Genomic DNA, 56,617 nt, shown 5'->3' on the forward strand with positions numbered 1-56,617 from the left:
CGCCCACCTGCTCCGCAGCAGAGGACGCCCGCCGCAGAGCCAAGGGCTCTCGCGGCGGGCGCCCACTACGACGGACTTGCAGTCCGCTATCACGCCGTACTGATCAGCACCTAGTTACGTGTGCTCCACTGCTGGTTGGCGCCGCCGTGGCAGGCCCAGAGGTGAAGTTGCGTCCCATTGGCCGTACCGGAACTGACGGCGTCGAGGCAGAGCCCCGACTGGGCTCCGGTGATGGTGCCGTTGGAGTTCAGGTTCCACTGCTGGTTGGCTTGGCCGTTGCAGTCCCAGATGAGGACGGCGGTGCCGTTGCTGCTGCCCGCCCCGCTGGCGTCCAGGCACTTGTTGCCGTAGACGGTCAGGGTGCGGTTGGCGGTATGGGTCCAACGCTGGTTGGTGCCACCGTGACAGTCCCACAGTTGCGGACGGGCGCCGTTGGTCGTGCTGGAGTTGGGTACGTCGATGCAGCGACCGGACTGGCTGCCGGCGATCAGCACGTTCTGCTGGCCGGTCGGCGGAGTCGATGGCGGGGGAGTGGTGGGCGGCACGGTGGACCCGAACTGGGTGAAGAACCGCCACACCTCCTGCTTGACCCAGCTCCGCGCGCCACTCTCACAGCCGGCACACCCGTCCACTGGACCCTGCTGGTGGCCGCCGTCGAACGCGGCCCAGACCACCGGATATCCGGGCTGGCAGGAGTAGGCGGTGGTGATGTGGGTCAGGCTGCCCGCCCTCGGCTCGGGCGGGTTCTGTGCGGCGCAACCGTTGTTCCGGACGAACCTGTCGCGCAGCGACCGACCGCTGGGGATGTTGTCGTTGATGCCGTGGATCCCCAGGTACGCCACGGGCTGGGTGCCGCCGCTGCATCCGCTGATCGCCCCCGGGGCCGCGATTGCCGCGACCGCGCGGAACACCGTCGGCCGGGAACACGCCAACGAGTAGCTCATCGCGCCGCCGTAGCTGAACCCGACCGAGAAGCGTTGCGTCGTGTCGACACAGAGCGCGTTGTCGATCGCCCGGATCATGTCGTCGGTGAAGGTCACGTCCTCACCATTGGAGTTGCCCCAACCGTTGTTGAGGCCCTGCGGGGCAACGAAGATCGTGGTGTTGTTCGACTGGGAGAGCATGCCGTAGTAGGCCCACGCGGCGCCGTCGGTTCCCCCCGACGCGACCTGACTGGCGGTGCCGCCCAACCAGTGGAACCCGAAGGCCAGCCGGTGCGGATAGTTGTTGTTGTAGTTGTCGGGCAGCCGAAGGATGAAGCTGCGGCTCTTCCCGCTGCTCTGGATGGTGTGGGTGCCGCTGTTCAGTCCGGGCGCCTTGCCGCAGCCGGCAGTGGTGGCCGCGGCCGCCGGTGCGACAGTCGCGACGACGTACGCTCCCACGGCGGCCAGCACCATGACAGCCATGGCTACCCCTATCCAGGGGGTGAAGAGTTTGCGAAGTGGCACAGTCGAGCCTCCTTGTTCAGGAATGAAATTCGCCGGGCTCAGCTCCGGCTCCATCGTTGGTTGGCCGCGCCGGTGCAGTCCCAGATCTGGATGCGGGTGCCGTTGGCCGTACCGTTGCCGACCGTGTCCAGGCACCGGCCCGAACCAACCGCGGTGATCGAGCCGTCGGCATTGAGCCGCCACTTCTGGTTGGACTGGCCGTTGCAGTCCCAAATGATCACCGAGCTGCCGTTCGCGGTACCGGCGCCGTTCACGTCGAGGCACTTGCCGCCGAAGACGCGCAGCTCCTGGGCGGCGGTCGACGTCCAGCTCTGGTTGTTCTGGCCGTGGCAGTCCCAGATGATCGCCGCAGTTCCGTTGGCCTGGGAGGCGCCGTTGACGTCCAGGCACCGTCCGGAGGACGCGCTGCGCAGGGCCGACGTGCCGCTCGGCGGCGGGGTGGTCGGCGGCGCGGTGGTCGGACCCGACGTCGGGTCGGTGCTACCGAACTGGGTGAAGAATCGCCACACCTCGCCCTTGGTCCAGGTCCTGGCTCCGCTGTCCCCGCCGCCGTCCACCGGGCCGGGGGTGTGCCCGCCGTCGAAGGCGGCCCACACCACCGGATAGCCGGACCGGCAGCCGGAGTAGGTGGTGGTGATGTGGGTCAGGCTTCCCGCCCTCGGCTCGGGCGGGTTCTGTGCGGTGCACCCGTTGTTCCGCACGAACCTGTCCCGCAGGGAACGTCCGGCGGAGACGTTGAGCACCGGGTCCCCGATGCCGTGGATCCCCATGTACGCGATCGGCTGGGTACCTCCGCTGCACCCGCTGAGTTGCCCGCCGGAGTAGACCGCGACAGCGCGGAAGACACCTGCGCGCGAACAGGCCAGTGAGTAGCTCATGCCTCCGCCGTAGCTGAAGCCGAGCGCGAAGAGCTGCGTGGTGTCGACGCAGAGGTCGGCCTCGATCACCCTGATCATGTCGTCGACGAAGGTGACGTCCTGGCCGCCGGGGTTGGCCCAGCCGTTGCCGTTGCCCTGCGGGGCGACGAAAATGGTGCTGTTGTTCGCCTGCTGCCGCAGTCCGTAGTAGGACCAGGCCGCCCCGTCGGACCCACCGCCGTCGACGTCGTTGGCGGTGCCGCCGTTCCAGTGGAATCCGAAGATCAACCGGTAGGTGTGGTTCCTGTCGTAGTTGTCAGGAATCCTCAGGATGAAACTACGGTTCTGACCGCCGCTCTGGATGGACCGTTGGCCGCTGGTCAACGTGGGCGCCTTGCCGCACCCGGCGGTCGCCGCGGCCGCTGCGGGGTTCGCGGCCGACGCGGTGGTGCTCAAGCCACCGCCCAGCGCCGCCGCGCCCGCGGTCACGACGACAACCGCCGCCGTGGCAAGAGAAGCAAGGATGGGTCTACGTCTTGTCATGAGGGGGCTCCCGCCGCTCGGCACGAACTGATTCAGGTGGTGAGGTCCACGGCGACCCCCACGCCGCGGCGACGCGCCGCTCCCGGTTCCTCCGCCGACCACACGTGGCGTGGACGAAACCCCAGAAGGCGCGATGTGCTCACGGCGCCCGGCCGGCTCATCGCCACAGGTTCCCGCCACCGGCCTCGCCGCCCCTGCGGGGCCAGTGGCTCGTCGAATCGTTGGTGGCCCACATACGCCCGAACGCCACGCGACCGACCGTCGGGTGGTGCCGGAGCACCCGGCTCGACGTCGAATCGATTCGCTCCGACGCTAGATCATGCAGTGACGGAAGTCAATGACGTGTTCGGCAGGGCAGCCCCCCGACCCGCGTAGGGGTGCAGACGGCCTGGAGCCGGGTGGCCGGGTCAGGCGGTCTTGAGATCCGCCGCGCCGAAGGAGACCGCGAATCTCTTGCACCAGATGGAGACGCTCCGGAAGTCGCGTGGGTCAACCGAAGCCGGTAGCTCGTACACCTGGTTGCCCTTGTTGCCCTTGAGCCTCGCCAGCTCGACCCACTCGCCATCGTCGAACACCCGCCAGCCGGCCGTGCCTCGGGTGACCGGTTGGTCGGTCAGCCACACCCGCAGGTCCGGCCCGTTCGACGTATTCAGGTCCCGAAGGACGAGCTGGTGGCGCCCGTCGGCGAGCCGGTGGATCTCGGCACTGCCGGTCGTCCGGTGCTCATGGGTGACGAACTCGCCGACGGTCAGGATCTCGATCGCCGCTGGTGCGGCTGCCGAGGTCGCGGGGTCCGAGGTCGCCGACGCCGGGGTGGGGGTGGCCGATGCCGTCGCGACGCGGGGAACCGCCTCGTCGACGTACGTGTTGGTGAACAGCTTCCACGGCTGGAACCAGTAGAGGACCAGAATCACCACGACGGCAGCGGAGGCGAGACCAGCCCGTGCCACCGGCGACCGGAAGATCCATTTTCCCACCCCCGCAGCGTACGGCCGCGCAAGCCGTCGAACTGTTCGCGAACCCTTTCGGAACGCTTACGAGCGTCCTGAGGCCGATCCCATCCTCATCTTCGAACCGGCTCGCCGGAGCGGGTGAGGCTGGGTTCTGGCAGCCAGTCGCGGGCGGGGTCGTACTCCAGCCAGCGGTTCCGCCCGGCTTCGGCCACGAAGGCGCTCACCAGGGCGTCCAGCAGCGGATGCCCGTCGCCGCGCCACAGCAGCGACCAGGCGTACAGGGGCGTCGGGTTCACCAGCGGGACCAGCCTGATCCCTGGGGCGTCGGGAAGTGGCACGTCGGCTGGCAGTAGGGAGAAGCGGCTCGGGTCCACCGCCAGGTCGGCGAGGAAGTGGTCCATTCCCAGGTTGGCGCCCTCGGCATGGTCGCGGATCTCGAAGTGCTCGGCGAAGCGGTGCAGGAAGTCCAGCCGGTCGAGCGCTCCGGGGGTCCACAGCACGCTGTCACGCAGCTGCTCGGGCCGGAGAGCGGGTTCGGTCGCGAGCGGATGGTCCGCGCTGAGGATCGCGTCCACCGGTTCGAGGCGTACCAGCCGATGCGTCAGCCCGGCGGGCAAGGGCGGGTGGACGCGGCCGAAGGCGGCGTCGATGTCGCCGTGCAGCAGCGCGGCCGCCACCGATGGCAGGTCCCGGCCGTGCCCCAGCTCCAACCGCAGCTCGCTGGTCCGCGCCGCCACGTGAGCCAACGTGCGCATGGGGCCGTACAGGTGGCCCCACACATCGATCCGCAGCGGCCGGTAGGGTTCGAGCACCGCCGCCACAGCCAGGTTCGCGGCGGTCAGTGCCTGTCTGGCCGGGGCCAGAAAACGCACTCCGGCTTCGGTGAGCTGCACGCCCTGAACATTGCGGTCGAACAACTGCCTGCCGAGCCGCGATTCCAGGCGTGCGATTCGTTTGGACAGCGCCTGCTGCGAGATCGACAGTTCCTCGGCCGCCCGGCCGAAGTGCAGCTTTTCGGCCGCGAGCAGGAACGCGCGAACCTGCGCCATGTCAAGATCCACGGTCCCCACCTTAGGTTACAACCGATGGTTGTCGGCTGTTCTCGAACGTTGTTGGATGCCCCGCCGGTGCCGCTCGTACGTTGACCGGCATGAGGAGATTGGTTCCGACCGGCGACCCGCGGAGTCCGGTGGTGTTTGCCCAGGACACGCAGCCCGTCGCGGCACCGGATGAAGCATTGATCAAAGTCGAGGCATTCGCACCGAACCGTGGTGAGACCTTCCTCCTGGAAGAGCCACGTCTGGACCTGGTTCCCGGCAAGGACGTCGCCGGCTTGGTGGTGCAGGCGGCCGCGGACGGTTCCGGCCCGCCGATGGGCACCCGGGTGGTGGGCCATCCGGCCATGGGCGGCTGGGCCGAGTACGTGGCGGTCCCCACCCACTCGCTTGCCGTGCTGCCCGACGACATCAGCGCCGTGCAGGCCGCCGCCCTGCCGCTGGCCGGGATCACCGCGTTGCGGTTGCTGCGGGCGGCCGGCGCGCTGGCGGGCCGGCGTGTGCTGCTGACCGGCGCCTCCGGCGGCGTGGGGCACTACCTGACCGAGCTGGCTGCCGCCGCCGGGGCGGAGCTGACCGCGGTGACCGCCACGCCGGCGCGTGGTGAGCGACTGCTTGAGCTTGGTGCGGCAACGGTCGTGCAGGCTGTCACCGACGCCCACGGCCCGTTCGACCTGGTGCTCGAATCCACCGGCGGTGCGGACTTTCCGGTCGCCCTGTCGAAGCTGCTTCCTGGAGGCACGCTGCTGTGGTTCGGTCAGGCCAGCCGTACCCCGGTGACCTTGAACTTCTTCGACATCCTGGCGGGGCCGGAGCGGGCTGTAATCCGGCATTTCCACTACGCGGGCGCACCATATGGCCAGGATCTGGCGACGTTGGTGCGCCTGGTGGTCAATCGGCGGCTGCACCCCGAGATCGACCGCGTGCTCGATTGGAGCCGGACCGCCGAGGTCCTGGTCGACCTGCGGGAACGCCGCATTCGCGGCAAGGCCGTCCTCACGACGGGAGCAGTGCGATGAGCGTCGCAGGGTTCGCCGCCGCCAGTTTCACGCGTGCCGTCGGGGCAGGGCTGGATCCGCACGAGTATCAGCGTGTCACCACTGAGCTGGCCGCACTTGACGACTGGGACGAGGCATTCATCCGCGCTGGGCGACAACACCTCGCCCGCGCCGAGAAGGCGGCCTCGCCGGTGTCCGCCGGCGAGCACTACCAGGTGGCGGCACGCTGGTTCCACTTCGCCACCCTGGCGCCGCAAGCCGAGTACGTGCTGGCCGCCGCCGAAGCCGACGCCGCGATGGGCCGCGCCCTGGCGCTCCTGGAACCGCATGCCCGACGAATCGAGGGACCTGGGTTCACCGGCTGGCTGCGCGGCCGCACCGACGCGACGAGCACCGTCATCGTCGTGCCCGGCCTGGACTCCAGCAAGGAGGAGTTCCACGCCGTCACCGCGGCCCTGTTGCGCAGGGGTGTCGCGGTGTTCGCGATGGACGGTCCCGGACAGGGTGCGCTCGCGGCCACCTCCACCATCCGCCCGGACTACCACACGGTGATCGGACAGGTCATTGACGCGCTCGGCGTCGACCGTGTCGGTCTCATCGGGCTCAGCCTGGGCGGTTACTACGTCGCCGAGACCGCCGCCCACGAACCACGCGTCGCCGCCACCGCCACCGTCAGCGGTCCGTTCCGTCTGGACTGGGATGCCCTACCGCCCCCGGTGCAGGACGTGCTCGCCCGGCGTGCCGGCGGGACCGCTGCGGCCCGCGACTTCGCCCGCCAGGTCGACCTGTCCACGCTGGCGCCCCGCGTCACTGGCCCGCTCCTCGTGGTGGACGGCGGCCAGGACGTCATCCCCGGTGTGACAAACGGTGAGCCGCTGGCCCGCCTTGCCCCGTACGGGAAGTACCTACTCGTTCCGCACGGCGACCACCTGCTCGGCAACGCCCAGCCCGACTGGCTGCCCGCGACTGCCGACTGGTTGGCCGGAGAGATCAGGTGAACCGACTCTCGACACGAATCTTCTTTGACCGCCGTGATCCCCGGTCGGAATCATGGCTCCATGACTGCGCACGCTTGGCTGAGGCAAGATCATGAGCTGCCCCCCGGTGCCGAGATCTTCCGTAGCGACCGTCGGTTCGCAATGGAGGCATACTCGGCGAGCCACGGCCAACTGCTGCTGCGCAGCAACCCGATCGACGACGAGCACGAGACCACGATCGACCTGCTGTTCAAGCCGGTCGAGGCCGTCAAGATCCGCGATGGCTTCGCGGGGCTCGTCGTCAGATGCGCGACCGTTGGGGAGGCGACCCAGATCATGGCGTCCCTCCCCGGTGTACGTGCCGACCGCGGGGACCGGGTCTTCGTACTGGAGAGCCAAGGCCGATCCGACTACGTCGTCAGCATGGCCGTCGGTTGGCATGAAGGCATCCTGCCCCGCACTCAGGGCAGCTTTTTCAACAGCGCGAACGCCCACATGCGACGGTGGCCCACGGATCCGTTGGACGGCCTGAACGCGGGGTTCAACGCCGCCTCCATCCAGGACCTGGTTGGCGCGTTGCACGCAGACCACCAGCAGCAGACGCGCCGGGACCGGTTCCGCTACGTCTTCGTCCTCATGACCGACGTGGGCTCCGAGAACAGGCCGAAGATTTCTGGCGCCGGAGTGTTCCTGACCGAGGCGGACGCCGAGGAGGCCCAGGCCCTGCTGGCCCCGAAGGTCGCGTCCTGTTGGATCGAGACGCTCCCGGTCGCTATCTAGGACGAGTGCGCCGGTTGCCTCGGCACGCCAGGAACGGTCTCACTTTCCTGGTCGCCATCCACGCGCTGGATCTTGGAATGCCGTCACAGCGCTCCCGACATCGGCCAGTTGCTCCAGTGCGTGTTGCCCGGGAGGGTAGGCCGGTAGTGGGAGGGGTCGGCGGTGGCCAACACCTGAGCGATCTGCTGGTAGGTTCCGATGTCGCTTGGGCGCACCTCGAACGGTACCCGCTCCTGCGGCGGTGTGTGGCGGGTGAGAATCTCGTGTACCTGTCGTCGCCGTTCTCGCTCGGGGCTCGGTGGCTGCACTCGCAGGGCGGTGTGGTGCCAGTCGTCGAGGCGTAGCACCTGAGGTAGGTCTGCCGGGACGAGTTGACGCACCTCTGGGTCCTCGGCCAGCAGAAGGTCGCGATGCTGGGGAGTGAGAAGTCTGAAGAGGTTCTGCGGAGAGGTCGTCGCCGCGGCGGCCACGGGCACGGACTGCCCTCGGATGACCAACGACACCTGCCGGTACCAGGCGGCTCCCGGTTCGTCCTCGAATACCTCCGCGAAGTTGTCGATACGGTTGACGAACCGCTTGGTCCACGTTTCGTTCGTGCCGACAAGGCAGTTGCCGAGAGCGTGCAGAACGTCCACGACGTTGGCGGCGCGCGGGTTGTAACCGACGGTGTCCACGACCAATGCCCAGCGTTCAGCATCGCTGAAGGCGTGTAGTCGAGCCGCTACCAGATAGCTGTGGGGGTGTTCCGGCTCGGGAAACCGCAGCCGCTCGGCAGCTCGGTCGAACGCGTCGACGACATCCGCAACCTCCACCACGCTCCGGATGATAGGGGCCACTGCCAGCCCGACTGCTATGGGTCAGCCCGCCCAGGCCCGACCCGGCACTACCGATGCTTGGGTGCCACGGCCTCGAGGTCGTCGACGCTACCGGACATGATCGTGCGAAGGCGTTCGGTGATGTCCTGAGTTGGCCAGTCCCACCAGGCAAGTGCCAGAAGGCGGGCGACGTCTTCCTCGCTGTAGCGGAGGCGGATGAGCCTGGCTGGGTTGCCGCCGACGATGCCGTAAGCGGGGACGTCGTCGACGACGACGGACCCGGAAGCGATGACCGCTCCGCTGCCGATCTGGACACCGGGCATCACCATGGCTCGGTATCCGAACCACACGTCGTTGCCCACCACCGTGTCACCCCGTCCGGGCAGGTTGGTGATGAGATCGAAGTGTTCGGCCCAGGAACCACCCATGATCGGGAACGGAAAGGTCGACGGGCCGTCCATGCGGTGGTTGGCGCCGTTCATGATGAAACGCACGCCCTCGCCCAGCGCGCAGAACTTCCCGATGATCAGCTTTTCCGGCCCGTAGTGGTACAGCACGTTGCGGGCCTCGAAGGTGGTTGGATCATCCGGGTCGTCGTAATAGGTGAACTCCCCAACCTCGATCAGCGGCGAGGTGACCAGCGGCTTCAGTAGCACCACGCGCGGCTGTTCGGGTATCGGATGCAACACGCCCGGATCGGCCGGAACACCTGCCATCATGATCTCCTTAGTGGGCCGCTGAAGGGATCTGACCAAGATCGCAAAGGCTCGCCGCACGCTACCACCGCGCCCGTCTCCACGGAGCGCACTGCCTCGATGTCGCTATCCGGCCATGGAGAACTGCGCGAATCAGGCTCTCAACCAGGCGGCGTTGGAGTACCACATCAAAGTCCATCGTGGAGCGGGCGTGCGGTGTACCGTCGCCGCATGACGGTGCTGCAGGAGTTTGTCGCCGCTCTTTCCGGCGGACGGTGGTGGTCGATTCCGGCAACTTCATGGGCTACCCGTCGATGTGGCTCGACGTGCCGGACGTGGCCGGATTCTGTTTCACCCAGGCGTTCCAGTCGATCGGGCTCGGCCTGGCCAGTGCGCTCGGCGCGGCGGTCGCCCGGCCGGACCGGCTCACCGTCGCCGCAGTCGGCGACGGCGGCTTCGTCATGTCCGCGACCGAACTGGTCACCGCCGTCCGGCTGGCGCTACCCCTGCTCGTGGTGATCTACGACGACGCGGCGTACGGCGCCGAGGTGCACCACTTCGGCCCGGACGGGCACCCGTTGGACACGGTCACCTTCCCCGAGACCGACCTGGCCGCCATCGCCCGTGGTTACGGGTGCGACGGGTTGACCGTCCGGACCGTCGACGATCTCGGGCCGGTACGCCGCTGGCTCGCCGGAACCCGTACCCGGCCGCTGGTGATCGACGCCAAGGTCAGCGACTGCGCGTGGGTCATGGTGGCTGGAGGAAGCGTTCCGTGGCCACTGACGCGTTGGCGTCAACGGTGTGGTGGCTGTACTGGCCGGGTCAACGATCGGACCAGGCGCTGGCCGTCGGGCCACGCGCCGAACCCGGTCTTGGAGTCCAGGTGGCCGACCGCGCCCGCGTCGAACAGTTCCGATCCCCAATCTCGCGCGTACGCTTCGAACTGCTCGAACGTGGCGTTGGGGTCGTTGCGACTGGCGACGAGGATCGAGCGGAAGGGCAGTGGCTCGCGTGGCACGTGGCCGATGAAGACATCGACGGTCTCGTGCGGGTCGGGAGTCCAGTCCGGATCCACGTACGGTGGCGTGGCCAGCAGGGCGGCACGGACGGGACCGGCGTGCTGGCTGGCCCAGAGGGCGACGGTCAGACATCCCGCACTGTGCGCCACGAGGATCGCCGGCTCGCTGTCGGCGCAGATGGCAGCGTGCAGCGCGGCGACCCGTTCGGCGGCGACGTACGGTGGCCCGGGCGGTTCGGGCGCCCACCGGTACGTCGGGTAGTCCCTGACCCAGCAGCGCGACCAGTGGTCGGAGAATGGAACTCCTCGACCAGGCACGACAAGGTAACGCGTCATGCTGGGGAAGGGTAGTGCGACGACCCTGGAGACTGAACTGCGCTCAGCGGTTGACGTAGGCGGTCAGGCCACCGAGTTCCTCGTTGGCGATGAACACCGACCGCACGTTGAGGATGGCCTCCTCGACGTGGGCGGGGCAGCCCCATGCCGCGTCGCCCCACGAATCGGCGATCTTGATCTCGGCCGGCGCGGTGCAGCCGGCGGCGCCGCCGAGCTGGCAGTGCTCGGGGTGGGGCGTGGCGGCCTGCGCGGCTGCGGCGGCACGCATCTGGGCGGCGAGTTCGGCAGCGGCGGCGGCGCGCTGCTCAGCCTCGGCGCGCAGCTTCCGCTCCACGCGTACGACCCTGGCGAGCTCGTCATTGGCTGACGTCGCGCGTGCTTCGGCGGCGAGTTTCGCCTGCTCGATATGGTGGCGTTCGATGGCCAGTGCCGCGGTGTCGGCGAAGAGCCGGGTGAGGGCGAGGTCGGTGTCCTGCGGGACGCGCGGGGTGCGATGGTACATGGCAAAGGTGCCCAACAGGCCGCCGTCGCGGGCCAGGATCGGCGTGGACCAGCAGGCTGCCAGTCCGGCCTGGTCGGCCAGGTCCCGGAAGTCGTCCCAGAACGGATCGATGGCGATGTCGGTGACGATGACCGGTTCCCGCCGGTGGGCGGCCGTGCCGCACGAGCCGACACCTTCGCCGGTCGCGATGCCGTCGATCGCCTGGTTGTAGAAGTCGGGCAGGCTCGGCGCGGCACCGTGACGCAGGTGCCGGGCGTCGGGATCGGCGAGCAGGACGGAGACGAGCACCTCCTGCGGTGCGAGGTTCTCGATACAGCGGGCCATCCCGTCGAGCACCTCGGTCAGGGGTGCCTGGCGGGCGATCTGCTCCAGCAGGGCGCGATGTTCGGTCATCAGCCGTTGGGCATGTTTGACCTGTGTGGTCTCCACGCCGATCAGGCGGATGCCGACCATGTTGCCGTCGGCGTCTCGGCGTGGCTCGTAGGTGAAGTCGAAGAACGCCTCCCGCGCCTGCGGGCCGCTGCCCAGCACGACCCGGACGTCACGGCCGGTGTAGGGCTCACCCGTGGCGAAGACCTGGTCCAGGAGAGCGATGAATCCCTGATCGGCCAGTTCAGGCATCAACTCGGCGAGCGCGACCCCAACGCGGGCCCGTTCTTCGCCGACGGTGGCGAAGAACGCCGGGTTTGCCGTCTCCACCACGTGCGCTGGCCCGGCCAGCGACGCGAAGACGGCGATGGACTGCCCGAACAACGCCCGCAGGTCGTCCTCCGCGGCCCGCCCGGCAGTCGCCGGACCCGCAGCAGCAGCAGCAGTAGGCCTCTGGCCTGAAACCGCCGTCATGGTGTGGTGTCGCCTCTCGTCTGCGGATGCGGGGAACGACCGATGGTGCCACTGATCGGTGACGGTGGCCACGGTGTTGGCTGGCGCCTCCGGTGCAGCGTACCCACGTGCCCGCCATTCGAGTCCTACCGACCACACCCACGCACCGCAATCCGTCGCCCGACCACCCGCGTCGGCCCGCAGTCCCACAGACGGCAGAGCCCTATGAGTATCGGTGCTCCCGGCGGCGGATCTTGATGTTGTCGAGGTCGGTCGACACCGACCTGAGGTCGCGGTAGTCGGCGCCGATTCCCGATACGGCGGCTGCCGCGAGCGCTTCCGCCTTGCCGATCACGACCGCTTCGCCGTCCTCATCGGTGGCCGGGACCAGACAGCGGAAGGTGAAGGCGAGCAGGGACCGCTCGTAGGTCACGGTGCCTTCCTCGGTGAACTTCGCCCGAAACACGTCGTGATCGTCCGCCTTGGCGAGCAGCGCGGCCCGCTGCTCGTCATCGAGTGGCGCGAACCTGCCGCGCACGATGACCTGATACGTCTTGCGGGCCATTGCTGGGGGCCTCCGGTTCCGGTCGGGCAGCACGACAGCGGTCGGCGGGCAGATCGCCGTCGCCAGGCCGTTGGCGACCCTACCGAGAGGACCACCGGGACGCATGGGCATTTCACCGCGGTTGGCCGGTCTGACCCGTAAGCGGCCGATGTCGCAGTGCTCATCTGCGCGTTGTCTATGAGACCGGTGGCCACGAGCCAAGTTCAGCGACACCGGCGCGCACCTTCGTCCAATCGACATCGCGAGGTGAAACCAGACGCTGATCGAGCCAACTGCTGCGCTGCGTGTGCTCCACCCGCAGATGCTGGAGATCCAGGTCCACGCCGGGAGGCGGCCCGCTGCGTTCCAGTTCAGCGACTCGAACCCCCATCGCCGCAATGAACCGCCGATCGAAGTCATCGACCGCTGCGAGGAGTTCCGCGGCCGGCATGGTGGCATCCAGCCGTTCGGGACCCTCGAAAGCACCCCGCTTCCCAGGCGGAATCTGCTGGCTCAGCGTCACCAGGTCCAAGCCGTCAACGGTATGCCGCCAGCACCTCAGGGCTGGCGCGTTCGTCAGGTAACCCACGTCGAGGGCGTAGTCGCTCTGAAGATGGAACGCGGCGTCCACGTCGTCGCCGAAGTCGTCTCTCTCGGGGAACTCCCGCGGCAGGAACGACCCGTCGACAAACGGGATCAAGTCCTCCGGTACCGGCTCTTGCAGCGCCCAGCGCAGAACGATCAGGTCTTCCCACAGCCGGGCGACGTAATAGTCGGGGTATGGCCGCTCGAGATTCCAGCTGCGGACAGCCTCGTCCCGGTAGCGCAGGAACTCGCAGTCCTGGACCATGAAGCGGTACCAGCCGCTGGTCAACCCGAACCAGTGCAGGCTCGGGCGGTCGCCTCCCCAGGGCGGCACCTCGGCTGTAGGCCGAAGCTCAAACTCGATCCGGAACATCGATCACCCTAAGCTGCGTCATCGCGAGCACTCTCCATGATCACAAAGACAACCTTGGCACCCTGACCCGCTGCCGACAAGGCGCCACGATCGTGAGGTGCTCCCTTGGCGTGCCTGGTCGAGGCTGATCGCGGTGTGGCGGGAGGCGCCGGTCGCGGACGCGGCGGCAGCCGCCCCGCAATACCGGACCTTCTCGTCAGCCCAGGCGGGACTTCTGCACCTTCCCGAGCGCGTTGCGGGGCAGTTCGTCGACCAGGTGGACCCGACGCGGGCGTTTGTGCACGGCGAGCAGGCCGGCCACGAAACTGATCAACTCCGACTCCGCGACGCGGTCACCCACCACATAGGCCACGACCTGCTGCCCCAAGTCCGGGTGTGGGCTGCCAACCACCGCTGCCTCGCGCACCGCGGGGTGGGCCAGCAGCGCGTCCTCGACCTCGCCGGCGCCGATCCGGTACCCACCGCTCTTGATCAGGTCGGTCGACGCGCGGCCCACGATCCGATGCCTGCCGTCCGGCGCGATCGTCGCGATGTCACCAGTGCGGAACCAACCGTCGTCGGTCCACGTCGTGGCATCCGCATCCGGCCGGTTGAGGTAACCGCTGAACAAGGTCGGTCCCCGGACCAGCAGCTCACCCATGCCCGTGCCGTCCGAGGCCACCGCGGCGCCGTGCTCGTCGACCAGTCGGGTCCGTACACCTGGTAGCGGCAACCCCACGGTGCCCGCCTCCCGCAGCCCGTCGGCCCGGGCGCTCACCGTGATCAAAGTTTCCGTCATGCCGTAGCGCTCCACGACCCGGTGGCCGCTGAGCGCCCACATCCGCTCGAAAACCGCCGGCGGCAGCGGGGCGCTGCCCGAGACCAGCAACCGGGCCCCGCGCAGCGCCCGGGCGGCCGCCGGGTTGGAACCGATCCGGGACCACACGGTTGGCACGCCGAACAGGAGCGTGCCGTCGGCGGCGGCGTACCGCTCGGGCCGGGGAACGCCGACGTGATCGAGTCGGCTGCCGTGGCGCAACGGGCCGAGCAGTCCCAGGACGAGACCGTGCACGTGGAACAGCGGCAGCCCGTGCACCAGTCGGTCGTCCGGGGTCCAGGACCAGGCGTCGGCGAGGCCGTCCAGGCAGGCGGCGATCGCCCGACGGGACAGCAGCACACCCTTCGGCAGGCCGGTCGTCCCGCTGGTGTAGAGGATCAGCGCAGGTCTCTCGTCGTCCGGCTCCCGGTGGTGGCTCGTGGAGCGGTCGCGGAGCGACACCGGCACCACCGGTAGCGTGCCACCGTCGACACGCTCGTCCGCCGCGGCCAGCATCGCGCCCGCACCGGAGTCCCGCAGGATGTGGTCGCGCTCCATCGGCCCCGAGTCCGGCGGCACGGGAACCACGGTGACGCCCGCCAGCAGCGCGCCGACGATCGCTACGACGGTCTCCAACGACGCCACCGCACTGACCGCGACCCGATCCAGCCCGTGCACCCGGTCGGCCACGGCCGTGGCGCTCTCCAACAGGTGCGTACCGGGGATCGACCGGCCGGAGACTCGGACCGCGTCCGGGCAGTCGTCCGGGGACCGGGACAACGCCGTCAACAGGGTCACCTCGAACATCCCTTCACGAGCGGCGGCACGGCCCCGGGCCGCAGTGGTCGGCCGGCACCCGAGGCTGTCCTGCATCAAGGAGTACGGTACTGAATGTTCGGCGCGACGGTCAGTATGCATCGGGAGGCGGCGACCTGCGCGCGGATCGATGAGCGAGCATCGATCAAGAGCGTCCCCTGGATCTTCACCTGCGCCGGCACACGCCGATTCCTTTCGGGTACACCGGCGGTCGGTATTCACATGACTGCGATAAAAGAGATGTACGCCCGCTGGGCCGCAGGGGACATGGGTGAGGTCGACCAGTGGGGAGACGTCACAGCCGAGCCACGCGGCGTGGACTACGTGGAGGTGTCGGCGGGCGGCGTGCCGGCGATGTGGCTCATCCCGCACGCCGTCGGCCCTGACCAGGTCATCGTCGCGCTGCATGGTGGCGGCTTCGTGAGCGGGTCGCTGTACAGCCACCGCAAGATGTACGGGCACCTCGCGAAGGCGGCCGGTGTGCGGGTGCTGCTCGCCACCTATCGGCTGGCCCCCGAGTTCCGCTTCCCGGCCCAGATCGAGGACGCGGTCACGGCGTACCGGTGGGCGGCGGCGCGTACCCAGACGGTGGCGCTGGCGGGCGACTCCTCCGGCGGCGGCCTCGCCGTGCAGGTCGCCCTCCGCGAGCCCGGCGCGGCGGCGCTGTTGTTGCTGTCGCCGTGGATCGACATGGACCCGGCGCAGGCCGCGACCTCGTACGAGGAGAACGAAGCTACCGACCTTTTCTTCACCCGGCCGATGGTGCAGGGTCTCATTGCGCAGTACCTGCCCGAGGGAGAAAGTGGCCTTGCGCCGGAGGTCAACGCCTTCCACGCCGACCTGTCCGCGCTGCCTCCGGTCTACGTGCAGTGCGGCGGCGAGGAGAGCGGCCGGGGTGACAGCGAGCGCCTCGCGAAGCTGACCGGCGCCCGGCTGGACGTCTTCGACGGGCAGTTGCACACGTTCCAGATGGCGGCCGGGCGCGCACCGGTGGCCGACGAGGCGATTGGGAGGTTGGCCGCATGGGTGCGCCCGAAGCTGGGGCTCTGACCGAGGCGTTCGAGACCGAACGTCGGGGTTTGTTCGCCCACGCGTACCGGATGCTTGGTGCCTATCACGAGGCCGAGGACGTCGTGCAGGACACGTACGTGCGGGCCCTGCGCGGGTGGGGGACGCTTGAGCGGCGTTCGTCGGTACGGACCTGGCTCTACCGGATCGCTACGAACGTCTGCCTGAACGTGATCGAGGGCCGCGGGCGGCGCGCGCTCTCGTCCAATCTCGGTCCGGACGACCTGGGTCCTTGGCTTGAGCCGTTCCCGATGGATCCGGCCGATCTGGTGACCGCGCGGGAGAGTGTGCGGCTCGCCTTCGTGGTCGGGTTGCAACACCTCGCTCCCCGGCAGCGCGCCGTTCTGCTGTTGCGGGAGGTGCTGGCCTTCTCGGCGGCCGAGACCGGCGAGGCGCTGGACATGTCCGTGCCGGCTGTGAAGAGCGCCCTGCAGCGGGCCAGGGCCCGGCTCTCCGAGGCGGCTCCCGCCCGCGACGAGGTGCTGGACGCCTCCTCGCCCCGGGCCCGGGAGTTGCTCGCCAGGTACATGGCCGCGTGGGAGGCGTCCGACGCGGACGCTTTCCGCGAGGTACTGCGTGCCGACGCGTCCATCGATCCGGTCGGCTCGCCCGCCTCGTACGCCGGTCGTGAGGCGTGCCTGGCCTTCGCGACGCCTGCGATGCGCGACGCCGGGGATTGGCGGATGGCGGCGACCGAGGCAAACGGCCAGCCCGCCGCAGTGGCGTGGTTCCGCGGCGAGCCCTTCGGCGTGGCGGTGCTGACGGTCGCCGACGATGGGATCGTCGCGATCACGCTCTTCGAGAACCCGCAGTTGGCGGAATCCTTCGCGCCGGAGCCCGCTCCGCCTCCATGGCGATCATCGACATCTCTCGCTACGATCCGATATCGACAGATTACCGAGCGTTGATATGTGCTGTCCGTAAGCCCTGGACGCTGGCAATCCGGCGCCGCTACGAACGTGGTGCCGGCCTGAGGATCACGCCGTCTCGACGAAGGGAATCCGGATGACGGAGAGCGCGCAGACCACCGAGAGCCGATCCGTTCCGCCCGCGCGGCCGTACCCGTTCAGTGTGCCCGACCGCCTCGTCGTCGATCCGACCTATGGCGAGCTGCGCGAGAACGAGCCGATGAGCCGGGTGAAGCTTCCCTACGGCGAGGAGGCGTGGCTCGCCACCCGGTACGAGGACGTCCGTACGGTCCTCGGCGACGTGCGGTTCGGCCGCGCCCCAGCCGTGCAGCGCGACGAGCCCAGGCTCACAGCGCGCCAGCAGTACAGCGGCATGCTGACCATGGACCCGCCCGATCACACTCGGCTGCGCCGGCTGGTGGCGAAGGCGTTCACGGCACGTCGGGTCGAGGCGCTGCGACCCCGAACCCAGGAGATCGCCGACGTACTGGTCGACAACATGGTCCGGCTCGGTCCTCCGGCCGACCTGGTGGAGCACGTCGCCACACCGCTGCCGATCCAGGTGATCTGCGAGCTGCTCGGGGTCCCGTACGCCGACCGTGACCGCTTCCACATCTGGTCCGAGGCGATCGTCTCGACAACCTCCCTGCCTGTGGAGACGATCCAGGAGTACCTGAACAATCTCTTTGGCTACATCGGTGATCTGGTCGCCGAGCGCCGCCGCGAGCCGGGGATCGACGACCTGCTCGGCGCATTGGTGCGTGCCCGGGACGAGAATCAGGATCGGCTCAGCGAGACCGAGCTGGTGGAGCTGGCAAGCGGGCTGCTCGCGGCCGGCCACGAGACCACGGTGACCCAGATCCCCAACTTCATCTACGTGCTGCTGCACAATCCGGACCAGCTTGCTCGGCTCCGGGCCGACCCGTCGCTGGTGCCGGCTGCGGTCGAGGAACTGTTGCGGTACGTGCCGCTCGGCGTCGGCTCCTCCTTCGCCCGGTACGCCAAGGAGGACGTCGAGGTCGGCGGGGTGCTGGTCCGGGCAGGTGAGCCGGTTCTCGGCTCGCTGTCGTCGGCGAATCGGGACGGTACCGTCTTTGCCGACCCGGACCGGCTGGATCTCGACCGCGAGCAGAACCCGCACCTGGGCTTCGGGCACGGCGTACACCACTGCGTCGGCGCGCAGCTGGCCCGCATGGAGTTGCAGGTCACCGTCGCCACCCTCGTAACTCGCCTGCCCGGATTGCGGCTCGCCGTGCCAGAAGTCGAGCTGGAGTGGAAGCGGGGCATGTTGGTGCGGGGCCTGCTCGGCATGCCGGTGGCCTGGTGAGTGCCGCGTGGCGGATCGGGGTGGACTCGCGTCGCTGCATCGGCACGAGCATCTGCGCCGGTACCGCGCCCGAGCACTTCCGCCTGGTCGACGGCCTGTCCGCGCCGCTGGCCGACGTCGTCGCCCCGGCCGAGGTCATCCTCGACGCCGCCGACTCGTGCCCGGTGGAGGCGATCACGGTCCGCGACGCCACCGACGACCGGCTGATCGCGCCGGAGGAGTGACCGCTTAGGGCGAAACCGCTGCCGTAGCTCGTCGGCGGCGAGCGCTGAGTGAAGTCAACTGCCGTTGGCAGCGCGCGGTGACGTGGTCAGGTGAGGTCCGTGCCGGTTAGATCTCCAGCCGCAGTCCGGCCCATCGGTGGCGCCATCCCTTGACCTCCACGCGGCGCAGCACCGTCGCGCGGCCCGCTGCGTTGTTCATGGCCGGAGACGGGCGGACAACCATTCCCGCCAGGTCAGCCAGACCGTGGCAGGACACCAGGCGCACACAGTCGTCGCGCAGGGTCACCGCGACGCACGTCGCCGTTTCGGGCCAGCGCGATATCGCGTCCAGGGCGGACGTGTAGGGCTCATCGCCATTGCGCAGATGCATCCGCGCTTGGTTACGAATCTCCCACGGCACCTCAGGCAGGGCCACCATGGCCTGGGCCTCGGCGCGTGCGTCCTCGCGTGGGTCCAGCTTCTCCGGGTCGAAGTAGGCGACATCCACGTCGCGCTCCGGCGAGACCGGGAGGCCACTGATCACGTCCCAGACGCGGTTGCGTACGAAGCCGGCACCGATCCACCAGTCCGGTAACCCCAGGTCGGCCGTAGCCCGAAGGACTCTCATTGCTCCCGGGTCTGACTCGATCACGCCCACCACGTCCTGCGCGCTCATGACCATCTCAGGGACCCTAGACCAGGAGACGTTGCCTCATGCCGGTGCGTCGGCTCTTAACGTAGCCGCATGAGCACGCGTGATCGGCGGGGCGCGTTCGCTTCTGGCGGTCGACTAGAGGCTTGTGCCGGCGTCCGCGGCGCCTGGTACGGATGCCCACGGGAGGGGAAGAGATGGCAGCGACAGCCACGCCGGTCGTGTTCGTCCATGGCATGTTCCTGCACGCCGCGTCGTGGGCCAGTTGGGTCGAGCTGTTTCGGACGACGGGGTATGACCCGATGAATCCAGGCTGGCCGGGAGAACCGAGCACAGTCGCAGAAGCGCGGCAAGAGCCCGACCGGGTCGCAGGCATCGGCATCGACGACATCGTCACGCACTACGCACAGATCATCGGCACGCTCGGCAGACGGCCGGTCGTCATCGGCCATTCGACCGGCGCACTGGTCGCCCAGCGACTCCTCGATCAGGGCCTCGCAGCGGCGGCGGTGGCGCTGCAACCTCCACCGATCAAAGGTGTGGCCAACCTCGCGCCGTCGAGCATTCCCGTGGGCTGGCCCCTGCTGCGCAACCCGGCCAACCGGTGGCGGGCGCTGTCGCTGACCGCACGGCAGTTCCGCTACAGCCACGGCAATGCGCTCACCGCCATCGAATCCGACCAGTTGTACCGGCAGTGGGCCATCCCATCACCCGGCAGGCCGGTCTTCGAGCTGGTGTCCGCGAACCTCTCCCGACGCTCACCCGCCACGATCGACGCTGCCAACCCAGGCCGGGGACCACTGCTCATGATCGCCGGCGGAAAGGACCACAGCGCACATCGAGCCGTCGTCAAGGCCACGGTCAAGCGTTACTCCGCCGCACCGGCCGTCACCGACTACCAGGAGTTCCTCGACCGGGGGCACTCCATGCCGATCGACAGCGGCTGGCGCGAGATCGCCGACGCCACACTGGTCTGGGTGCGACAGCACCTCCGGTAACGCCATCTCCGGCAGGGGACCACTCTTCGGGCGTCGGCGATGCGCGTTGCCTAGCCGTCCTTCTCGTCAAACGGCTCGTCGCTCCACCGCCACCACGCCTCGTCGCCGTCGACGTGGAGAAGGAACTCAGGAACCTTCCGGCCGTCCGGGTACCGAAGCGTCACGGCATCCTGTACCGCGTCGTACGCGCGCTCCCAGGAGTCGATGTCTTCGTCGATGCGGTCGAGTAGCCGCAGTTCCGTGGCGAAGAGCGGCCGGACCTCCGCAAGCCCTTCCTTCGGATCGATACGGGCGTTCAGCCATGGGAAGTCGCCACCGGTCACCACGAGGTCAGCAAGTACCTCGCCATCGTCGCGCCGGTGCAGCGTCCATGCGCCGTCGTGGTGATTGCTCACGATGGCGACATTAGCGACTGCGAAGGATTTCCTGCTGGCCCGTACCAGCATTGGCTTTGCCGTCGGGTGATGCCTGGAGTCGCCGTGATCCGGCGGTGACGTCCGGGCTGGCGTCGAGGCCGGCGACGATCTGGGCCGGCAGCGGATAGACCTGCTCGACCGGCAGGTGAGCTGCTGCCGCCTGCTCGTCGCCGCGGCGCAGAAGGTCCCGCACGCGGTGCACGGTGGGGGTGATGTCCGTGATGGCCACCATCCACTCGTCGACGTATCGGTCGACAGCCTCGCCGGACAACCCGACCTGCAGCGACCGGTACGGCAGCGCCTTCAGCTGCAGTGAACGTTCCGGATCCCACTGCACTCGTACGGGGCTGGTCTTCAGCTGCCGGGTCCAGGTCGCCCTGTCGCCGTGCAGGTCGCGGTCGTAGTGGCTCAGGCAGGCTCGTGCCAGCGCCCACTCAAGACCCTCCCGCGTGATGTCGATGGACAGCACGCGCTCTTGCCCTGGCTTGGTGGCCCAGCCGCAGCGGTACATCATCCACAGGAACGACGGCTTGATCCACGTCATCCGGTCCCGCTTGAAGGGGGCCACGAAACGGCCGGCTGCCACCGCCGGCAGCGCGATCTGCGGGGGATACGCCTGGTACACAGTGATGGTGTCGGCCGAGTAGCGAGCACGGATCTGACGGGCAGGGACGGACACGACCTGATCCTCACAGATCGGGACCCGCCTGCTCCACCGAGATTCCGCACCCAGGCGAGCGCCAGGCCGAAGTGCCGAGTGAGTGGATGTCACTCGCCCGCTGTTCCGTCGGCGTCGATAGTTGAGTTCAGCGAGGAGAACCCCGGGCCGGCGGCCTGGCTGTCGTCGTACCGTCGCTGGTCGCCTCGATCGCACCCTGCGTAGGCTCCCGGACAACCCCACCGAAGGACCGCTGCTGTGACCACGATCCGCGTTGCCCGCCCCGACGATATCCCCGGCCTCGTCCGGTATCCCGACGACGCCGAGCGCAACACCGCGACCAGCACCTACCTCACCGACCTGCTCGCCAAGCGGTGCACCCGAACCGAATGGTGCCTGGTGGCCGAGGACAGCGACACGCTGATCGGCGCCGTGGCGCTCTGGACCATGCCCGGCAACGACGTACCCAGCGACGTCGTACTCGTGGAAGCTCCCTGGGACGACCCGGAGCTCACCGTCGGGCTCGCGCTGCTCACCGAGGCAGCCAACCTGGCCAGGAAACTGGGCGCCACCGAGCAGGGCCACGTGGTGGACTCCCCGGCCCAGGCGCCGCAGTTCCAACGCCACCCCGAACAGCGGGCAGAACTGCTACGTCGAGCCGGGTTCGCCGTGGCCCGCGACGGTCGACGTTTCCGCTGGCTGGCCGGTGGTGAATTGCCCGCGCACGACGGGCGGCTGCGGTTCCGTTCCCTCACCGAGCTGGGACCCGGGCCCTTCATCGACCTGCTGGAGGCCCTGCTCGCGGACACCGCCGACGCGCTACTCGCCGCCGACGTGCGGGAGCACGGACTCCGTAAGGCCGCCGAGCTGCTGTTCGAGGAGTCCACCGAGTTCGCGCACGAGCCGCAGTGGTGGGAGATCGGGTACGACGCCGACGGCACCCCGGCCGTGATCAGCCTGCCCGCCCACAGCCCGGCCTTCCCCGTGATCAGCTTCGTCGGTGTCGCCCCCGCCCACCGGGGCAAGGGCTACAGCACCTCAGTCGTCGCCCGGGGCACCCGGATCCTGGCCGAGAACGGCGCCACCGAGATCCGTGGCGACTGCGACGCGGCGAACATCGCCATGGTCAAGGGGTTCGAACGGGCGGGCTACCACAACTTCGCTGACCGGATGGAATTCTCTCGCCCACTCTGACCTGTGCCGAGGGGACGGTCAGGTCGGCCGATACCTTCGGTCGGGCACCGGCGCGGGCCGGGACGGAGCGGAATAGGCTTCAACCATGAGTGGCGTGCTGAGTGGTGCCCCGCTGAATCCCCTTCGCCAGCTCACGATCGACCAGCTCCGGCAACGGACGAGCCTCAAGTGGCGGGAGTACCCGGACGACGTGCTGCCGCTGTGGGTGGCGGAGATGGACGTGCCGTTGGCCGAGCCGGTCGCGCGAGCGATCACCGCCGCCGTCGCCCGCGGTGACACCGGCTACACCGCCGGCACGGCGTACCCGCAGGCGCTGGCGGAGTTCGCCCGACGGCGGTGGGGTTGGGACGGGCTGGCCGTGGAGCGCACCGCGCTGGTGCCCGACGTGATGCACGGCGTCGTCGAGGCGCTGCGGCTGTTCACCGAGCCGGGCGACGCGGTGGTCGTCAACTGCCCGGTCTACCCGCCGTTCTACGAGTTCGTGGCGCACGCCGGCCGCCGGATCGTGGAGGCGCCGCTCGGCGGAGACCGGCGGATAGATCTCGGCGCGCTGGAGGACGCGTTCCGGCAGGCGCGGGCCGGTGGGCGGCCGGCGGCGTACCTGCTGTGCAGCCCGCACAACCCGACCGGCGTCCTGCACACCGCCGACGAGTTGGCCGCCGTCGCTGGAATGGCCGACCGGCACGGGGTGCGGGTGGTCGCCGACGAGATCCACGCTCCGGTGGTGCTCGGGGGAGCGGGCTTCGTGCCGTACCTCTCGGTGCCTGGCGCCGAGAACGGCCTGTCGCTGATGTCCGCCTCCAAGGGGTGGAACCTGGCGGGCCTGCGCGGTGCGCTGCTGATCGCGGGCCCGGCCGCGGCCGAAGACATCGCCCGTGTGCCGTTCGAGGCCAGCGTCAGCACCAGTCACCTCGGCGTGATCGCCCACACCGCTGCCCTGCGCGACGGCGGTGCGTGGCTCGACGCCTTGTTGATCGGGCTGGACGACAACCGTCGGCTCCTCTCCGCGCTGCTCACCGAGCACCTGCCGGCCATCCGTTACCACCCCGGCCAGGCCACCTATCTCGCCTGGCTGGACTGCCGCGCCCTGGGCCTCGGCGACGACCCCGCCGCCGTGTTCCTCGACCGTGGCCGCGTGGCCCTCAACTCCGGCTTGGCCTTCGGCACCGGTGGTGCCGGTCATGTCCGGCTGAATCTGGCCACCGCACCGGAGTTGATCACCGAGGCGGTACGCCGAATGGCCACCGCCGTCGCCTGAGAAGCCGATCAGTTCGGTCGCTCGGTGGCGTCGACTTCCTCGCCGTATTCACCGCGGATGGGAAGGTAGTAGGCGGGTAGGAAGCCGGCGATGATGGCAACACCCGCGATCGGCGCGAACGCTCCGACGAGGATGCCGAGGCCGATCCAGATCAGCGCGAACGCGAATCGGCGGCCGATGGCGTGGAGGCCGAGAGGCCCGAGGCCGGGGTCCAGTAGTTTGGCGCGGCGGAGACGGGCCCAAATGATGTTGAACAGGAATGCCGCCGTCCAGAGCGTGGTGCCCCGAGCCCCCGCAGCAGATGCCCGAAGTTCTGTGGAGGTTGGATCTCCAGCACGAGAAGCGTCACGGCGATGGCGAAGACGCCGTCGCTGAAAGCCGTCAGCCGGTCCGGGCGACGCGTGAACCGCGAAATGTCGCTTTTGGAACGCACGCCACAATTATGCTATCCGTCAACCAGGCGACGCCCGCTCGCCGCGCGCCAGCGAAGTAGGCCTTCCGGGATTCGTCATCTGGTTGATGGCATCGCCCGTACTCACGGGCGGGAAGGCGTGGTCCGTGCCGCGTACGACCGGGTGGCCACGAACAGGCCGAGCCACCAGGGGATGAACTGGATGATGCCGTAGACGCCGGTCCACGGGCTGAAGATGACCTCGGGGCTGCCGAACTGCACGATGGTCAGCACGACGGCGTAGAGGGAGTACAGCAGCAGCAGGGTGGCGACCGCGTAACCCGAGATCACCAGCAGGTGCCGGGGAACCCGGCGACCGGCCAGCATCGGCACCCACCGGGGGAACACCAGGCCCCAGGGCCGGACCAGCGCGAGGGACAGCACCGCGGGCAGCACCGCCAGGCCGCACAGCGCGAACAGGTACGCGCCACCGCCGTCCGCGTACCAGTCGTGGAACTTGGCCTCGTTCGCGAACAGCGGCACCTCGAACGCCCACACCAGGTGCAGCGGGATGAAGCCGATCACCGCAGCCGCGGCGGAGGCGTACCCGGCGATCCGTGCGTTGCGGCTCGGCGGCGGAACCCGGGACACGTCGGTGGCGGGCCGGTGAGCGGTGGGGATCATCGAGCTCCTTCGGTGAGGACGTCATCGCACCGTCGAGACGCCTGTCCGTCTCAACCCACTCGACTCTAAGTGACGGGTGCGAATCGATTCGGGTCCCTGAGCGCGAGGTCGAATCGGCGGTGGGCGGTTGCCACCCGTACGCGGGCCGGAGACCGTCGACCGGACGGGTTCGGTGTTGCGATACCGTCAAGGCGCCCAGGCTGGCGTCGAGTGGTCCGCGTCCGTCGGCTGCCGATGGTCCGCAGGGCGCCCCACGAATCCAGGGAGACACCGATGCCCGAACCCGAGCCCGTTCAAGACGCCCAGGCGGCGGATGCCGACACCACGGCCGAGGCCGACGAGCCTGCCGCTCCCGCCAATCGGGCTGCCCGACGCGCGAAGGGCAAGGTCGCCTCGCCGCAACCGCATGGAAAGGGTCAGCACTTCGGCGGTCGCGGCTCGGTCCAGAGCCCGCGCCAGTGGGGTAACCGCCGAAGCGGCTGATCCGATCATGGCGCGCTTGTCGATGGCCTAGGGACAGCCCTGGTGGTGTCCGTGCCGACGATCGTCAGCGCAGCATCGCCCAGGTCATTCGACGGACGGCGACATACATCGCGATCGACCCGAAGGCGACGAGGTAGCAGGCCGGGATCAGCAGATCCCAGCTGAGGTGGCCCAGCGCCGGTTCGCGGACGAGCTCGATGCTGTGGTAGAGCGGTAGCGCTCGGATCAGCGGCTGCACTGCCTCCGGGTATTCGTGACGACTAGATCAGCCCCTGGTATGGCCGGTCTGCTCCCCGCAGCGCACGGGGCTGTTTGGCAGGCGACGCCAGAGCTGCCCTGAGATTTGCAAGGGTCCATGCCGCAGCGCGGCATCGGGCACTCCGAACCAAGCGACGTAGGTCGGGCAGTGGTCCGCCTGCCGGCGCGGGCGGTGGGTGGTTGATCGACACCAGTTCGGCGACATGGCGGCATCGCACCCGCCGGGTTACCCCCACATCGCCGATCTGGAGTGGATCAACGCGCCTGGACACTCGCGACCCGTCCCGGCTGCCGCCGGTCGCCAGGCGGCGGTGTCGTACGGCCGAACCCTGCGGGGCACCATGCACGACCCCGAGAACAAGGCCGATCCGGGATATCATGATGCGGGCAGCGCGCCTGCTCGTGCCCCAGTGCGGTCGCCCACGCCTGACCCCACGAAGAGGCCAAGAGTCTCCGACTCCGCGCACTTCTGTCGATCTTCGGCGTGCCGGTCATGCCGCCTGTTCGGTGGAGAGCGTGGGGCTGCACCGGTCGAGATCACCCCGATAGGTACGGTCCGCAATGACAGGACGGATGTTCAGCACTCCGACAACTGCGGTGCCGTCCGCAGCACGATCACGGTTGACGAGCGCTTCGGCGACGCGTGCCTCCAGGGTCAGCCCCTGATGTCGGAGTACTTCCAGCCGTAGGCGCGAAGCTCAGCGCTGTGTTGGGTAAGGGCTCTCGGCGGCAGCCGGTGAGGACGCGCTTCCGACATGAGAGACTGCCCGGATGCCCTGGGACGCCGCGATTCCATCTCGACCGCCGTCGAGTCCCGTCGCCCTGATGCCGGTCGACCGTTCGCACCGGGCGGTGCTCGGCAATCTGGGTCAGTTGTACCGTCATGATCTGTCGGAGGCCTACGGTCACCTCCCGAATGACGACGGCACGTTCAACGACCGACCGCTCGACCGGTTTCTCGCCGGTGTCGACGCGCAACGCCGGGCGTGGTTGATCACCGCGGCCGGCCGGACAGCGGGCTTCGTGATGACGACCCCGGCCGAGGACGGCGGTACGTCCATCGCTGGTTTCTTCGTCGTGCGCGCGTTGCGCCGCACGGGCGTTGGTCGTGCCGCGGCCGGTCAGCTCATCTCGTTGTTCCCGGGCCGGTGGAGCATCGCCTTTCAGCGTTACAACTCTGGCGTCGAAGCGTTCTGGTCGCAGGTGGCGACCCAGGTCGTCGGGGATGCGTGGGAAATCCACGACGGCCCCACTCCCGACAACCGGCCCCCCGATACCTTTCTCACCTTCACCACCTCCGGATGACTCGTCTCGGTTCTGTGGGGCAGCGTTGGAAGATCACATCCCGTAGCCTGCCACTGATCTTGATCTTTGGGAGGGCACGGGATGAACGGGACGACTGTCAGCAGGCGCGCTTTCGGCAAGCTGGTGGGCGCGGCGGGTGCGGGGACCCTCGTCGCCGCCACGCTGGGCGGGTCGCCGGGCCAGGCGGCACCGCTGCCCGCCTGGACGACGACCGGAACGACGGTGGCCGCGCTGTCGGCCTTCGACAACGCCATGAAGACCTTCATGCAGGCCCGGCACGTCACGGCTGGGCAACTCGCCGTGACCTACAAGGGTCGGCTGGTGCTGGCCCGCGGCTACAGCAACCAGTCCGTGCAGCTGATCCAGCCGACGTCGCTGTTCCGGGTGGCCAGTCTGTCGAAGTCCCTGACCGCGGCGGCGCTGCTCCGGCTCGCCCAGGACGGCAAGCTCAGCCTCGGCGACCCGGTCGGCAAGTATGTCGACCTGACCCCGCCGGCCGGCCAGGCGGTAGACCCGCGGATGGCCAAGGTCAGCCTGTGGCGAATCCTCCAGCACACCGGCGGCTGGGACCGGGACGCGACCAACTTCGACCCCCTGTCCAAGGACCTGATCATCGCCCGGTCGCTCGGGGTGCCGCTGGAGCTGACCCACGCCGACGTGGTCCGGTTCATGTCCGGCCAGCCACTCCTGCACGACCCCGGCTCGTACGTGTCCTACAGCAACTACGGCTACCTGTTGGCCGGCCGGGTGGTCGAGGCGGTGACCGGCCAGCCCTACGAGACGTACGTCCGGCAGAAGCTGCTGGCGCCGCTGGGCATCACCCGGATGGCGAACGGGTATTCGATCGCCCGGCACAGCGGTGAGGTCGGGTACGAGTCGCAGTACACCGGCACGACCGTGCTGGACAACTCCGGCACCATCGTGGACTCGCCGTACGGCACGTTCAGCATGCGACTGCACGACGCCAACGGCGGGTGGATCGCCTCGGCGGTGGACCTGGTGCGCTGGGCGTCGGCCTTCGACGCCGGCAGTCCGATCCTGAACAGCACGTCGCTGGGCCGGGCCTGGGCGGTGCCGAACCCGACCGGTGTGAACGCCGACGGCTGGTATTACGGCCTGGGTTGGCAGGTGCGTCCGGTGACGACCGGCGGCACCGGGCGTAACACCTGGCACACCGGCAGCCTGCCGGGCACGTACAGCATCGTGGTCCGCACCTATCACGGCCTGAGCTGGGCGGCGGTGTTCAACCGCCGCGACGACGAGTCCGGGCTGGCCTACGGCGACATCGACCCCGCGCTGTGGGCCGCCTCCCGCGCGGTGACCAGTTGGCCGACCCACAACCTCTGGTCGACGTACTTCGCGTGACGTCCGCCGTGCGGCCTTCCCGCTGGCGGTTCGCCAGCGGGGAGGCGCCGCGGGCCGTGCGGTTGCCCGGCTGCGGGTGTCAGCGCAGCGGGCGGCAGGAGGAACGGATGACCAGCTCGGTGGGGAGTCGGATGTGGGTGTCCCGTTCGACTCCGGCGATCAGGTCGACCAGCAGGCGCAACGCCTCGGCGCCCATCCGCTGCAGCGGTTGCATGATGGTCGTCAGCGGCGGGTTCACCAGCGCCGACTCCGGGACGTTGTCGAAGCCGATCACCGACAGGTCGTCGGGCACCGAGAGGCCCATGCCGCGTGCCACGTCCATCGTGGATATCGCGGAGAGGTCGTTACCCGCGAAGATCGCGCTCGGTCGGTCGGGGAGGGCGAGAAGCTCCGCGGCGGTGCCGGCGGCGCTCTCGATCCGGAACCCGCCGACGCGGACGAGCCGCTCGTCCACCGGGACGCCAGCGTCGGCCATCGCCTGGCGGAAGCCGGCCTCGCGCAGCCGCGCCGACTTCAGGTCGGTGCGTCCACTGATGTGCCCGATCCGTCGGTGGCCGAGGGACAGCAGGTAGTTGGTCGCCAGCACGCCGCCGGCGAAGTTGTCCGAATCGACGGTGGGTAGGTCGGACGGCCCGGTGTGCGGGTCGACGGCCACGACGTGGAAGCCGTGTTTGGTCTCGACCACCGTCGGTGTGACGATCACGGCCCCGTCGATGAGAGTGCCGGAGAGGCGGGCGAGCGAGCGCCGCTCCCACCCCACGGCGGTTCCTTCGCCGTCGCCGCTGGAGTAGGCCAGCAACTGGTATCCGCTGCCCGCGACCTCCTGGGACGCCCCCTTGAGCAACTCGGTCGAGAACGGCTCGAACTCGGCGACCAGGATGCCGAGCACGTTGGTGCGGTGGCTGCGCAGGCTCTGCGCCCCCAGGCTCGCCTCGTAGCCGAGCTCGTGGATGACCTGCTGGACGCGCAGCACGGTGGCTTGGGCCACGCCGTATCGGCCGTTGACGACCTTCGATACGGTCGCGACCGAGACGCCGGCTGTGCGTGCGACATCCGACATCTTGACGCGCTCCTGAAACACCACGTCGATGATGATAGGGCCCCGTCTCGGCCGCGTCACGAGCGACTCGAAAACGTTATCGATACCGATTGACATCAAGTTACATGACTGTAAAACTTCGCCGGAAAGCCGAGTACCGCGACTGAGTAGTCGAGGAGACATCGATGGCAACGAATCGACGTGCGGGTGCCGTCCTGGCACTGCTAATGACAAGTGTTCTCGTTGTCGCCGGGTGTAGCGGCGGCGGCGACGAGGAATCCCCTCAGAGCGAGCTGTACAAGAACCCGGTGACCCTGACCTGGTGGCACAACGCCTCACAGGACGGGCCAGGCAAGACCTACTGGGAGAAGGTCGCCAAGGACTTCTCCGCACTCCACTCCACCGTCAAGATCGAGATCGAGGCGATCGAGACGAACCAGCTCCAGCGCACCCGGATCCCCGCCGCGCTGCTGAGCAGCGACCCGCCGGACATCTTCATGACCTGGGGCGGCGGCGAGATGACCGAGCAGGTCGAGGCCGACTATCTCAAGGAGATCACCGACCAGACCAAGACCGAGGTCGCCAGCATCGGCAGCCCCGCGGAAATCTGGCAGGTGAACGGCAAGCAGTACGGTCTGCCGTTCCGGATGGGCATCGAGGGCATCTGGTACAACAAGGAGATGTTCGCCAGGGCGGGCATCGCGGCGCCCCCGACCACCTTCGAAGAGCTCAACGCGGCGGTCACCAAGCTCAAGGCGATCAACGTCATCCCGATCGCCGTGGGCGCCGGTGACAAGTGGCCGGCCGCGCACTGGTGGTACAACATGGCGCTGCGCGCCTGCTCTGTCGACACCCTGAAGAAGGCGGCGAAGGACAAGACCTTCGACGATCCGTGCTTCCTGAAGGCCGGCCAGGACCTGAAGGCCTTCATCGACACCAAGCCGTTCCAGCCCAACTTCATCGCCACGCCCGGCCAGAACGACCCGACCAGCGCCAACGGCATGCTCGCCAACGGCAAGGCCGCGATGGAACTCATGGGTGACTGGAACCGCGGCACGCTGGACACCGTCGCCACGGACCCGGCGAAGCTCGCGACGTTCCTCGGCTGGTTCCCGGTGCCGGCGATCTCCGGATCCCCGGGTGACCCCAAGGCGGCCCTCGGCGGTGGCGACGGGTTCTCCTGTTCCAAGAACGCCCCGGCCGAGTGCGTCGAGTTCCTCAAGTACATCGCGAGCCCCGAGGTGCAGAAGGGCTATGCCGAGACCGGCACGGGCCTGCCCGTCGTCAAGGGCGCCGAGGCCGGCGTGAAAGACCCCGCACTGAAGTCCATCTCGGACGCCACCGCCGCAGCGAGCTACGTCCAGCTCTGGCTGGACACGGCGTACGGCAGCACCGTCGGCACCGCGATGAACGACGGCGTCGTCGCTATCTTCGCCGGCAACGGGACGCCTGAGAAGGTCGTCTCAGGGATGAAGGCGGCCGCAAGCAAGTGACCTCCGCCAACCAGATCCGTATGCCCGCCGGCGGCGCCTCCGCGTCGCCGGCGGGCCCCGACGGGGCCGGGCGCGCGTCCGCCCGCCGAGCCGAGACCCGCCGCAAGTGGTACGAGATCATCGGGCTCACCACGCCGGCCGTCGTCATCTACGTGATGTTCGTGCTGGTGCCGATGGGCTTCGCGGTCTACTACAGCCTGTTCCGGTGGCGCGGGGTCGGCCCGCCCACCGAGTTCGTCGGCCTGCGGAACTACACCCTCGCCTTCCAGGACCCGATCTTCCTCGACGCGTTGCGCAACAACGCCATCATCGTGTTCGGGTCGCTGCTGATCCAGGGCCCGATCGCCCTGGGCATCGCCCTGCTGCTCAACCGTCGCTTCCGTGGGCGCGCCGTGTTCCGCCTGCTGGTGTTCGTGCCGTACGTGCTCGCCGAGGTCACCGTCGGCATCATGTGGAAGCTGCTCCTGACCGGCAACGGCACGGTCGACGCCCTGCTGCGATCACTGGGAATGGGCGGTCTGGTGCACGCCTGGCTCGCCGACCTGGACCTGGTCATCTGGACCCTGCTGGCCGTCCTCACCTGGAAGTACGTCGGCTTCGCCATCATCCTGCTCCTCGCCGGGCTGTCCAACGTGCCCGACGAGCTGACCGAGGCGGCGGCCATCGACGGCGCGAGCTGGTGGCAGATCCAACGGCACGTCACGATCCCGCTGCTCGGCCCGACGATCCGGATCTGGATGTTCCTGTCCATGATCGGCTCACTGCAGATCTTCGACATGATCTGGGTGACCTCGGTGCCCGCGGTGCGGTCGCTCGGCGCATCGGCCACCATGGCGACGTACATGGTCGACAACGGGTTCTTCGCCCGGCTGTGGGGCTACGGCAACGCCGTGGCGGTAATCCTGTTCGTCATCTCCTTCGTGGCGGCGCTGCTGTTCCAGCGGTTCCTGCTTCGCCGCGACATCCAGGGCGCCATCACCGGAAGGGCGAAGTGACGATGGCTGTGAACTCCGTTCCCTCCCCGTCCACCGGGCGCCGTCCGGTGTCCTGGGGCACACCGCTGACCTACGCGCTCGCGCTCGCGGTCGCGGCAGTGTCGATCGCCCCGGTCATCTACGTGGTCATCGGCGGTTTCCGCACCACTCGGCAGATCGTCGCGAACCCGGCCGGCCTGCCCGACCCGTTCGTCTTCGACAACTACGTGAGGGTGCTGACCCAGAGCAACTTCTGGCGGCAGGCGTTCAACAGCGCGGTCATCTCCCTCGGCACCACGCTCGCCGTCGTCGTGCTCGGGCTGGCCGCGGCGTTCGTGCTCGCCCGCTACTCCTTCCGTGGGCGGGAGGGGCTCTACACCTTCTTCACGCTCGGCCTGCTGTTCCCGGCCGGGGCGGCGATCCTGCCGCTCTACCTCATGCTGCGGGACCTGAGCCTGATCAACTCCTACTACGCGGTGATCCTCCCGCAGGTCGCCTTCTCACTGCCACTGACGATCGTGATCCTGCGTCCGTTCCTGTCGGCCATCCCGAGAGAGCTGGAGGACGCGGCCGCCATCGACGGTGCGAGTCGGCTCGGTTTCCTCTGGCGGATCGCGATGCCGCTGTCACGGCCCGCGCTCGTCACCGTTGGCGTCCTGGCGTTCGTGGCGAGTTGGAACTCGTTCCTGCTGCCGCTGCTCGTCCTCAGCGACGTCAACCTGCACACCCTGCCGCTGGGGGTGCAGAACTTCTCCAGCCAGTACTCCACCGACACCGCAGGCGTCCTCGCCTTCACCTCGCTGGCGATGCTGCCGGCGCTGCTCTTCTTCACGCTCGCGGAGAAGCAGATCGTCGGTGGCCTGCAGGGTGCGGTCAAGGGCTGAGCGGCAGCGGTACCAAGCACGACCAGAGAAAGGCACAGCATGACTGAGGTCCACACGCTGGTGGACGGGCCGGCGCCGGCCCAGACAGGTCGGGACCACGGCCGACCGGACGGGCTCGGCGGGGAAGCACGCCTGCGCGATCTGCTCGGCCGGATGACGATCGAGGAGAAGATCGCCCAGGTCGTCGGCTTCTGGGAGAAGGAGGACGGCGAGGCGGTCGCACCGCTGCAGGGAGAGTTCGGCGACGTCTTCAAGCTCGACGACTTCTCCCGGCACGGGCTCGGTCACCTCACCCGCCCCTACGGCACCCGGCCCCTGGACGCGGCGGCACGCGCGTCCTGGCTGTGGAAGTTCCAGCGGGAGCTGGTCACGGGCACCCGGCTCGGCATCCCGGCGATCGTTCACGAGGAGTGCCTCACCGGGCTGTCGGCGTGGAAGGCGGCAACCTTCCCCACCCCGCTGGCCTGGGGGGCCGCGTTCGACCCCGAACTGGTCACCGAGATGGCTGCGGCGATCGGCGCCTCGATGCGGACCCTGGGCATCCACCAGGGGCTGTCTCCGGTGCTCGACGTGATCCGTGACCCCCGCTGGGGTCGGGTGGACGAGTGCATCTCCGAAGACCCGTACCTGGTCGGCACCATCGGCACGTCGTACGTGCGTGGTCTGCAGTCGCAGGGGGTGCACGCCACCCTCAAGCACTTCGCCGGCTACTCCGCCTCGCGCGCCGGGCGCAACTTCGGCCCGGTGCACGCCGGCCGGCGGGAACTGGCCGACGTGCTCCTCCTGCCGTTCGAGATGGCGATCCTCGACGGCGACGCACGCAGTGTCATGCACTCGTACGCCGAGATCGACGGGGTGCCGGTCGCCGCCGACCCGACGATGCTGACCGGCGTCCTGCGGGACCAGTGGGGCTTCGACGGCACGGTGGTGGCCGACTACTACGGGGTCGCGTTCCTGAACCTGCTGCACCACGTGGCGAGCGACCACGCGGAGGCGGCCGGGCAGGCGCTGAGCGCCGGTGTCGACGTCGAACTGCCGACCGGTGACGCCTATCTGACCCTGCGGGAGTCGGTGCGGGCGGGCAAGCTCGACGAGGCGCTCATCGACCGCGCGGTGCTGCGGGTGCTGCGCCAGAAGCTGGACCTGGGTCTGCTCGACGCGACCTTCACCGACGAGCCGCCTGAGGCGATCGACCTCGACTCGCCCGAGCACCGGTCGATCGCCCGCCGGCTCGCCGAGGAATCGATCGTGCTGGTCGCCAACCAGGGCGCGCTGCCGTTGCCGGCGGGACGACGGGTGGCTCTCATCGGCCCGAACGCCGACCGGCAGGGTGCGCTCTTCGGGTGCTACTCGTTCCTCAACCACGTTCTCGTCCAGCACCCCGGCGTGGAGACGGGTATCGAGGTGCCGACCGTGCTCGACGCGATGCGGGTCGAGTTCGGCGGCGATCTCGTCACCTGGGCACGCGGCTGCGACGTGGACACCGACGACCGATCCGGCTTCGACGAGGCCGTCGCCACGGCCGCCGCGTCGGATGTCGCCGTCCTGGTCGTTGGCGACCACGCCGGCCTCTTCGGACGCGGCACGGTCGGCGAAGGCTGCGACCGGGACGACCTGGAGCTGCCCGGCGTCCAGCGCGAACTCGTCGAGGCGGTGCTGGCAACCGGCACGCCGGTTGTCCTCGTGCTGGTCACCGGCCGGCCGTACACGGTCGGCTGGGCGCTGTCGCGCTGCGCGGCGGTGGTGCAGGCGTTCTTCCCGGGCGAGGAGGGCGCCGGGGCGATCGCGGGAGTGCTCTCCGGGCGGGTCAACCCGTCGGGCCGGCTGCCGGTCACCCTGCCCGGGTCGGCCGGCGCCCAGCCGTACTCCTACCTGCACCCCACCCTCGGTACGGGCAACGAAGTGACCAACCTGCCGGCGACCCCGGTAGCGCCGTTCGGCCACGGCCTGTCCTACACCACGTTCGCGTACGACGATTTCACCGTGCCCACCACGGTACCCACCGATGGGGCGGTAGGCGTGACGGTGCGGGTGACGAACACCGGCGCGGTCGCTGGTGACGACGTGGTTCAACTCTACGGTCGTGACCTGGTGGCCTCGGTGACCCGGCCGGTGGCGCAGCTGCTCGGCTACCGACGAGTCCACCTGGGGCCCGGCCAGTCGGTCACGGTCGAGCTGACCGTCCCGACCACCCGCCTGGCCTTCTCCGACCGCACGTTCACCCGTGTGGTGGAGCCCGGCGACGTCGAACTCTGGGTCGGCACCAGCGTGCAGCGGGCCACGCAGGCGGTGACCACGCTGGTCGGTGACATCGTCGAGGTCACCAACGCCTCCCCGCGCTGGACCACCGCCGACGTACGCTGAAGCCGGTCCGCCGACGTCCCCAGCGGACGTCGGCGGACCGGCACCGTCGGTGTGCCGTTTCCCCTGGTGCTGCTGTACGCGAGGTCGATCCACCAGGTACGGACGGTCGAGACTACGACGAGATCGCCCGTGCCCACGGGGCGAGGAGACGTTCGAGGCCGGCCATCAGGTAGAAGAGCAGCGCGCCGATGAGTGCGAGCAGGGTCAGCGCCGCGAACGCGAGTGGAGTGTCGGCGGACTGGCCGGAACTGGCGATCACCGAGCCGAGCCCGGCATCGGGGTTGATCACCTCGCCGATGGTCGCGCCGATGATGGCCAGCGACGTCGCGACCTTCAGTCCGACGAAGACCTGCGGCAGGGCCCACGGCAGTCGTACCTTCACGAAGGTCTGCCACCACGAGGCGGAGAGGGACCGGGCGAGTTCGCCGAGTTCGTTCGGGGTCGAGGTCAACCCGGCCATGGTCGAGACCAGGATCGGAAAGAAGCAGAGCAGCACGACCATCACGACTTTGGTTTCGTAGCCGAACCCGATCCAGACCAGGAGCAGCGGTGCGAGCGCCACCTTCGGCACCGCGTTGATTCCGGCGATCATGGGGAGGGACATCCGTTCGACCGTCCGGGACGCGGCGAGCAGGACGGCGAGCAGGAGCCCACCCACGGCCGCGATCCCGAACCCGATGACGGTCTCCAAAAGAGTGACCATGGTTTGCTCGGCGAGGTAGCCGGGGAGCCGGACGAACGCGTCGACCACGTCCGGGGGCGCGGGCAGGAAGAACGGCTCGATGTCGAAGGCCCAGGTGGCCAGCCACCAGAGCGCGATCGTCAGCACCGAGCCGAGGGCGGGCAGCCCGACGTGGGGCCAGCGTTGTGACGGCGGGAGGCGGTCAGTCACGATGATCTTCCTGAGGTTCGAGAGTGGGCCGCAGGGGTCACGGCCCACGTTCGGTGGCTCCGTGGGTGACGCCTTTCGTCAGGACCTCTTCACGAACCTCGGGTCGATGACCTCTTCGGGAGTCAGGCCGGGCGGAATCAGGCTGGCGGCCTGCAGGACGGTGATGGTCCGAGCCACCTGCTTCTCATCCATGAAGCCGATCGGGGCACCACCCGTGGGGCGAACGTGCGGGGACATCGCATCGATCTCACCCTTGCCCGCTGCCACCGAATAGCTGGGCTTCGCCTTGTTGAGGATCGCCGCGGCCTCGTCCGGGTGCTCGATGCTGTACTGGAGTCCCTTGAGCACCGCGTTGGTGAATCGCTGCACCAGGTCGGGGTCCTTCTCGATGAGCGAGGGAGTGGTGATGATCGCGTTGCCGAAGAGGTCCCGCAGATAGTCGCTGTAGGGCAGCACCACGACCTCCTTCTTGGACGCGGCCTGCAGCGCACCACGGCTGAGCAGGAACGTGCCCAGCGCGTCGACCCTCCGGCTGGCCATGAGTCCGTTGAGCGCCGTGGTTTGGACGCCCTCGATCTTCACCGTCGTCGGGTCGAACCCGGCCAGCCGGGCGAAGGCCGGGAAGAGCAGTTCGGTCACCGACCCGGCGCCGGTCGCCATCGTCTTGCCCTGCAGGTCCTTCGGGGTGGTGATGTTGGTGTCCTTGGTCGTCATCACCGAGATCAGCGTCTGCTGGTGTACGGCGGCGATGGCCCGCCAGTCGGTGAACTCACCCTTACCCGCCTGGATCACGGCACCGGTGAAGTCGAGCGCACCGAACTGGACCTGACCGGACTTGAGGGCCGTCAGGTTCTGCTGGTTGCCGGCGCCCTCTTTGATGTCGACCTCGATGCCGACCTCGGCGAAGTAGCCCTTCTCCTTCGCCACCCAGGCGAACGCGTCCCGACCCACAGCGCCGAAGGCCGTGATGTAGGCGACCTTGTCGGTCTCCTTGCCGGTCGGGTCGCCGCTCTTGTCATCGGAACCGCTGCAACCGGTCACGGCAAGGGCCGCCGCCAGCAACGTAACCACCAGCGCACGCGAGCGCTTGAACATGTGCTGCCTCCAGCTTGAAAGTCTTGGGGACGGCGCTGGCGCAGACCGCTTGAGTCAGGTCTGTCCACATTGCTCTCGCCGGTGGATGATCATAGATGATGATCGCCTTGGCTGTCACCGCACCGATTCGCGGACTCCTGTTCATGGACCCTGCGAAGCAAGTGTCTCCGCAGCTACCGGTAGGTTGACAATGGACAGTCGAGCCGCGGAGCCGCGGAGACTTTTCGAAGGAGCACGATGTCTGATCACCCTGTCCCGTCCGCCCGGGCCCGGGACCTGGTCCGCGGTGCCTACGACACGCACGTACACGTGGCCCCCGACGTGATGGCGCGGCGGATCGACGATGTCGATCTGGCGTACCGGTGCGCCGAGGTCGGGCTCGCCGGCTTCGTCCTCAAGTCCCATTACGTGGCCACGGCCGAGCGGGCGGCGGTCGTCCGCAAAGTGGTCCCCGGCGTCGACGCGCTCGGCGCGATCACCCTCAACGGCGCCATGGGCGGCATCAACCCGGTCGCCGTCGAGGTCGCCGCACGGCAGGGCGCGCGGGTCGTCTGGATGCCGACGGTGGACTCCGGAAACCAGCGGCGCAACACCGCCACCGATCTGCCGGGCGCCACTCCGGCGATGTGGGGGGCGTTCCAAGCCGACCTGCACAGCCAGGGCATCGTGCCGGAGCCGGTCGAGGTCGTCGATGACGAGGGGCGCGTCCTCGAGCGGGTACGCCAGGTGTTTCGGGTGATCGCCCGGCATGACATCGCACTCGCCACCGGCCACCTGAGCGGCGCCGAGATCGTCGCCGTGGTCCGGGCCGCCCGTGAAGAGGGGGTACGCCGGATCGTGGTCACCCATCCCGAGTTCACCTCCCAGCGGCTGCCGGCCGAGCAGCAGCGGGAGCTGGCCGAGGCGGGTGCCCTGTTGGAACGCTGCTTCACCACACCGCACTCGGGCAAGGTCGCCTGGGCGGAGCTGTTCGCGACCATCCGGGCGGTCGGCGTGGCGCACTCCGTCCTCTCCAGCGACCTCGGGCAACCCTTCAACCCGCCGGTCGAGGACGGTCTGGCGCTCTTCGCCGACCGCTTGCTCGACGCCGGTTTCACCGATGAGGAGATCCACGTCATGGCGGTGGTCAACTCGCGTCGTCTGGCGACGCCCAGGGCGACGGTGCCAGCATGAGCGCGCGGCGGATGCTTGTGGTGGGTGCTCATTCCGCCGACTTCGTCTGGCGGGCCGCCGGGGCGATCGCCAAGCACACCGCGGCGGGTGGCGAAGCCGTCGTGCTGGCGCTCTCCTACGGGGAACGGGGCGAGTCCGGCGAGCTCTGGAAGGACCCGAACCAGACGGTGGAGAACGTCAAACGGCTGCGGCACGCGGAGGCGGAGCGTGCCGCCGCCGCGGTCGGTGCCCGTCTGGAGACGTTCGATCTGGGCGACTACCCGTTGCGGATCAGGGACGAGGACGTCGACCGCCTGGCCGCGCTGATGCGGGAGTACGCGCCGCACGTGGTGCTCACCCACCCGGACCGCGACCCGTTCAACCCGGATCACCCGGTGGCGCACACCATGGTGGCGACCGCCCGGCAGCTCACCGCGGGAGCTGGGGTGTCCAGCGGCTTCCGGACGGCCCCGCCCTCGGAGTTCCTGGTCTTCGAACCGCACCAGCCCGAGCTGTGCGGGTTCGTCCCCACCGTCTTCGTCGACATCACCGATGTGATGCTGGCCAAGCAGGAGGCGATGGCGTCGATGGGCGCCCAGGGCTACCTGCGCGAGTACTACACGCAGCGGGCTGATCAGCGTGGCAACCACGCCCGCCGGGTGACCGGTGACGCCACCATTCGACAGGCCGAGGCGTTCCAACGATTGATCCCGAACGTGGTGGGGGCACTGTGAGCGAGCTTCGCGACGTGGCGGTCGTCGGGCCGGGCGTGATCGAGACGTTGACCGCCGGCGGGGTGGCGACCGTCTACGAGGCTGCTGGCCGGCGTGGCCTGCTCGACGTCGACCTTGTCCAGGTCGTTCCGGGCAGCCGGGTCGCCGGTGTGGCCCGGACCGTCCGCTGCGGTCAGGACGACAACCGGGCCGTGCACGAGGCGATGACGTTGGTCCGCCCCGGCGACGTGCTCGTGCTCACCATGCCCGAGCCCGCCCCGGTCGCCCTGGTCGGTGAGCTGCTGGTCACCCAGGCCAAGGTCGCGGGCGCGGCTGGCCTGCTGGTGGACGCGGCGGTGCGCGACGTGGACGAGCTCCGAGAACTCGGGCTGCCGATCTGGGCCCGGTGGCGCCGGGTACGAGGCGCGACCAAGCGCGAGCGGGGCTCGCTCGATGTCGCGGTCCGGGTGGGTGGGGCGACCGTCAACCCGGGGGACGTGGTGGTGCTCGACGCCGACGGTGCCGTGGTCGTGGCGCGGGGGAGTGCGGCCGAGGTGGCCGCCGCGACGCGGAGTCGGATCGAGAAGGAGACCCGGCTGCGGGCCCGGCTGGATGCCGGTGAGTTCAGCTACGACCTGCACGGGTTGCGGGCGCAGGACGAGGCCGCCGGCTGAGCAGGAGTCGCCGATCCGCAGCAGAGCTATCCCTCTGGATGGAGGAGCAGTTCGGCGATCTCCTGTACCCGTTTCACCAGGATGCCGTTGTGCTGTTCCACTGACAGCTGGCTGGCAGGAGCGGCTCTACGCCTCGGAGGCCCAGCTGAGCCACTCGGGATCGTGACCCCACCCGTTGCGTTCGTAGAAGGGCACCGCCCGGGTGCTGGAGTGCACCGTCACGTGCTCCAACTCCAGGCGGCGGGCCTCGTCCAGCACGGCCGACATCAGCAGCGCGCCGACCCGGCGGTCGCGCAGCTCGGGGACGACGAAGACGGACTGCACGTCGCCGCCGCGCCGGGCGTACTTGTTCGCGGTGGGCACCCGGTCGAGCACGGCCAGCCAGGCCATCCCGACCACCTCGCCGGCGGCCTCGGCCACGAATGCCCGGTGCTCGGGGTGGCCGCGCATCCAGTCGCCGAGCGTCGAGACGAACTCGTCCAGGTTGTCGCCCTGGTAGCCGCGCTCCTGGATGGCCCGTCGCCAGCGCAGCCCGGCCAGGGCGGGCGCATCCGCGTCGGAGGCCCGGCGCACTGTCACCTCGGCATCGATCACGCGATGATCATAAAACGGCCCGTATTCTGCCAAGGCCGCGCCCATTCTCAATCGAGGCTACCGCGGCTAGATGGGCAGAACCGGCCGCCGTTTTACGACAAACCTCCCCGGGCCGGTCCCCTATGTGGGCAGGATGAGATGGATTCGGCCAGCGACACGGTGAGCGGGGGTCGGCCGTGAACGACGGATTGGTGACCAGGCGAAGCGCCCACGATGTCGGAGAGACAGTCTCTGTGCTGCGGGCTGAGGCGGAGCGCGTGGGTGCTGCGGTGGCGGCGGTGGTCGATCATGCGGCGGCCGCTCGCAGGGCCGGCCTGAGCATGCCCGACACGCAGGTCATCATCTTCGGCAACCCGCAGGGCCCGAATCCTGCGTTGGCATAAGGGCGAACGCCACTCTATGGTGGGGTGCATGCCGCCGGTGACTTTCTGTTCGCCTGCCGTCACCGAGGTGGCGGCACCCGGTGCTGTCCGGGTGGCGACGGCGGCACGCCTGATGGCCGGGATGCGGGTGGCGGTTGTTTGCGGGCCGTGGCCCGCGTCCACGCACAGGCTGTCGAGCCCGGCGCGGAGCAGCCGAGGCCCACCGGCGGAGTCGTTGCATCTCAGGACGACCGCCAGGGCGAAGCTATTTGAGCTTCGGCCCTTTTTCTTTTTCACACCCCTTTTTGAGAGGTAAGCCATGAGCCTCGATCATCGAGTTGTCGACCAGGGTTGGTTGGCCGATCTGCGCGCGTCCCTGGCGGACGATTTCGCCACACAGACGGCTCGGTTGCGGGAATTGACCGAGCTCAACGCGGACACCGGCGACCCCGGCGAGGCCCACAACCAGGCCGCGCTGCTGGTGGCCACCCGCCGCAACATCGAGCAGATCACCGGTGCGCTGAGCCGGATCAGCGACGGCACCTACGGTGCCTGCGAGAAGTGCCGGCAGAGCATCCCGGCCGAGCGGCTGGAGGCTCTCCCGCATGCGCGCTTCTGCGTGCCGTGCCAGGAGAAGCACAACAGGTGACGGCCCAGGTGGCTGCCGTGTCAGCGGCGCGGCAGCCACCCGGCGTCTCGTCACGTCCAGCATGTCCAGCGCGCCCGGCGAGGGCCACGCCCTTCGGACCGGGCTTCACACCGCGGGCCTGACGGTGGCGTGGCGGCACGGATATCGGAGGCATCCCCTTCGGAACACGTTTGCTGCCCGCCGCTCTCGAAAAACATACGACAGCCAGCGAAGACAGCCCTCCGGGCGTCTGGCGTAGAGTCGCCGGCGTGCTGCGGCGGTGGACTTTGGCGATCCTGATGACGGTGTGCGGTGTGCTGGTGGCGGTGTCGCAACTGACCGACGGTCTGCCCGTCGTCGGTGGCGTCGAGTTGCTGATCTTCTTGGTGCTGGCGCTGCTGCTGTCGCCGTGGGCCTTCCCCCGCTCGGTCAACGCCGCCGAAGCGCAGCGGGCCAGCGTGGCGGACGGCCGACCGATCGTGTACTGGCGCCCTGGTTGTCGGTACTGCCTCCAACTCCGGTTCTCCCTTGGCCGGCTCGCCCGGCGGGCGCACTGGGTGGACATCTGGCACGACCCGGCGGGTGCTGCCGCCGTCCGGTCGGTAGCCGGCGGCAACGAGACGGTGCCCACCGTCGTGCTCGCCGGTCAGGCCGTCGTGAACCCCGATCGGGCCTGGTTTCGCGAGCAGCTCCGCTCGTCCTGAGCACCCGTCGCTGCCCAGGCGGGCTACTGCGGGCCCGAGGGTTCGCGGTGAACCCGGCTGAGGGTCTCGCGACTGTCGTGCGTCAGGAAGCTGGTCGCCGTCCGACGGACGTCGTCCGGGTTCTCCACCCACACGGCCAACGTGCGGCGGTGGCGGGCGCGTACCAAATGGTGCAGCACCAGCAGGGGAACCACGCCGACCGGGTACCAGGCCAGGTCGACGGGGTCGAACTGCACACCCAGCGCCAGCCTCGCGGCCACGCTCCACGCCGACAGTTCGGCCGGCACACCGGTCAGCTGCGTGAGCTCCACTATCCAGCAGAAGGCGGTGGCGACGGCCCCGGCTGGCAGCGGTGCCGTTCGCGGCCACAGGAACAGCACCGCGGCCCAGACCATCGACGCGTACAGCGCGGTGCCCGAGTATTGCCGCAGCGCACCGTCGTCGACGGCGCGGATCAGCAGCGCGAGGCCGAGGAACAGCAGCGCGGCCACCGGCATGAGCAGCCGCACCGTACGGGCCGTGATCGGCATTCGCGCGATGGTGGTCACCGCAACAAGGTACGTGGGGAGGGGCTCAGGAGGTCTTACCGGCGCGGCGCGCATTTCCGGCTGGAACTCGAGTATCTGGTCATGACCGCCACGCCAGGGTCAGCCACCCCAAGTGGGAGAACGGCAGCTCGTTAACGGGATCCGGTGGTGGATCCGGGTCGGGTCTCCATGGCGTGACGTGCCTGCCGGGTACGGACGGAGTCGGCGTGTCACCTCGCTGGGCGGCGGATGTGGCAATGAGCGGTATGACTCGCAGGTATAAATATTCACCTGAGTCATAACGCTGCTCGGGGTGTCCGCTCCCACCGCGTCCTGGGCCGCCGAGACCCCTCGTCCGCGCGGCGAACCTGGACTTCGTCTCACCCCGGATCCGGTACCGCAGGAGCGCGCCTGCCGAGTAGAGCTGCGCGCAGCCAGGCCCCGCTCGCCTTCTGATCGGCGAGCGGGGCTGACCGGTGGTGGTTGGTCGCCGAAAGCGCTCTGGACGACCTGCTCAGTGGCCGATGTTGACCTGTGCCCGGTGCTGATCGCCCTTCTCGATGAGGTCGACGAACCCGAGCGCGTAGTCCGCGGCGGAGATCCCCCCGCCGTCCTCGGGCTGAACCGCGACGTCGTCGCCGAGTCGATAACGGCCGAGTCGTTCGCCGGGCATGCGTGCGCCGAACCTGAGCGCCGGGCTCACAAAGACCCAGTCGAGTGTCGGCGGCGTGGCCGGGAGGTCTTCGATGATGAGCGCCGCCCCGGCACGGATCTCGTCGTGGAGTTCTGCGGGGATGTGGCTGAGGTCGGTGACGAAGCGATCTGCCCCGGGCGCGGGGCGCAGCGACGAGTAGCCGCCGACGACGAACAGCGGTACGCCGGCGACATCGGCCAGACGCGCGACGGTGCGATAGACGTCGCGGAAGGCCCCGGCCAGCGAGCCGCGTGGGGCGAGTGCGGCGACTACGACGTCCGCGTCGGCGATGGGTGCCGAGAGCGTCGCTTCGTCGGTGGCGTCGCCTTGGATATAGGTCACGTTCGGGATCGGCGCCTTGGGGAGCGAGCGGCTCAGTGCGGTGACCCGGTGACCGCGAGCAGCGGCCTCCGCGACGATGGCCGAACCGGCATAGCCGGTGCCGCCGATGACGGTGATGCGAGACACGAGGTGCCCTTCCACGGTACGGGTGGCGTCGGTCGACGCGCCGTGATTACCGTAGGAGCCCAGCTCTCCATCGGGAAGTAGGCACTTTGTGGTAACCACCGAGGCCGAATCGGTGCTCCGCGGCAGCCCCTACCGCGCGGACTGCCCGACTCGTCACATCCTGGATCGCATCGGCGACCGTTGGACGGTGCTCATCGTGGGCGCCCTCTGGGACGGCAGCGCCCGCTTCTCGGAGTTGCGCCGGCGCGTTGAGGGCGTCTCGCAGAAGATGCTCACGCAGACCCTTCGCGGCCTCGAACGCGATGGACTCGTGCGCCGCACCGTCTACCCGGAAGTCCCGGTCCGCGTCGAGTACACGCTCACCGAGGCGGGCCGCACCCTGCGTGAGCCGCTGCGTGCCCTGCAGGAGTGGTCGATCGCGCACCTCGGCGACGTGTCAGCGTCGCAGGAAGCCTACGACCGCGCGAATCGGCCACCTCCTGACGCGACGGATCGCGACAACTGAGGGTGCGGTTCGCGGCGACCCGCCCGCTCGGAAGCCCACGACACCGCGGACCGCCTCTTCAAGGCTCCTGATCAGTACGGGTAGCCGGGAATGTTGAGCCGCACGCTGTACAGGCCGGAGTCGTTCCGCGGGCCCGAGGTGATGTAGAGGGTCTGCCGGTCCGGGCCGCCGAACGCCACGTTTGTCGTACCGGAGGTGCCGGGCCGGATCGTGCCGAGCTGGGTGCCCGCGGGGGAGTAGACGTGAACCAGACCGTCCGAGCCCGACGCCCAGTACACGTTGCCGGCGCAGTCGATCGTGACGCCGTCCGGACCGCCGACGTAGTTCACGAACACGCTGCGCGCACCGGTGCTGCCGTCGGGCTGGATGGCGTACTTGTAAATCTTGTTCTCGGAGTAGGCGCCCACGTACAGCGCGGTCCCGTCCGGCGAGAGCGCGATGCCGTTGGGTTGGCGCAGCCGGTCGTCCACCAGCGACACCTGGCCGCCGGAGACGCGGAAGACGCTGGTACGCCCGTTCATCTGGTCCGAGCGGTTGCCCCGCTGGAAGTTGGGGTCGGTGAAGTAGGCGACGCCGTCCGAGCGGACCGCGACGTCGTTGGGCGAGTTGAACGCCCGGCCCTGGTAGTTGGCCGCGACGGTGCTGCGGGACCTGTCGCTCAGCCGGTACGCGGAGACGTTTCGCTGGTCGTGGGTGGCCGCGATGATCTGCTGGGCGTCGGCGCTGAGCGCCAGGCCGTTGCTGCCGGCGTTGGCGATGAACGTGTCGAAGGTCGCCGGTGGGGTGAACCGGCGGATCGTGGACGGTTGGACGTTGTACGGCCCGGAGCCGGCGGCCATGTCGGACATCAGCAGGTAGCCGCCGTCAGCGACCCAGACCGGCCCTTCGAGGAACGAGAAGCCACTCTGGATCTTCGTGGCTTGCAGGGAACTGCTCGGCAGCGGTGGGCCGTATCCGGTCCCGGTCGGGCAGACGCCGGGCGGCGTGCCGGGCGGGCCGGCGAGCGCAGCGTGAGCGTTAACATCGGTGACGCGCTGGTTTTCTGCGGGCGCGGCGGCGGCACCGGTGGGGACGGTTGCGGTGCTGAGCGCGAGGCACAGACCGGCCAGTGCGGCGGTGGTTGGACGCCAGGTCATCGGATGCTCCAATCGGCGTCGGCGCTCGCCAAGGCCGGCGGTCGACGCGTCGTGCGTGGTCACGGCGGCCGGCACGACGTTGGGTGCGGACCGTCGATGCGGGTATAAGGCAGCCTAATGTCGATAACCAGCGGAACGCACCGGTTCCACCTCGATAATTTCGCCACGTATCGACGCGATACATAAAGACCCTGGTCAATGCGCTGACATCAAGAAAAATAGACCTGCCAGACCTCCTGCAGGCGATGGGGGTCGACGTCGGCGACGAGGACGGTGCCCGACGGGCGCTCAATTCGCCACCTGGAGGACGAGCTTGCCGGTGGTAGTTCCGGACTCGATGCGGCGGTGGGCGTCGGCGGCCCGGTCGAGGGGGAGCGTCTCCACGCGTACGCGTAGGTCGCCCTTCGCCGCGGCGGCGACCGCGCGGCGCAGCGCCCGGCCGGCTTCGTCAGGGTACGCGGCGGCGAAGGCGGCGAGGTTGAAGCCGGAGACCGTCTTGTTGGTGAACCAGAGTTCGTTCGCGGGGATCCCGACGTCGTCGCTGCCGGAGGCGTTGCCCATGACGACCAGGCGTCCCATCGGCGCCAGTCGGTCCAGGCTGGCCCGGCGGGTAGCGCCGCCGACCATGTCGACCACGATGTCGAACTCGCCGACATCGGTGAGCCGGTCGCGGGGGACCACCTCGTCGTAGCCGAAGCCCATCGCCGTTTCGATCTTGGCGGTGCTGCCGACGGTGCCCACCACCCGGCCTGCGCCCAGCAGCCGCGCGACCTGACCGAGTTGGCTGCCCACGCCGCCGGCGGCGGCATGCACCAGCACCCGCTCGCCGGGCGCGATGCGGGCGACGCGGTCGAGCACGAGGAAGGCGGTGGTGCTGTTGGACGGCAGGGCCGCCGCGACGTCAAGCCCGGAACGAAAGCCGTCCAGTGGGGCGACCAGGGCGGCGGCGGTCACGGCCACCTCGGCGTAGCCGCCGCTGTTGACGATCGTGAGCGCCGCGACCGGCTGGCCCACCGTCACGCTGTCCACGCCCGCGCCGACGGCCCGAATCCGCCCGGCGACCTCGATGCCGGGTACGAACGGCAGTGGCACGTCGACCACGCCGCGCCGGTAGAGGACCTCGGCGAAGTTGGCGCCCGCGTACGCCACGTCGATGCTCACCTCGCCCGGCCCTGGCTCGGGAACCGTCATCTCGTCGCGGCGAAGCACGTCGGCCGCACCGAAGCTGGGGATCGTCACTGCCGTCATCTGCATGGTGTCGTTGTTCATGACGACCATCCTGGGTGGCTGGCGCGGCGCCAGGCAGTGTCGGCTTATCCGGGGTGTGCCACCACCAGGCTGCGCTCGCGCATGAGCCGTGCCAGCCGCTCCTCAGTGCCGCTGCCTGGACGCGGATTGTGCAGGATCAGGTGGCTTCCGGGGTGTTCGGGCAGCGGCAGCAGCGTGGCGTCGAACAGGAGCGTGCCGGCCTCGGGGTGGTCGACCGCCTTGACCGCGCTGGTGTGCTCGGCGACGTCGTGGCGTGCCCACAACTCGGCGAACTCCGGGCTGACCGTGGCCAGGTCGGCGGCGACGCGTGCGAACTCCGGATCGTCCGGGTAGCGCGCGGCGTCGGCGCGGAAGCCGGCGGCTACGGCGGGTGCCGTCTCGGTCCAGTGCCGGTGCGCCACCCGGTAGCGGTTGTTGGTGAAGAAGGAGACCAGGCAGTTGTGGTCGGTCTCGCCGTAGCCGAACACCGCCCGAGCCGCGTCGTTCACCGCCGTGAAGTTCCAGTGCCGGTCGCGGACGTAGGCCGGGCGAGGCGACCAGGCGCTGAGCAGCCGTTGCAGCTCGGGCGACGCGGGCACCGCCGGGGCGGGTGGCGTCTCGGGCGGATTGAGGCCAGCCAGACGGTAGAGGTGCGCGCGCTCGACTGCCTCCAGCCGCAGCGTGCGCCCGATCGCGTCGAGGACGTCCTCGGACACGTTGATGTCGCGGCCCTGTTCCAGCCAGGTGTACCAGGACACCCCGACGCCGGCCAGCACGGCGACCTCCTCCCGGCGCAACCCCGGTGTGCGCCGCCGGCCGCCGCCGGGCATGCCGACGTCAGCGGGCGAAACCCGCTCTCGGCGACTGCGCAGGAAGTCGCGCAGTTCGGCGCGGCGGTGGTCGGCGGTCGCGGAGGCACTGGCCATGGCCGCAATCCTACGGACCGCCAAGTGCCTGGCCAGGGGTGGTGCCCGTCGCGGACGGGGGCCTTCCGAACGTCAGATCAGGGCCGCGGCGAGAGCACGGAACGACTCGGCGGGGAAGGTCGTGGCGTCGCCACCGTTGAGTACCTGGATAGCCACCTCGTCCGCGCCGGCCTGATAGTGCTGCTCCAGCCCGGCGGCGACCTTCTCGACCGTGCCCCAGGGGATCAGGGCGTCGACGAGGCGGTCGCTGCCGCCCCCGGCGAAGTCCTCGTCGGTCCAACCGAACCGCCGCAGGTTGTTGGTGTAGTTCGGCAGTGCGAGGTATCCGCTCGCGTACTGCCGCGCGGTGGCGCGCGCCGTGGTGGCGTCCGCGTCGAGGACCACCGCCACCTCGGGAGCGAGCAGCCGGTCCGGCCCGATCGCCGCCCGGGCCTCGGCGGTGTGCTCGGCTGGGACGAAGTACGGGTGCGCCCCGGCCGAACGGTCGCGGGAGAGCTCTAGCATCCGTGGGCCGAGCGCGGCCAGGATCCGCCGCTCGGGCGGAAGGCCCGCCGCGTCGAGACCGTCCAGATAATCCACCATCTTCGAGTACGGCTTGCGGTAGTCGGTGCCGCTGCCCTCCAGCAGCACCGCGTGGCTGGCGCCGAGACCGAGCAGGAACCGGCCGGGATGAGCCCGCTGCGCGTCCTGTGCGAACGCCGCCACCTCCGGGGGCGACGAGTGCCAGATGCTCACAATCCCCGACGCGACCCCGATGCGGCTGGTCCCGTCCAGGATCTCCCGGAAGCGTGGGGCGATGTTTTCCCCGAAACCGCCCGAGAACCAGAGCCGCGAGTAGCCAAGTTCCTCCAACTCGGTCGCGGCGTCGACGGCCGCGCCCCGGCTTTCTGTACGGAGGAAGAACGGTTGCCATACGCTGACGAGTCGTTGTGCCATACCGGAACAATACGACCAAAACGGCTCCGGTACGAGCGCTGCTGGTCCGCTACGTCCTTCGCGGCCGTTTCACAGCAGCCGTTTCAGGGCGAGAGACAGACCAACGCCCCGGGCGTGGACGAGGAGCCGCCTGCCGGGCTCGCGATCACCCCACGTCTTCGTGCCGCGACCGTGCGTGCCGTGCTCGGCGTACGTCTTCTCGAAGTCGAACGACTTCAACTGGAAGTCATCGATATCGCGGACGGAATGGGAGTGCTTGACGAAGGCCCTGGTCACGCCTCGCTCAACGTTCATGACCTCCTCCTCGTAGAGGACGACGTGCTTGAGAGCACCGTCCGGCAGGAGGAGGAAGGTGTGCTGTTCGTGGGTGATCTCCTGGAGCGTGCCGCCGCGCTGCCGGGTGTTCCGTTCGATGTGGTAGTTGCGGTGGTCGAGTGCCCAGTGGCGGCCGGCGACGTCGATCCGCCTCGTGACCGGCTGATTCTGGGATGTCAGCTCCCTACGCGTGAACAGCCCGAACGGGCCGTACTTGCGCACACGCTCCTTTTCGACGGTCTGGTACTCCGTCGTGGTGTAGCTGATGGGGCCTTCCGGTGGCTTGCGCGTATCCCGCGCCACGCGCTTGGCGTAGGCGCGCAGTCGGGGCCAGTCCGCCACGCTCGCCTCGTACGCCCGCCGGTCCGGCATGATGCCCCCTCCAGTGTTGGAAGCAGCTAACCAAGCGAGCCCGGCGAGCGGAGCCCCTCCATCAGCTCCAACTTCTGACTGTGCTGACCGGGCAGAACGGCCTTATATTCACACCTGTCGACGATCGGTCAGCTCAGGGCAGCCAACGTCACCATCCCGGTCTGATCCACAATCTCGTTCAACCGAACCTCGGGCAGGTGGTGAGGTCCGCCGGTACCGGCCCGCGAGGGGAACCTGTACCGGCGGACCAGATGCTCCACCGGCCAGACGAGCGCCTACTTCGTGCGGATCGTGATCGTCGCCTTACGGTAGTTGTCGCGCCTGTCGTTCTTCGTCGGGTCGTAGTTCTGCTCGATGTTGCCCGCCGCGTCGACCGAGAACCAGTGGAACGTCGTCGTCTCGGTCACGTGGAACACCTCGCCCGGCTCCCGGAACTCGGTCGCCTCGTAACGCGGCGACTGGAGGGTGGGCCGGCTGCCGTCGGTCGTGTAGTAGATGGTGGCCGGCTCGTTCGTCTCGAAGCGCACGTCGACGGGCTGGGAGTATTTCCCGCCGCCGGGAACGAGCTTGGACGTCGGGTCCTTCTTGTCCTTGCCCCAGTCCGCCGCGACCCGGAACATCTCCATGATTCCGTTGGCGTACTCCATCGTCTCGGCGTGTCCGCTGACGAGGTTCGGATCGCCCTCCCACACCGGTTGGAACGAGCCGCCCTGCCAGTCGCCGGTGGCCGGGTTGTAGACCGAGCCGCCGACCTCCCAGCCGAACGCGTAGATCCCATAGGTGTGGTACAGGTCCTCGCGCACGTTACCGGCGGAGGAGTAGAGGACGTCCGAGGAGCCGCCGACGTTCTCCGGCGTGACGACGGTTTCCCGGTGCGCCTTGACCTGCGACAGGATCCTGCCGGCCGACTGCCAGTAGAACGCCTCGTCGCCCAGCGGCGGGCGCGGCGTGGTGATCCGCCCGTCCGCGATGTAGGCGCCGGGCTGCCAGAACAGCTGGCCGCCGTTGGAGTGCACCGACATCATGAACTTGATGTTCGAGTACTTCTCGACCAGCCAGATGATGTTCTTCGACTCCGGCTCGGACAGCTCTTCCGGCCCCTGGTAGGTGTCGCTGACGCAGCTGGTCGACGCACCCGAGTAGCCGTCGTGACCCGACCCGACCCGGTAGTTCCGGTTCAGGTCGACACCCCAGGAGTTACGCCGGGCCGGATCGGCGTTCTCATCCGGGCAGTGGTTCGTCATGTTCCGGCGCTGTGAGGCGAAGTTGTAGAAGCTGTAGTTCGCCCCGTCGGGGTTGTTGGACAGGATGAAGAAGACGTCGGTGCCCTCGACGATCTTCTTGGTCTCCTTGTCCGTCTTGTAGTTGTGCACCAGACGCTCGGCCGACTCCAGTGAGGTCGTCGCGGGCACCCACTCGCGGGCGTGGTCCTGCGCCTGGATCAGCACGCCGGGGTTCCTGCCGTCGCGGTGCTTGCCGATCCGCAGGACGGGGATCGTGACCGGCCCGCGCGGCACCTCGCCCTCCGGTGCGCCGACGCGCTTCTGGTCGAGGAAGTCGGTGAGCGCGACCGGGCCGGACGTCGGCGCGACGATGCCGGTGCCCGCGTTGGTCCGGTACGGGTGCGCCCGGTCGATGAGGCCCTGGGACTGGGCCTCCAGCGCCGCCGCCACCTCGGTCGCCGTACTCGCGACCCCGGCGGAGGCGTCCTTCGCGAGGAGGACGCGGATCGCCTTGCCCGCCACCTCGACGCTCAGCGGAAGGTTCGCCTCCGGCCGCTGCACGAACTCGACGGTGATGTCGTTGCCACCCTCGTGGCCCCACGCCGCCGAGCTGACGACGACCGCGGACGGCCCGGTGCCGCCGATGGTGGCCTGCGCCTTGCGCTGGTAGCCGTTCGTCTGGTTCGGCAGGTAGACGATCTCAGCGATGTCCGGGTACTGCCGGGCGATCTCCTTGGCGCGGCTGTAGAGCTGCTGCGGGTTCCGGTAGCCGTCGACGAAGTCCGACTTGTAGCCCCGATTCTCCGTCAGCGGCGGCGGCGCGTCCTCAAGCCAGTCGGAGACGTCACCGGTGGCGACGCCGCCGGTCGAACTCGTGACCCGGATCTGGTTTGGGCGGGCGTCGAGTTTGAACAGGTTCCGGTGGAACATGTACTGCCCGGAGTCGACGAACCGGCTCATCGTCCGGGCGAAACCGAACGGCGTGCGCCGGCCCGAGTCGTTCTCGAGCTGCATCGTGACGATCGGGTCCGCCTGCTGCCCTTCGGTGGTCCGCGCCTCGACGTAGAGGAAACCCTGGCCCTTCGTGGTGAACCAGTCGGCGCGGACGACCCGTACCGTCGCCTCGTGGCTGTGTGGCTGGTCAGCCTGCGTACGGAAGGCCTGGATGCCGCCGTCGGCCTCCTCACTCCAGGCGAAACCCTCGTTGTCGCCGAGGATTGTGACGCCCATCGCCTGGAGTTCGGCGGTCTGCGCGGCGGTCACCACCGCCTCGCCCTCGATGCCGTTGGGCACGCGCCGAAGGCCGTGTTCGAGGTCGAAGCCGGCGGCGGCGACCTTGTCCAGCATGTCGGCGCCGGTCAGTTGGATGCGTACGAGGCGTACCGATTCCTGGGTCTCGAGTGGGGAACGCCCAGACTCCGCCGCGGCGGTGGACGCCGAGGGATCCGCGCCTACGGGCGCGGGCACGGTGAGGACGCTCGCCACCAGGGCGGGCAGCGTGAGAAGCGCGATGCGCAGTCGTCTGCGGTGCATGCTTCCCTCCTTCTTTTGCGGCCTGTGGTTGATGCCGTGGCCGGCCCACGAGCGGACCGGACCGCTCCAAACGGACGGACATGCGGAGATCGCCCACGGTGAGCCGGGTAACGACGGCGGTCGTCGTCGTCGCCAGGCACGTGCGGGCTGTGAGCGAGCTCGAAGCGGTGAGTGTATGCGAATTCATCGCATCGACAGACCGCGTGGGCTCGATCTTGAGCATTGCCTGAGTTAGTCGTTCAGCCTCGGCTACCGAGGGTCAGACAGGTCCGGTGTGGTCAGTGCGTGAGGACCAACTGTCCGAGTTCCTGGGTGCATCGGGTGAGCGCGACGTAGAGGCCGTTCCAGCCGCGCGGTTCGGCGGCGATGCCCTGGGCGTCGATGAGCAGCGTCGCGTCCCACTCCAGTCCCTTGGACTGAGTCGCGGTGAGCACCGGTACATCGTCCAGCACGGGTAGGAGTTCGGCGATGCGGTCGGCGGGGGCGATGACGCCGACCATGCCGCCTTGCCACCGTTGCCGCAGTTGTCGTAGGGCTCGGGCGGCGGTGTCGGCAAGCTCGGCGGGCGTGACCGTGAGCGTCCACGGGGCGATGCCGGCGGAGCGTACCGCCCGTGGCGGCGCGTTGTGGCTGCCAGCGTTTCTCAAGACCGGCTCGGTGAGGTCCATGACCTCACGCGGGGTCCGGTAGCAGATGGTCAGCTCCGCGGCGGTCCAGCGGTCTCCGAAAACAGCCTGCACCGCCTGTCCCCACGTGGTGTGCCGGTGCGCTGCCTCGGCCTGGTCGATGTCACCGACGGCGGTGATGGAGCGACTGGGACAGCGCCGCAGGACCATCTGCCACTGCATCTCGGACAGCTCCTGCGCCTCGTCGACGACGATGTGGCCGTACACCCACCCGCGTTGCCGGCGAGCGTGGTCGGCGACGAACTCGCCCTGTGGTTGCGGGGCTTCGCCCTCGCCCAGCAGGTCGGCGAGGGCGTCGAGCAGGGGGATGTCACTCGATGCCCACGGGGCGGGCTCGGCCGAGACGGCGGTGATCTCCTCCGGGGAGAGCCGCGGGGCGAACCGGGCCAGCAGGGTGCGGTCGGCCAGGAACTCACGCAGCAGGGTTTCGGCATCGAGGGTGGGCCACCATGCCTCGATGAACCGGGCGATGGTGGCGTTCTCGGCGATGCGCGAACGAAGATCGGAGATCTCGTCCTCGGAGAACAGCCCGTCGACGTCACTGCCGGACGAGGCGCTGCCGAAGTGGTGGTCGTTCTGCATGCCCTTGTCGACGCGGGCGAGGATGTCCTCGAAGCCCTCCTCCATCTCGTCCATCAGCGCCCTGCGCTGCTCGACGACGGCTTCGGCAAGGAGGTGGTGCAGTTGCTCGGCGAACGCCGTACGGGCGTGCTGGTAGGGGCGTGCCTGCACCGCCGAGGCGAGCGCCTGGGTCACCGTTGCCGCGGGAATGACGTGGAACTCGCCCTCCCAGCGCAGCTTCAGGTCACGGGGCCGGGGGAGCAGTGACGTGACGTAGTTTTCCAGCGCGGGTTGCCAGAGGGCGCGGCCCTTGATCTCGGCGACGAACCGGCTCTCGTCGCGGCCCACCCGAACATTGGCCAGCAGAGTGTCACAGGTTGCCGAGACGACGGCGGTCTCACCGAGCGCGGGCAGCACCTGGGCGATGTACTCAAGGAACCGTGGCGAGGGGCCGAGGACCAGGACTGCCTGGTCGGCCATCGTTCGGTGGGTGAACAGCAGGTAGGCGACGCGGTGCAGCGCGACCACGGTCTTGCCGGTGCCGGGACCACCCTGGACGATCAGCGGGCCGGTCGCCTCGGCGCGAATGATGTCATCCTGTTCGCGTTGCAGGGTGGAGATCGCCGTCGACATGTGGCCGGTGCGCCGCTGGTCGAGGGCGGCCAGGAGGGCGCCCTCACCGACGAGTTCCGTCGTCATGGTCCCGTCCAGCGGCTCGTCGTCCACACCGACGACGGTCGATCCCGTCGTGCGGATGTGCCGGCGCCGTGCCTGACCCTGCGGGTCGACAGCCGTCGCGGTGTAGAACGGCCGGGCCGCGGGAGCGCGCCAGTCCACCAGCAGTGGCTCGTCGTCCTCGCCGTCGTCGCGGAGACCGACACGGCCCACGTGTCGCACGGTGCCGTCGAGGCCGTCGAGGCGGCCGAAGACCAGCCCTTCGGATGCTCGCCGCAGCTCCTCGTACTGCTGGCGGATCATGCGTTGCCGGGCCTGTTCCACCGCGTCCAGCGCCTCGGCGGAAAGCTCGGCCCGCAGATGGTCGGCCAGTCTGTCCCGCCGGGCCGTGGCCACGTCGAGAAACTCCTGTTCCTCGGCGACCGCGGATCGACGCGGGTCAGCAGTGCCGTTGTCCAGAGCAGAATTGCGGCGCATTCGCAAATCCTTGTATTCGTGCTTTCCCTCGGCCCGGACGAGCCGCAGTGTAATACGGCGGCAAGCATAGAGTTGGTTCTCCTCGTCGGCCAGGAGTTCAGTCGGCAGAGATGCGAGTCTCAATACCCTTGCAGCTCTGGACAGATCGTGGCCTCACCCAATCGCGAATCCTTATCGACCGGGTGTTCCGGAGGCCGCGATTGTCCGCCGACGATCGAGCGGGCGGGGCACCTGGCGGTTCAGCGAGGCAACGGGGGCAGCGCCGGGCTGTCGAGCCAGTCGGCGAACAGGCCGTCCAGGGGCTCGCGGGCGAAGCGCTGGGCGTGCGACCGGAACTGCTCGGTCGTCACGGTCGCGTGCCGGTGCTCGGCAACCCAGGCCCGCAGGAGCGCGAAGAACGACTCGTCGCCGATCCTCTTCCGCACGGCGTGCACCGTGAGGGCGCCACGCTTGTAGACCAGCGGGTCGAACATCCGGTCGACGCCGGGATCCGCGACGATGACGTCCGCCGGGCGAGCCGCGACCCACGCGTACCAGTGCGCGGCCAGAGCATCCGCCGGCCCCTCGCCGCAGACGCCGGACCACAGCCACTCGGCGTACGTGGCGAAGCCCTCGTTGAGCCAGATGTGCCGCCAGTCCGCCACCGTGAGGCTGTTGCCGAACCACTGGTGGGCCAACTCGTGCACGACAAGCCGCTCGTGCGTGCGCCGCCCGTCGACGTGGTTCCTCCCGAAGACGGCCATGCCCTGCGCCTCGACCGGATCGTCGAGTTCGTCGTCGGCGACCACCACGACGTACTCCCGGAACGGGTACGGCCCGAAGAGCCGCTGCAGCGCCGACATGATCTCGCCGTGCCGACCGAAGTCGTGGGCGACGTTCCGGCGCAGCGCGGGCGGGAGCGCGACACGCTGCACCACGCCACCAACGGCCAGGTCCACCACCTCGTAGCGTCCGATCTGGACACTCATCAGGTACGGCGAGGTTGGCTCGCGCCGCTCGTACACCCAGGTCGTGCTGCCCGCGCCACGCCGCCGGAGAACGGGATCACCGGTCACCAGGACGGCGTACGGGGAGGACGTCGTGACCGCCACCCGGAAGGTGGCCTTGGCGCCGGGCTGGTCGTCGCACGGGAACCACGACGGTGACCCGTTCGGCTGGCTGGCCACGAGCACCCCGTCGGTCAACTCCTCCCAGCCGAGGTTGCCCCAACGGCCGGCGATGGGCACCGGCTTGCCCGCGTACCGGATATTCACCCGAAAGGTGTCCCCGACGCCGATCGGCCGCTCGGGCTTGATCTGCAGCTTGTCCGGCCGGTGGAGGTATTTCGCCGGGCGCCCGTCCACCCGGACGTCCTGGACGCGGAACTGGCCGAGGTCGAGAGTGAACCGCGACAGCGGCTGTCCGGCCACCGCGATGATGTCCGCCCGGCCGGCCAGCCGGTTCGACACGACCCGGTAGTCGAGGTCGAGGTCGTAGTGCAGCACCCGGTAGCCGCCGTTGCCGTGCTCCGGAAGGTACGAGTCGTCCGAGCGGTCGGCGCCGGGGGTGGCACCGCGCGACACCGATTCCTTCGGAGTCATGCCGGGACGCCCCCGCCAGTGGCGCCGCGCGAACGCTCCGGCGTGTGCCGCTCGGTGTCGGTGATCATGCCGGCCGCGAAGCCGACGTCGGCCAGGTCGCGATCGGGTTGCCCAGCCACCGGCTGTCGCACGGGACGGCGTCGCCCCGGGTCACCAGCGAACCGGGCCCGACGGTGGTCCGCGCACCGATGCTCGCGCCGGGCAGAACGATGCCGTGCGGCCCCAACGCTGCCCCCGCGCCGAACGTCACCTCGTCCATGCTCATTACCCGATCATGGAACAGGTGGGTCTGCACCACGCAACCGCGGTTCACCGTGGCGCCGTCACCGAGCCGCACCAGGTCGTACTCCGGCAGCCAGTACGTCTCCAGCCAGACGCCCCGGCCGATCTTCGCGCCGAGCGTGCGCAGCCACGCCGTGAGCAGCGGGGTGCCGGTCGCGAAGCGGACCAGCCACGGCGCGGCGAGGACCTCGACGAACGTGTCGGCGAGCTCGTTGCGCCACACGAAGGAGGTCCACAGCGCGCGTTCGGTGGCCCGGAACCGCCCCACCAGCAGCCACTTGGCAGCCGTCGCGATGGCGGCGGCGACGAGCGCCGCACCCAGCAGCACGGGCCCGGAGACGAGCGCGGCCACGCCCCACCCGGCGGTCCGCGACACGGACGCGAGCACAGCCAGGACGCCGACCGCCACGGCGGCGGTGAACATTACCGGGACGATCCGGCACAGCTCTATCGCGGCCCGGGCCAGCTTCAGCCGGACCGGCGGGTCGAAGGTACGGCTGGTGTCCGCGGCCTCCACGGTGCGGCGCAACGGCATCGGCGGCGCCCCGAGCCACGACGAGTCCTTCTTCGCCTTGCGCGGCGCGGACGACAGCACGCCGACAAGCCCACGCTTGGGCACCGACCTGCCGGGTGCCGCCATCCCGGAGTTGCCGAGGAACGCCTGCTTGCCGATGCGGGCCGGAGCGACGCGCAGCCACCCGTGGCTCAGCTCGTACGTGGCGACCATGGTGTCGTCGGCGAGGAAGGCCCCGTCGTCGACAGTGGTCATCGTGGGCAGCGCGAGCACCGTCGACGCCTCCACCCCGCGCCCCACCCGGGCG

General features: G+C 69.1%; 56 protein-coding genes and 2 pseudogenes (1 of these 58 only partly in view). 26 read left to right on the forward strand and 32 right to left on the reverse strand.

The genetic code is table 11. From position 1 onward, the window contains the following. Window positions 1-110: 110 nt before the first annotated feature. The 4 genes from C7C45_RS03590 to C7C45_RS03605 form a co-directional block, all read right to left on the reverse strand. Window positions 111-1,406 carry a ricin-type beta-trefoil lectin domain protein gene (locus C7C45_RS03590; protein ID WP_110562200.1) on the reverse strand — a complete coding sequence of 432 codons (1,296 nt, stop codon included), beginning with the start codon at window positions 1,404-1,406 and terminating at the stop codon, window positions 111-113. Window positions 1,407-1,486: 80 nt separating this feature from the next. Further along, entirely contained in the window at window positions 1,487-2,848 is a 1,362-nt protein-coding gene (locus C7C45_RS03595) for an RICIN domain-containing protein (RefSeq protein WP_110562201.1), read from the reverse strand. Window positions 2,849-3,255: 407 nt separating this feature from the next. Further along, the gene (locus C7C45_RS03600) at window positions 3,256-3,825 is read right to left on the reverse strand and encodes a DM13 domain-containing protein (RefSeq protein WP_110562202.1); all 570 of its coding nucleotides are present in this window, start codon (window positions 3,823-3,825) and stop codon (window positions 3,256-3,258) included. An 86-nt stretch (window positions 3,826-3,911) separates the two neighbouring features. Next, complete coding sequence (locus C7C45_RS03605) at window positions 3,912-4,862, reverse strand: LysR family transcriptional regulator (RefSeq protein WP_110562499.1); 951 nt, start codon at window positions 4,860-4,862, stop codon at window positions 3,912-3,914. Window positions 4,863-4,951: 89 nt separating this feature from the next. Between C7C45_RS03605 and C7C45_RS03610 the strand changes: the two genes are divergently transcribed. Genes C7C45_RS03610 through C7C45_RS03620 form a run of 3 tightly spaced genes read left to right on the forward strand, consistent with a single transcriptional unit; the run spans window position 4,952 to window position 7,611 of the window. Beyond that, a complete protein-coding gene (locus C7C45_RS03610; RefSeq protein WP_110562203.1) occupies window positions 4,952-5,875 on the forward strand; it encodes a zinc-binding dehydrogenase in 924 nt (307 codons plus the stop codon). Beyond that, window positions 5,872-6,852 carry an alpha/beta hydrolase family protein gene (locus C7C45_RS03615; RefSeq protein ID WP_110562204.1) on the forward strand — a complete coding sequence of 327 codons (981 nt, stop codon included), beginning with the start codon at window positions 5,872-5,874 and terminating at the stop codon, window positions 6,850-6,852. Before C7C45_RS03610 ends, C7C45_RS03615 begins: the two co-directional genes overlap by 4 nt. A 60-nt stretch (window positions 6,853-6,912) precedes the next feature. Further along, a complete protein-coding gene (locus C7C45_RS03620) occupies window positions 6,913-7,611 on the forward strand; it encodes a hypothetical protein (RefSeq protein WP_146247257.1) in 699 nt (232 codons plus the stop codon). Window positions 7,612-7,694: 83 nt separating this feature from the next. Here the strand turns inward: C7C45_RS03620 and C7C45_RS03625 are convergent, their stop codons facing one another. Continuing rightward, window positions 7,695-8,426: a DUF7003 family protein gene (locus tag C7C45_RS03625; protein ID WP_244200228.1), complete on the reverse strand. Its 732-nt coding sequence runs from the start codon at window positions 8,424-8,426 to the stop codon at window positions 7,695-7,697. Window positions 8,427-8,494: 68 nt separating this feature from the next. Continuing rightward, window positions 8,495-9,142 carry a CatB-related O-acetyltransferase gene (locus tag C7C45_RS03630; protein WP_110562501.1) on the reverse strand — a complete coding sequence of 216 codons (648 nt, stop codon included), beginning with the start codon at window positions 9,140-9,142 and terminating at the stop codon, window positions 8,495-8,497. Window positions 9,143-9,435: 293 nt separating this feature from the next. Between C7C45_RS03630 and C7C45_RS35780 the strand changes: the two are divergent. Continuing rightward, a pseudogene (locus C7C45_RS35780) lies at window positions 9,436-9,786 on the forward strand (thiamine pyrophosphate-dependent enzyme); the annotation flags it as partial. Window positions 9,787-9,917: 131 nt separating this feature from the next. Here C7C45_RS35780 and C7C45_RS35785 read toward each other — a convergent pair. The 5 genes from C7C45_RS35785 to C7C45_RS03660 form a co-directional block, all read right to left on the reverse strand. Then, entirely contained in the window at window positions 9,918-10,478 is a 561-nt protein-coding gene (locus C7C45_RS35785; protein ID WP_110562206.1) for an RBBP9/YdeN family alpha/beta hydrolase, read from the reverse strand. 43 nt (window positions 10,479-10,521) lie between these two features. Then, window positions 10,522-11,823, reverse strand: a complete 1,302-nt coding sequence (locus C7C45_RS03645; protein WP_110562207.1) for a GAF domain-containing protein — start codon at window positions 11,821-11,823, stop codon at window positions 10,522-10,524. 202 nt (window positions 11,824-12,025) lie between these two features. Beyond that, the gene (locus C7C45_RS33505; protein ID WP_146247258.1) at window positions 12,026-12,580 is read right to left on the reverse strand and encodes a DUF6204 family protein; all 555 of its coding nucleotides are present in this window, start codon (window positions 12,578-12,580) and stop codon (window positions 12,026-12,028) included. Beyond that, window positions 12,543-13,304: a DUF5984 family protein gene (locus C7C45_RS03655; RefSeq protein ID WP_110562209.1), complete on the reverse strand. Its 762-nt coding sequence runs from the start codon at window positions 13,302-13,304 to the stop codon at window positions 12,543-12,545. The genes C7C45_RS33505 and C7C45_RS03655 overlap by 38 nt, the downstream gene beginning before the upstream one ends. Before the next feature lie 196 nt (window positions 13,305-13,500). Then, entirely contained in the window at window positions 13,501-14,898 is a 1,398-nt protein-coding gene (locus tag C7C45_RS03660; RefSeq protein WP_110562502.1) for an acyl-CoA synthetase, read from the reverse strand. A 240-nt stretch (window positions 14,899-15,138) separates the two neighbouring features. On the opposite strand from C7C45_RS03660, the gene C7C45_RS03665 reads away from it, so the two are divergent. From C7C45_RS03665 to C7C45_RS03680, 4 genes are all read left to right on the forward strand, one after another. Next, window positions 15,139-15,966, forward strand: a complete 828-nt coding sequence (locus tag C7C45_RS03665) for an alpha/beta hydrolase fold domain-containing protein (protein ID WP_167454634.1) — start codon at window positions 15,139-15,141, stop codon at window positions 15,964-15,966. Then, complete coding sequence (locus tag C7C45_RS03670; protein ID WP_110562211.1) at window positions 15,939-16,892, forward strand: RNA polymerase subunit sigma-70; 954 nt, start codon at window positions 15,939-15,941, stop codon at window positions 16,890-16,892. The genes C7C45_RS03665 and C7C45_RS03670 overlap by 28 nt, the downstream gene beginning before the upstream one ends. Before the next feature lie 97 nt (window positions 16,893-16,989). Beyond that, window positions 16,990-18,219, forward strand: coding sequence for a cytochrome P450 (locus C7C45_RS03675; RefSeq protein WP_110562212.1), 1,230 nt, complete (start codon window positions 16,990-16,992; stop codon window positions 18,217-18,219). After that, entirely contained in the window at window positions 18,216-18,443 is a 228-nt protein-coding gene (locus C7C45_RS03680) for a ferredoxin (protein WP_110562213.1), read from the forward strand. Before C7C45_RS03675 ends, C7C45_RS03680 begins: the two co-directional genes overlap by 4 nt. A gap of 106 nt (window positions 18,444-18,549) precedes the next feature. Here the strand turns inward: C7C45_RS03680 and C7C45_RS03685 are convergent, their stop codons facing one another. Next, on the reverse strand, window positions 18,550-19,104 hold the full coding sequence (locus C7C45_RS03685; protein WP_110562214.1) for a nucleotidyltransferase family protein: 555 nt from the start codon (window positions 19,102-19,104) through the stop codon (window positions 18,550-18,552). Window positions 19,105-19,271: 167 nt separating this feature from the next. Between C7C45_RS03685 and C7C45_RS03690 the strand changes: the two genes are divergently transcribed. Next, window positions 19,272-20,072, forward strand: coding sequence for an alpha/beta hydrolase (locus C7C45_RS03690; RefSeq protein WP_110562215.1), 801 nt, complete (start codon window positions 19,272-19,274; stop codon window positions 20,070-20,072). A gap of 50 nt (window positions 20,073-20,122) precedes the next feature. On the opposite strand, the gene C7C45_RS03695 is transcribed toward C7C45_RS03690, so the two are convergent. Beyond that, window positions 20,123-20,467 (reverse strand): hypothetical protein, encoded by a 345-nt coding sequence (locus C7C45_RS03695; RefSeq protein ID WP_110562216.1) that lies wholly within the window; start codon window positions 20,465-20,467, stop codon window positions 20,123-20,125. 10 nt (window positions 20,468-20,477) lie between these two features. Next, window positions 20,478-21,167, reverse strand: a complete 690-nt coding sequence (locus C7C45_RS03700; RefSeq protein WP_244200229.1) for a DUF4291 domain-containing protein — start codon at window positions 21,165-21,167, stop codon at window positions 20,478-20,480. Window positions 21,168-21,404: 237 nt separating this feature from the next. Here C7C45_RS03700 and C7C45_RS03705 point away from each other — a divergent pair, with 237 nt between their 5' ends. After that, entirely contained in the window at window positions 21,405-22,340 is a 936-nt protein-coding gene (locus C7C45_RS03705) for a GNAT family N-acetyltransferase (protein ID WP_110562217.1), read from the forward strand. 85 nt (window positions 22,341-22,425) lie between these two features. After that, entirely contained in the window at window positions 22,426-23,598 is a 1,173-nt protein-coding gene (locus tag C7C45_RS03710) for a MalY/PatB family protein (protein WP_110562218.1), read from the forward strand. A 151-nt stretch (window positions 23,599-23,749) separates the two neighbouring features. On the opposite strand, the gene C7C45_RS34760 is transcribed toward C7C45_RS03710, so the two are convergent. Together C7C45_RS34760 and C7C45_RS03720 are read right to left on the reverse strand one after the other, a co-directional pair. Continuing rightward, complete coding sequence (locus tag C7C45_RS34760; RefSeq protein WP_244200230.1) at window positions 23,750-24,031, reverse strand: TMEM175 family protein; 282 nt, start codon at window positions 24,029-24,031, stop codon at window positions 23,750-23,752. Window positions 24,032-24,133: 102 nt separating this feature from the next. Continuing rightward, a complete protein-coding gene (locus C7C45_RS03720) occupies window positions 24,134-24,673 on the reverse strand; it encodes a hypothetical protein (protein WP_110562219.1) in 540 nt (179 codons plus the stop codon). Window positions 24,674-24,946: 273 nt separating this feature from the next. Between C7C45_RS03720 and C7C45_RS33510 the strand changes: the two genes are divergently transcribed. Beyond that, on the forward strand, window positions 24,947-25,156 hold the full coding sequence (locus tag C7C45_RS33510; protein WP_146247259.1) for a hypothetical protein: 210 nt from the start codon (window positions 24,947-24,949) through the stop codon (window positions 25,154-25,156). A gap of 64 nt (window positions 25,157-25,220) precedes the next feature. Here C7C45_RS33510 and C7C45_RS33890 read toward each other — a convergent pair whose 3' ends face one another. Continuing rightward, window positions 25,221-25,394: a hypothetical protein gene (locus C7C45_RS33890; protein WP_167454635.1), complete on the reverse strand. Its 174-nt coding sequence runs from the start codon at window positions 25,392-25,394 to the stop codon at window positions 25,221-25,223. Window positions 25,395-26,185: 791 nt separating this feature from the next. Here C7C45_RS33890 and C7C45_RS03730 point away from each other — a divergent pair. After that, window positions 26,186-26,719: a GNAT family N-acetyltransferase gene (locus C7C45_RS03730; RefSeq protein ID WP_208641054.1), complete on the forward strand. Its 534-nt coding sequence runs from the start codon at window positions 26,186-26,188 to the stop codon at window positions 26,717-26,719. Window positions 26,720-26,800: 81 nt separating this feature from the next. Beyond that, window positions 26,801-28,084 (forward strand): serine hydrolase domain-containing protein, encoded by a 1,284-nt coding sequence (locus C7C45_RS03735; protein ID WP_110562222.1) that lies wholly within the window; start codon window positions 26,801-26,803, stop codon window positions 28,082-28,084. A 79-nt stretch (window positions 28,085-28,163) separates the two neighbouring features. Here the strand turns inward: C7C45_RS03735 and C7C45_RS03740 are convergent, their stop codons facing one another. Next, window positions 28,164-29,168, reverse strand: a complete 1,005-nt coding sequence (locus C7C45_RS03740; protein WP_110562223.1) for a LacI family DNA-binding transcriptional regulator — start codon at window positions 29,166-29,168, stop codon at window positions 28,164-28,166. 140 nt (window positions 29,169-29,308) lie between these two features. On the opposite strand from C7C45_RS03740, the gene C7C45_RS03745 reads away from it, so the two are divergent. Genes C7C45_RS03745 through C7C45_RS03760 form a run of 4 tightly spaced genes read left to right on the forward strand, consistent with a single transcriptional unit; the run spans window position 29,309 to window position 34,838 of the window. Next, window positions 29,309-30,616 (forward strand): extracellular solute-binding protein, encoded by a 1,308-nt coding sequence (locus C7C45_RS03745; RefSeq protein ID WP_110562224.1) that lies wholly within the window; start codon window positions 29,309-29,311, stop codon window positions 30,614-30,616. Further along, on the forward strand, window positions 30,613-31,611 hold the full coding sequence (locus tag C7C45_RS03750) for a carbohydrate ABC transporter permease (protein WP_110562225.1): 999 nt from the start codon (window positions 30,613-30,615) through the stop codon (window positions 31,609-31,611). Before C7C45_RS03745 ends, C7C45_RS03750 begins: the two co-directional genes overlap by 4 nt. Further along, complete coding sequence (locus tag C7C45_RS03755; protein WP_110562226.1) at window positions 31,608-32,474, forward strand: carbohydrate ABC transporter permease; 867 nt, start codon at window positions 31,608-31,610, stop codon at window positions 32,472-32,474. Before C7C45_RS03750 ends, C7C45_RS03755 begins: the two co-directional genes overlap by 4 nt. Window positions 32,475-32,513: 39 nt before the next feature. Continuing rightward, window positions 32,514-34,838 (forward strand): beta-xylosidase/alpha-l-arabinosidase, encoded by a 2,325-nt coding sequence (locus C7C45_RS03760; RefSeq protein ID WP_110562227.1) that lies wholly within the window; start codon window positions 32,514-32,516, stop codon window positions 34,836-34,838. A gap of 112 nt (window positions 34,839-34,950) precedes the next feature. Here the strand turns inward: C7C45_RS03760 and C7C45_RS03765 are convergent, their stop codons facing one another. Then, window positions 34,951-35,730, reverse strand: coding sequence for an ABC transporter permease (locus C7C45_RS03765; RefSeq protein ID WP_110562504.1), 780 nt, complete (start codon window positions 35,728-35,730; stop codon window positions 34,951-34,953). 78 nt (window positions 35,731-35,808) lie between these two features. Next, window positions 35,809-36,825 (reverse strand): ABC transporter substrate-binding protein, encoded by a 1,017-nt coding sequence (locus tag C7C45_RS03770; RefSeq protein ID WP_110562228.1) that lies wholly within the window; start codon window positions 36,823-36,825, stop codon window positions 35,809-35,811. Window positions 36,826-37,062: 237 nt separating this feature from the next. On the opposite strand from C7C45_RS03770, the gene C7C45_RS03775 reads away from it, so the two are divergent. The 3 genes from C7C45_RS03775 to C7C45_RS03785 are packed head-to-tail and all read left to right on the forward strand — an operon-like array spanning window position 37,063 to window position 39,364. Next, window positions 37,063-37,998: a DUF6282 family protein gene (locus C7C45_RS03775; protein ID WP_110562229.1), complete on the forward strand. Its 936-nt coding sequence runs from the start codon at window positions 37,063-37,065 to the stop codon at window positions 37,996-37,998. After that, window positions 37,995-38,711 (forward strand): PIG-L deacetylase family protein, encoded by a 717-nt coding sequence (locus C7C45_RS03780; RefSeq protein ID WP_110562230.1) that lies wholly within the window; start codon window positions 37,995-37,997, stop codon window positions 38,709-38,711. Before C7C45_RS03775 ends, C7C45_RS03780 begins: the two co-directional genes overlap by 4 nt. Further along, window positions 38,708-39,364: an RraA family protein gene (locus tag C7C45_RS03785; RefSeq protein WP_208641056.1), complete on the forward strand. Its 657-nt coding sequence runs from the start codon at window positions 38,708-38,710 to the stop codon at window positions 39,362-39,364. Before C7C45_RS03780 ends, C7C45_RS03785 begins: the two co-directional genes overlap by 4 nt. A 126-nt stretch (window positions 39,365-39,490) precedes the next feature. Here C7C45_RS03785 and C7C45_RS03790 read toward each other — a convergent pair whose 3' ends face one another. Further along, complete coding sequence (locus C7C45_RS03790; RefSeq protein WP_167454636.1) at window positions 39,491-39,958, reverse strand: GNAT family N-acetyltransferase; 468 nt, start codon at window positions 39,956-39,958, stop codon at window positions 39,491-39,493. A gap of 278 nt (window positions 39,959-40,236) precedes the next feature. Between C7C45_RS03790 and C7C45_RS35790 the strand changes: the two genes are divergently transcribed. From C7C45_RS35790 to C7C45_RS03800, 3 genes are all read left to right on the forward strand, one after another. Continuing rightward, entirely contained in the window at window positions 40,237-40,341 is a 105-nt protein-coding gene (locus C7C45_RS35790) for a DUF302 domain-containing protein (protein ID WP_425271111.1), read from the forward strand. 298 nt (window positions 40,342-40,639) lie between these two features. Then, the gene (locus C7C45_RS03795; RefSeq protein ID WP_110562232.1) at window positions 40,640-40,969 is read left to right on the forward strand and encodes a TraR/DksA family transcriptional regulator; all 330 of its coding nucleotides are present in this window, start codon (window positions 40,640-40,642) and stop codon (window positions 40,967-40,969) included. Between the two features lie 248 nt (window positions 40,970-41,217). Beyond that, a complete protein-coding gene (locus C7C45_RS03800) occupies window positions 41,218-41,652 on the forward strand; it encodes a glutaredoxin domain-containing protein (protein WP_110562233.1) in 435 nt (144 codons plus the stop codon). A gap of 23 nt (window positions 41,653-41,675) precedes the next feature. On the opposite strand, the gene C7C45_RS03805 is transcribed toward C7C45_RS03800, so the two are convergent. Continuing rightward, window positions 41,676-42,200 (reverse strand): ribosomal maturation YjgA family protein, encoded by a 525-nt coding sequence (locus C7C45_RS03805; RefSeq protein ID WP_244200231.1) that lies wholly within the window; start codon window positions 42,198-42,200, stop codon window positions 41,676-41,678. A 94-nt stretch (window positions 42,201-42,294) separates the two neighbouring features. Here C7C45_RS03805 and C7C45_RS35455 point away from each other — a divergent pair. Further along, window positions 42,295-42,462, forward strand: a pseudogene (locus C7C45_RS35455) (transposase); the annotation flags it as partial. Between the two features lie 231 nt (window positions 42,463-42,693). On the opposite strand, the gene C7C45_RS03815 reads toward C7C45_RS35455, so the two are convergent. After that, window positions 42,694-43,341 carry an NAD(P)-dependent oxidoreductase gene (locus tag C7C45_RS03815; RefSeq protein WP_110562234.1) on the reverse strand — a complete coding sequence of 216 codons (648 nt, stop codon included), beginning with the start codon at window positions 43,339-43,341 and terminating at the stop codon, window positions 42,694-42,696. Window positions 43,342-43,429: 88 nt separating this feature from the next. On the opposite strand from C7C45_RS03815, the gene C7C45_RS03820 reads away from it, so the two are divergent. Then, window positions 43,430-43,846, forward strand: coding sequence for a winged helix-turn-helix transcriptional regulator (locus C7C45_RS03820; RefSeq protein WP_110562235.1), 417 nt, complete (start codon window positions 43,430-43,432; stop codon window positions 43,844-43,846). Between the two features lie 71 nt (window positions 43,847-43,917). On the opposite strand, the gene C7C45_RS03825 is transcribed toward C7C45_RS03820, so the two are convergent. From C7C45_RS03825 to C7C45_RS03865, 9 genes are all read right to left on the reverse strand, one after another. After that, entirely contained in the window at window positions 43,918-44,982 is a 1,065-nt protein-coding gene (locus tag C7C45_RS03825) for an SMP-30/gluconolactonase/LRE family protein (RefSeq protein WP_110562507.1), read from the reverse strand. 288 nt (window positions 44,983-45,270) lie between these two features. Continuing rightward, the gene (locus C7C45_RS03830) at window positions 45,271-46,251 is read right to left on the reverse strand and encodes a quinone oxidoreductase family protein (protein ID WP_110562508.1); all 981 of its coding nucleotides are present in this window, start codon (window positions 46,249-46,251) and stop codon (window positions 45,271-45,273) included. A 44-nt stretch (window positions 46,252-46,295) separates the two neighbouring features. After that, window positions 46,296-47,156, reverse strand: a complete 861-nt coding sequence (locus C7C45_RS03835) for a helix-turn-helix transcriptional regulator (RefSeq protein WP_110562236.1) — start codon at window positions 47,154-47,156, stop codon at window positions 46,296-46,298. Window positions 47,157-47,228: 72 nt separating this feature from the next. Next, entirely contained in the window at window positions 47,229-48,092 is an 864-nt protein-coding gene (locus tag C7C45_RS03840; protein WP_110562237.1) for a TIGR03620 family F420-dependent LLM class oxidoreductase, read from the reverse strand. Window positions 48,093-48,161: 69 nt separating this feature from the next. After that, on the reverse strand, window positions 48,162-48,779 hold the full coding sequence (locus C7C45_RS03845) for a hypothetical protein (protein WP_110562238.1): 618 nt from the start codon (window positions 48,777-48,779) through the stop codon (window positions 48,162-48,164). Between the two features lie 275 nt (window positions 48,780-49,054). Beyond that, window positions 49,055-51,535 carry a M14 family metallopeptidase gene (locus C7C45_RS03850; protein ID WP_110562239.1) on the reverse strand — a complete coding sequence of 827 codons (2,481 nt, stop codon included), beginning with the start codon at window positions 51,533-51,535 and terminating at the stop codon, window positions 49,055-49,057. A gap of 278 nt (window positions 51,536-51,813) precedes the next feature. Then, the gene (locus C7C45_RS03855; protein ID WP_110562240.1) at window positions 51,814-53,934 is read right to left on the reverse strand and encodes a HelD family protein; all 2,121 of its coding nucleotides are present in this window, start codon (window positions 53,932-53,934) and stop codon (window positions 51,814-51,816) included. Window positions 53,935-54,173: 239 nt separating this feature from the next. After that, on the reverse strand, window positions 54,174-55,514 hold the full coding sequence (locus tag C7C45_RS03860; protein ID WP_110562241.1) for a M1 family metallopeptidase: 1,341 nt from the start codon (window positions 55,512-55,514) through the stop codon (window positions 54,174-54,176). Between the two features lie 64 nt (window positions 55,515-55,578). Further along, window positions 55,579-56,617, reverse strand: partial view of a Pls/PosA family non-ribosomal peptide synthetase gene (locus tag C7C45_RS03865; RefSeq protein ID WP_110562242.1) — the end only. It continues 2,879 nt past the right edge of the window; the window shows 1,039 of its 3,918 coding nt (coding positions 2,880-3,918); the start codon falls outside the window, past its right edge — the gene reads right to left on this strand; it ends in the stop codon at window positions 55,579-55,581.

It is taken from the genome of Micromonospora arborensis, assembly GCF_003205615.1.
Classification (GTDB): domain Bacteria; phylum Actinomycetota; class Actinomycetes; order Mycobacteriales; family Micromonosporaceae; genus Micromonospora; species Micromonospora arborensis.

Coding starts and splice junctions, on each gene's coding strand:
- C7C45_RS03590 (WP_110562200.1), bottom strand. CDS start 1,406: ATGGCTGTCATGGTGCTGGCCGCCGTGGGAGCGTACGTCGTCGCGACT.
- C7C45_RS03595 (WP_110562201.1), bottom strand. CDS start 2,848: ATGACAAGACGTAGACCCATCCTTGCTTCTCTTGCCACGGCGGCGGTT.
- C7C45_RS03610 (WP_110562203.1), top strand. CDS start 4,952: ATGAGGAGATTGGTTCCGACCGGCGACCCGCGGAGTCCGGTGGTGTTT.
- C7C45_RS03615 (WP_110562204.1), top strand. CDS start 5,872: ATGAGCGTCGCAGGGTTCGCCGCCGCCAGTTTCACGCGTGCCGTCGGG.
- C7C45_RS03620 (WP_146247257.1), top strand. CDS start 6,913: ATGACTGCGCACGCTTGGCTGAGGCAAGATCATGAGCTGCCCCCCGGT.
- C7C45_RS03630 (WP_110562501.1), bottom strand. CDS start 9,142: ATGGCAGGTGTTCCGGCCGATCCGGGCGTGTTGCATCCGATACCCGAA.
- C7C45_RS35785 (WP_110562206.1), bottom strand. CDS start 10,478: ATGACGCGTTACCTTGTCGTGCCTGGTCGAGGAGTTCCATTCTCCGAC.
- C7C45_RS03645 (WP_110562207.1), bottom strand. CDS start 11,823: ATGACGGCGGTTTCAGGCCAGAGGCCTACTGCTGCTGCTGCTGCGGGT.
- C7C45_RS03655 (WP_110562209.1), bottom strand. CDS start 13,304: ATGTTCCGGATCGAGTTTGAGCTTCGGCCTACAGCCGAGGTGCCGCCC.
- C7C45_RS03665 (WP_167454634.1), top strand. CDS start 15,139: ATGACTGCGATAAAAGAGATGTACGCCCGCTGGGCCGCAGGGGACATG.
- C7C45_RS03670 (WP_110562211.1), top strand. CDS start 15,939: ATGGGTGCGCCCGAAGCTGGGGCTCTGACCGAGGCGTTCGAGACCGAA.
- C7C45_RS03675 (WP_110562212.1), top strand. CDS start 16,990: ATGACGGAGAGCGCGCAGACCACCGAGAGCCGATCCGTTCCGCCCGCG.
- C7C45_RS03685 (WP_110562214.1), bottom strand. CDS start 19,104: ATGGTCATGAGCGCGCAGGACGTGGTGGGCGTGATCGAGTCAGACCCG.
- C7C45_RS03690 (WP_110562215.1), top strand. CDS start 19,272: ATGGCAGCGACAGCCACGCCGGTCGTGTTCGTCCATGGCATGTTCCTG.
- C7C45_RS03710 (WP_110562218.1), top strand. CDS start 22,426: ATGAGTGGCGTGCTGAGTGGTGCCCCGCTGAATCCCCTTCGCCAGCTC.
- C7C45_RS03720 (WP_110562219.1), bottom strand. CDS start 24,673: ATGATCCCCACCGCTCACCGGCCCGCCACCGACGTGTCCCGGGTTCCG.
- C7C45_RS33510 (WP_146247259.1), top strand. CDS start 24,947: ATGCCCGAACCCGAGCCCGTTCAAGACGCCCAGGCGGCGGATGCCGAC.
- C7C45_RS03730 (WP_208641054.1), top strand. CDS start 26,186: ATGCCCTGGGACGCCGCGATTCCATCTCGACCGCCGTCGAGTCCCGTC.
- C7C45_RS03735 (WP_110562222.1), top strand. CDS start 26,801: ATGAACGGGACGACTGTCAGCAGGCGCGCTTTCGGCAAGCTGGTGGGC.
- C7C45_RS03745 (WP_110562224.1), top strand. CDS start 29,309: ATGGCAACGAATCGACGTGCGGGTGCCGTCCTGGCACTGCTAATGACA.
- C7C45_RS03760 (WP_110562227.1), top strand. CDS start 32,514: ATGACTGAGGTCCACACGCTGGTGGACGGGCCGGCGCCGGCCCAGACA.
- C7C45_RS03770 (WP_110562228.1), bottom strand. CDS start 36,825: ATGTTCAAGCGCTCGCGTGCGCTGGTGGTTACGTTGCTGGCGGCGGCC.
- C7C45_RS03775 (WP_110562229.1), top strand. CDS start 37,063: ATGTCTGATCACCCTGTCCCGTCCGCCCGGGCCCGGGACCTGGTCCGC.
- C7C45_RS03780 (WP_110562230.1), top strand. CDS start 37,995: ATGAGCGCGCGGCGGATGCTTGTGGTGGGTGCTCATTCCGCCGACTTC.
- C7C45_RS03795 (WP_110562232.1), top strand. CDS start 40,640: ATGAGCCTCGATCATCGAGTTGTCGACCAGGGTTGGTTGGCCGATCTG.
- C7C45_RS03825 (WP_110562507.1), bottom strand. CDS start 44,982: ATGACCTGGCGTCCAACCACCGCCGCACTGGCCGGTCTGTGCCTCGCG.
- C7C45_RS03830 (WP_110562508.1), bottom strand. CDS start 46,251: ATGAACAACGACACCATGCAGATGACGGCAGTGACGATCCCCAGCTTC.
- C7C45_RS03835 (WP_110562236.1), bottom strand. CDS start 47,156: ATGGCCAGTGCCTCCGCGACCGCCGACCACCGCCGCGCCGAACTGCGC.
- C7C45_RS03840 (WP_110562237.1), bottom strand. CDS start 48,092: ATGGCACAACGACTCGTCAGCGTATGGCAACCGTTCTTCCTCCGTACA.
- C7C45_RS03845 (WP_110562238.1), bottom strand. CDS start 48,779: ATGCCGGACCGGCGGGCGTACGAGGCGAGCGTGGCGGACTGGCCCCGA.
- C7C45_RS03850 (WP_110562239.1), bottom strand. CDS start 51,535: ATGCACCGCAGACGACTGCGCATCGCGCTTCTCACGCTGCCCGCCCTG.
- C7C45_RS03855 (WP_110562240.1), bottom strand. CDS start 53,934: ATGCGCCGCAATTCTGCTCTGGACAACGGCACTGCTGACCCGCGTCGA.
- C7C45_RS03860 (WP_110562241.1), bottom strand. CDS start 55,514: ATGACTCCGAAGGAATCGGTGTCGCGCGGTGCCACCCCCGGCGCCGAC.